The 56322-nt window shown below is 71.3% G+C and carries 57 protein-coding genes and 1 pseudogene (1 of these 58 only partly in view); 19 read left to right on the top strand and 39 right to left on the bottom strand.

The genetic code is table 11. From position 1 onward, the window contains the following. The 6 genes from IEY55_RS22005 to proC form a co-directional block, all read right to left on the bottom strand. Window positions 1-297, bottom strand: the 5' portion of a protein-coding gene (locus tag IEY55_RS22005; protein WP_229686628.1) for a YbjQ family protein. It extends 186 nt beyond the left edge of the window; the window shows 297 of its 483 coding nt (coding positions 1-297); its start codon is at window positions 295-297; its stop codon lies beyond the left edge, outside the window. Between the two features lie 63 nt (window positions 298-360). Continuing rightward, a complete protein-coding gene (locus IEY55_RS22000; RefSeq protein ID WP_373290045.1) occupies window positions 361-1296 on the bottom strand; it encodes a lysophospholipid acyltransferase family protein in 936 nt (311 codons plus the stop codon). A gap of 25 nt (window positions 1297-1321) precedes the next feature. Further along, on the bottom strand, window positions 1322-2353 hold the full coding sequence (locus IEY55_RS21995; RefSeq protein WP_189060417.1) for an NAD-dependent epimerase/dehydratase family protein: 1032 nt from the start codon (window positions 2351-2353) through the stop codon (window positions 1322-1324). A gap of 1367 nt (window positions 2354-3720) precedes the next feature. Beyond that, window positions 3721-3822: a 30S ribosomal protein bS22 gene (locus IEY55_RS21990; protein WP_189060416.1), complete on the bottom strand. Its 102-nt coding sequence runs from the start codon at window positions 3820-3822 to the stop codon at window positions 3721-3723. A 187-nt stretch (window positions 3823-4009) separates the two neighbouring features. Continuing rightward, window positions 4010-4225, bottom strand: a complete 216-nt coding sequence (locus tag IEY55_RS21985; protein ID WP_189060415.1) for a helix-turn-helix domain-containing protein — start codon at window positions 4223-4225, stop codon at window positions 4010-4012. A gap of 414 nt (window positions 4226-4639) precedes the next feature. After that, the gene (gene proC / locus IEY55_RS21980; protein WP_189060414.1) at window positions 4640-5452 is read right to left on the bottom strand and encodes a pyrroline-5-carboxylate reductase; all 813 of its coding nucleotides are present in this window, start codon (window positions 5450-5452) and stop codon (window positions 4640-4642) included. 384 nt (window positions 5453-5836) lie between these two features. Here proC and IEY55_RS21975 point away from each other — a divergent pair, with 384 nt between their 5' ends. After that, a complete protein-coding gene (locus IEY55_RS21975; protein ID WP_189060413.1) occupies window positions 5837-6007 on the top strand; it encodes a hypothetical protein in 171 nt (56 codons plus the stop codon). Window positions 6008-6050: 43 nt separating this feature from the next. Here IEY55_RS21975 and IEY55_RS21970 read toward each other — a convergent pair whose 3' ends face one another. The 13 genes from IEY55_RS21970 to IEY55_RS21910 form a co-directional block, all read right to left on the bottom strand. After that, on the bottom strand, window positions 6051-6881 hold the full coding sequence (locus IEY55_RS21970; RefSeq protein WP_229686635.1) for a thioesterase family protein: 831 nt from the start codon (window positions 6879-6881) through the stop codon (window positions 6051-6053). Between the two features lie 2 nt (window positions 6882-6883). Beyond that, complete coding sequence (locus tag IEY55_RS21965; RefSeq protein ID WP_189060412.1) at window positions 6884-7810, bottom strand: proline dehydrogenase family protein; 927 nt, start codon at window positions 7808-7810, stop codon at window positions 6884-6886. A gap of 152 nt (window positions 7811-7962) precedes the next feature. After that, the gene (locus tag IEY55_RS21960; RefSeq protein WP_189060411.1) at window positions 7963-8763 is read right to left on the bottom strand and encodes a sugar phosphate isomerase/epimerase family protein; all 801 of its coding nucleotides are present in this window, start codon (window positions 8761-8763) and stop codon (window positions 7963-7965) included. Window positions 8764-8782: 19 nt separating this feature from the next. Continuing rightward, window positions 8783-9958: an Rv0497 family membrane protein gene (locus IEY55_RS21955; RefSeq protein ID WP_189060410.1), complete on the bottom strand. Its 1176-nt coding sequence runs from the start codon at window positions 9956-9958 to the stop codon at window positions 8783-8785. Further along, window positions 9955-10977 (bottom strand): Ppx/GppA phosphatase family protein, encoded by a 1023-nt coding sequence (locus IEY55_RS21950; protein ID WP_189060409.1) that lies wholly within the window; start codon window positions 10975-10977, stop codon window positions 9955-9957. The genes IEY55_RS21955 and IEY55_RS21950 overlap by 4 nt, the downstream gene beginning before the upstream one ends. A gap of 95 nt (window positions 10978-11072) precedes the next feature. Next, complete coding sequence (locus IEY55_RS21945) at window positions 11073-11753, bottom strand: response regulator (RefSeq protein ID WP_189060408.1); 681 nt, start codon at window positions 11751-11753, stop codon at window positions 11073-11075. Further along, window positions 11750-12988: a sensor histidine kinase gene (locus IEY55_RS21940; protein ID WP_189060407.1), complete on the bottom strand. Its 1239-nt coding sequence runs from the start codon at window positions 12986-12988 to the stop codon at window positions 11750-11752. The genes IEY55_RS21945 and IEY55_RS21940 overlap by 4 nt, the downstream gene beginning before the upstream one ends. Window positions 12989-13239: 251 nt before the next feature. Further along, window positions 13240-13992 carry a phosphoglyceromutase gene (locus IEY55_RS21935; protein WP_189060406.1) on the bottom strand — a complete coding sequence of 251 codons (753 nt, stop codon included), beginning with the start codon at window positions 13990-13992 and terminating at the stop codon, window positions 13240-13242. Between the two features lie 363 nt (window positions 13993-14355). Next, window positions 14356-15930, bottom strand: a complete 1575-nt coding sequence (locus IEY55_RS21930) for an AMP-binding protein (protein ID WP_189060405.1) — start codon at window positions 15928-15930, stop codon at window positions 14356-14358. 842 nt (window positions 15931-16772) lie between these two features. Next, the gene (locus IEY55_RS21925; protein ID WP_189060404.1) at window positions 16773-17282 is read right to left on the bottom strand and encodes a type III secretion system chaperone family protein; all 510 of its coding nucleotides are present in this window, start codon (window positions 17280-17282) and stop codon (window positions 16773-16775) included. After that, entirely contained in the window at window positions 17279-18580 is a 1302-nt protein-coding gene (gene mshA / locus IEY55_RS21920) for a D-inositol-3-phosphate glycosyltransferase (RefSeq protein WP_189060458.1), read from the bottom strand. Before mshA ends, IEY55_RS21925 begins: the two co-directional genes overlap by 4 nt. Beyond that, complete coding sequence (locus tag IEY55_RS21915; RefSeq protein ID WP_189060403.1) at window positions 18580-19407, bottom strand: alpha/beta fold hydrolase; 828 nt, start codon at window positions 19405-19407, stop codon at window positions 18580-18582. The genes mshA and IEY55_RS21915 overlap by 1 nt, the downstream gene beginning before the upstream one ends. Before the next feature lie 102 nt (window positions 19408-19509). After that, window positions 19510-20670: a L,D-transpeptidase gene (locus IEY55_RS21910; RefSeq protein WP_189060402.1), complete on the bottom strand. Its 1161-nt coding sequence runs from the start codon at window positions 20668-20670 to the stop codon at window positions 19510-19512. 154 nt (window positions 20671-20824) lie between these two features. Between IEY55_RS21910 and IEY55_RS21905 the strand changes: the two genes are divergently transcribed. After that, on the top strand, window positions 20825-21586 hold the full coding sequence (locus tag IEY55_RS21905) for an SDR family NAD(P)-dependent oxidoreductase (protein WP_229686627.1): 762 nt from the start codon (window positions 20825-20827) through the stop codon (window positions 21584-21586). 693 nt (window positions 21587-22279) lie between these two features. On the opposite strand, the gene IEY55_RS21900 is transcribed toward IEY55_RS21905, so the two are convergent. Both IEY55_RS21900 and IEY55_RS21895 read right to left on the bottom strand, forming a co-directional pair. Then, on the bottom strand, window positions 22280-23332 hold the full coding sequence (locus IEY55_RS21900) for a S1 family peptidase (protein WP_229686626.1): 1053 nt from the start codon (window positions 23330-23332) through the stop codon (window positions 22280-22282). A gap of 408 nt (window positions 23333-23740) precedes the next feature. After that, window positions 23741-24847, bottom strand: coding sequence for a UDP-N-acetylmuramate dehydrogenase (locus IEY55_RS21895; RefSeq protein ID WP_229686625.1), 1107 nt, complete (start codon window positions 24845-24847; stop codon window positions 23741-23743). Window positions 24848-24872: 25 nt separating this feature from the next. Between IEY55_RS21895 and IEY55_RS21890 the strand changes: the two genes are divergently transcribed. The 5 genes from IEY55_RS21890 (at window position 24873) to IEY55_RS21870 (ending at window position 28667) form a co-directional block, all read left to right on the top strand. Then, window positions 24873-25376 (top strand): DUF2505 domain-containing protein, encoded by a 504-nt coding sequence (locus tag IEY55_RS21890; RefSeq protein WP_189060400.1) that lies wholly within the window; start codon window positions 24873-24875, stop codon window positions 25374-25376. Window positions 25377-25471: 95 nt separating this feature from the next. Then, complete coding sequence (locus IEY55_RS21885; protein ID WP_189060399.1) at window positions 25472-26287, top strand: class I SAM-dependent methyltransferase; 816 nt, start codon at window positions 25472-25474, stop codon at window positions 26285-26287. 54 nt (window positions 26288-26341) lie between these two features. After that, window positions 26342-27097, top strand: coding sequence for a maleylpyruvate isomerase N-terminal domain-containing protein (locus IEY55_RS21880; protein WP_229686624.1), 756 nt, complete (start codon window positions 26342-26344; stop codon window positions 27095-27097). A gap of 29 nt (window positions 27098-27126) precedes the next feature. Then, window positions 27127-28011, top strand: coding sequence for a formyltetrahydrofolate deformylase (gene purU / locus IEY55_RS21875; RefSeq protein ID WP_189060398.1), 885 nt, complete (start codon window positions 27127-27129; stop codon window positions 28009-28011). Between the two features lie 104 nt (window positions 28012-28115). Beyond that, on the top strand, window positions 28116-28667 hold the full coding sequence (locus IEY55_RS21870; protein WP_189060397.1) for a hypothetical protein: 552 nt from the start codon (window positions 28116-28118) through the stop codon (window positions 28665-28667). A 291-nt stretch (window positions 28668-28958) separates the two neighbouring features. On the opposite strand, the gene IEY55_RS21865 is transcribed toward IEY55_RS21870, so the two are convergent. The 6 genes from IEY55_RS21865 to IEY55_RS21840 all read right to left on the bottom strand — a co-directional run bounded on the left by IEY55_RS21865 (window position 28959) and on the right by IEY55_RS21840 (window position 32726). Then, window positions 28959-29516: a YbaK/EbsC family protein gene (locus IEY55_RS21865; protein ID WP_189060396.1), complete on the bottom strand. Its 558-nt coding sequence runs from the start codon at window positions 29514-29516 to the stop codon at window positions 28959-28961. A gap of 46 nt (window positions 29517-29562) precedes the next feature. Next, window positions 29563-30117 carry a type 1 glutamine amidotransferase domain-containing protein gene (locus IEY55_RS21860; protein ID WP_189060395.1) on the bottom strand — a complete coding sequence of 185 codons (555 nt, stop codon included), beginning with the start codon at window positions 30115-30117 and terminating at the stop codon, window positions 29563-29565. A gap of 246 nt (window positions 30118-30363) precedes the next feature. After that, window positions 30364-31188 carry an alpha/beta fold hydrolase gene (locus IEY55_RS21855; protein WP_229686623.1) on the bottom strand — a complete coding sequence of 275 codons (825 nt, stop codon included), beginning with the start codon at window positions 31186-31188 and terminating at the stop codon, window positions 30364-30366. A gap of 5 nt (window positions 31189-31193) precedes the next feature. Then, a complete protein-coding gene (locus IEY55_RS21850) occupies window positions 31194-31487 on the bottom strand; it encodes a DUF2516 family protein (RefSeq protein ID WP_373290044.1) in 294 nt (97 codons plus the stop codon). 116 nt (window positions 31488-31603) lie between these two features. Further along, window positions 31604-32266: a hypothetical protein gene (locus IEY55_RS21845; protein WP_189060394.1), complete on the bottom strand. Its 663-nt coding sequence runs from the start codon at window positions 32264-32266 to the stop codon at window positions 31604-31606. 4 nt (window positions 32267-32270) lie between these two features. Further along, entirely contained in the window at window positions 32271-32726 is a 456-nt protein-coding gene (locus tag IEY55_RS21840; protein WP_189060393.1) for a helix-turn-helix domain-containing protein, read from the bottom strand. A gap of 156 nt (window positions 32727-32882) precedes the next feature. Between IEY55_RS21840 and crcB (IEY55_RS21835) the strand changes: the two genes are divergently transcribed. The 5 genes from crcB (IEY55_RS21835) (at window position 32883) to IEY55_RS21815 (ending at window position 35544) form a co-directional block, all read left to right on the top strand. Continuing rightward, on the top strand, window positions 32883-33296 hold the full coding sequence (gene crcB / locus IEY55_RS21835) for a fluoride efflux transporter CrcB (RefSeq protein ID WP_189060392.1): 414 nt from the start codon (window positions 32883-32885) through the stop codon (window positions 33294-33296). Then, entirely contained in the window at window positions 33293-33634 is a 342-nt protein-coding gene (locus IEY55_RS21830; RefSeq protein ID WP_189060391.1) for a DUF190 domain-containing protein, read from the top strand. The genes crcB (IEY55_RS21835) and IEY55_RS21830 overlap by 4 nt, the downstream gene beginning before the upstream one ends. Then, window positions 33631-34005 carry a fluoride efflux transporter CrcB gene (crcB, locus tag IEY55_RS21825; RefSeq protein ID WP_189060390.1) on the top strand — a complete coding sequence of 125 codons (375 nt, stop codon included), beginning with the start codon at window positions 33631-33633 and terminating at the stop codon, window positions 34003-34005. Before IEY55_RS21830 ends, crcB (IEY55_RS21825) begins: the two co-directional genes overlap by 4 nt. A gap of 29 nt (window positions 34006-34034) precedes the next feature. Further along, window positions 34035-35210, top strand: a complete 1176-nt coding sequence (tgmC, locus tag IEY55_RS21820; RefSeq protein ID WP_189060389.1) for an ATP-grasp peptide maturase system methyltransferase — start codon at window positions 34035-34037, stop codon at window positions 35208-35210. Between the two features lie 70 nt (window positions 35211-35280). Continuing rightward, entirely contained in the window at window positions 35281-35544 is a 264-nt protein-coding gene (locus tag IEY55_RS21815) for a TFIIB-type zinc ribbon-containing protein (RefSeq protein ID WP_189060388.1), read from the top strand. A gap of 65 nt (window positions 35545-35609) precedes the next feature. Here IEY55_RS21815 and IEY55_RS21810 read toward each other — a convergent pair whose 3' ends face one another. From IEY55_RS21810 to IEY55_RS21800, 3 genes are all read right to left on the bottom strand, one after another. Next, a complete protein-coding gene (locus tag IEY55_RS21810; protein WP_189060387.1) occupies window positions 35610-37979 on the bottom strand; it encodes an FtsX-like permease family protein in 2370 nt (789 codons plus the stop codon). A 185-nt stretch (window positions 37980-38164) separates the two neighbouring features. Then, window positions 38165-38890: an ABC transporter ATP-binding protein gene (locus IEY55_RS21805; protein WP_189060386.1), complete on the bottom strand. Its 726-nt coding sequence runs from the start codon at window positions 38888-38890 to the stop codon at window positions 38165-38167. After that, entirely contained in the window at window positions 38887-39426 is a 540-nt protein-coding gene (locus IEY55_RS21800; protein WP_189060385.1) for a PadR family transcriptional regulator, read from the bottom strand. Before IEY55_RS21800 ends, IEY55_RS21805 begins: the two co-directional genes overlap by 4 nt. 127 nt (window positions 39427-39553) lie before the next feature. On the opposite strand from IEY55_RS21800, the gene IEY55_RS21795 reads away from it, so the two are divergent. Both IEY55_RS21795 and IEY55_RS21790 read left to right on the top strand, forming a co-directional pair. Then, window positions 39554-40072, top strand: coding sequence for a hypothetical protein (locus tag IEY55_RS21795; protein ID WP_189060384.1), 519 nt, complete (start codon window positions 39554-39556; stop codon window positions 40070-40072). A gap of 171 nt (window positions 40073-40243) precedes the next feature. Further along, complete coding sequence (locus IEY55_RS21790; protein ID WP_308424775.1) at window positions 40244-40765, top strand: CGNR zinc finger domain-containing protein; 522 nt, start codon at window positions 40244-40246, stop codon at window positions 40763-40765. 131 nt (window positions 40766-40896) lie between these two features. On the opposite strand, the gene IEY55_RS21785 is transcribed toward IEY55_RS21790, so the two are convergent. Continuing rightward, window positions 40897-42105 (bottom strand): DUF445 domain-containing protein, encoded by a 1209-nt coding sequence (locus tag IEY55_RS21785; protein ID WP_189060452.1) that lies wholly within the window; start codon window positions 42103-42105, stop codon window positions 40897-40899. 110 nt (window positions 42106-42215) lie between these two features. Here IEY55_RS21785 and IEY55_RS21780 point away from each other — a divergent pair, with 110 nt between their 5' ends. Continuing rightward, on the top strand, window positions 42216-43391 hold the full coding sequence (locus IEY55_RS21780) for a pyridoxal phosphate-dependent aminotransferase (RefSeq protein WP_189060382.1): 1176 nt from the start codon (window positions 42216-42218) through the stop codon (window positions 43389-43391). Here IEY55_RS21780 and IEY55_RS21775 read toward each other — a convergent pair. From IEY55_RS21775 to IEY55_RS21760, 4 genes are all read right to left on the bottom strand, one after another. Beyond that, window positions 43363-45933: a CHAT domain-containing protein gene (locus IEY55_RS21775; RefSeq protein WP_189060381.1), complete on the bottom strand. Its 2571-nt coding sequence runs from the start codon at window positions 45931-45933 to the stop codon at window positions 43363-43365. The genes IEY55_RS21780 and IEY55_RS21775 overlap by 29 nt on opposite strands. A 65-nt stretch (window positions 45934-45998) precedes the next feature. Further along, window positions 45999-46442, bottom strand: coding sequence for a hypothetical protein (locus IEY55_RS21770; RefSeq protein ID WP_189060380.1), 444 nt, complete (start codon window positions 46440-46442; stop codon window positions 45999-46001). Next, window positions 46439-47026 (bottom strand): RNA polymerase sigma factor, encoded by a 588-nt coding sequence (locus IEY55_RS21765; RefSeq protein WP_189060379.1) that lies wholly within the window; start codon window positions 47024-47026, stop codon window positions 46439-46441. Before IEY55_RS21765 ends, IEY55_RS21770 begins: the two co-directional genes overlap by 4 nt. 158 nt (window positions 47027-47184) lie before the next feature. Beyond that, a complete protein-coding gene (locus IEY55_RS21760; RefSeq protein WP_229686622.1) occupies window positions 47185-48393 on the bottom strand; it encodes a S8 family peptidase in 1209 nt (402 codons plus the stop codon). A 255-nt stretch (window positions 48394-48648) separates the two neighbouring features. Here IEY55_RS21760 and IEY55_RS21755 point away from each other — a divergent pair, with 255 nt between their 5' ends. Continuing rightward, a complete protein-coding gene (locus tag IEY55_RS21755; RefSeq protein WP_189060378.1) occupies window positions 48649-49557 on the top strand; it encodes a hypothetical protein in 909 nt (302 codons plus the stop codon). Between the two features lie 682 nt (window positions 49558-50239). On the opposite strand, the gene yczR is transcribed toward IEY55_RS21755, so the two are convergent. Next, the gene (gene yczR, locus IEY55_RS21750) at window positions 50240-51691 is read right to left on the bottom strand and encodes a MocR-like transcription factor YczR (protein WP_189060377.1); all 1452 of its coding nucleotides are present in this window, start codon (window positions 51689-51691) and stop codon (window positions 50240-50242) included. A gap of 53 nt (window positions 51692-51744) precedes the next feature. Between yczR and yczE the strand changes: the two are divergent. From yczE to IEY55_RS21735, 3 genes and pseudogenes are all read left to right on the top strand, one after another. Further along, a pseudogene (gene yczE, locus IEY55_RS21745) lies at window positions 51745-52400 on the top strand (membrane protein YczE). Between the two features lies 1 nt (window position 52401). Then, the gene (locus tag IEY55_RS21740; protein WP_189060376.1) at window positions 52402-53199 is read left to right on the top strand and encodes a hypothetical protein; all 798 of its coding nucleotides are present in this window, start codon (window positions 52402-52404) and stop codon (window positions 53197-53199) included. Between the two features lie 56 nt (window positions 53200-53255). Continuing rightward, on the top strand, window positions 53256-53588 hold the full coding sequence (locus IEY55_RS21735) for a nucleotide pyrophosphohydrolase (protein WP_189060375.1): 333 nt from the start codon (window positions 53256-53258) through the stop codon (window positions 53586-53588). A 482-nt stretch (window positions 53589-54070) separates the two neighbouring features. Here the strand turns inward: IEY55_RS21735 and IEY55_RS21730 are convergent, their stop codons facing one another. The 3 genes from IEY55_RS21730 to IEY55_RS21720 all read right to left on the bottom strand — a co-directional run. Beyond that, window positions 54071-55201 (bottom strand): tyrosine-type recombinase/integrase, encoded by a 1131-nt coding sequence (locus IEY55_RS21730; RefSeq protein ID WP_189060374.1) that lies wholly within the window; start codon window positions 55199-55201, stop codon window positions 54071-54073. Continuing rightward, window positions 55201-55425, bottom strand: coding sequence for a helix-turn-helix domain-containing protein (locus IEY55_RS21725; protein WP_189060373.1), 225 nt, complete (start codon window positions 55423-55425; stop codon window positions 55201-55203). The genes IEY55_RS21730 and IEY55_RS21725 overlap by 1 nt, the downstream gene beginning before the upstream one ends. Further along, window positions 55422-56322 (bottom strand): replication initiator (locus tag IEY55_RS21720; protein WP_373290043.1); only part of this gene is annotated, 901 nt, incomplete at its 5' end. The genes IEY55_RS21720 and IEY55_RS21725, both read right to left, overlap by 4 nt.

Here is a 56322-nt window from a genome sequence, read left to right as displayed (position 1 = left end):
GATCTCGTTGCAGTCGAACCGCATCGCGAGCACCGCGTTCGCACCCATCGCCACCGCCGACTGGCACAGCCTGCCGACCGCCTCGTTCCGCGACTCGGCAAGCATCTGCGTGTACTGGGTGATTTCGCCGCCGGCGAGCGCCTTGAAGCTCGCGCCCAGGTTGGAGAACATGTTGCGGCTGCGCACGGTGAGCCCGAACACCTCGCCGAAGACGTGCGCCACCCGGTACCCGGGCAGGTCGTTCATCGTCGAGACGAGGATGGGAAATGGCTGCTGCTGCGGCATCGGCTGACCCACGCGCGGAATGCTAACCCCCGTCGGAGTGACACCCGCGTGAACGGGTGAGCCCTCCGGCGCAGGTCAACCGAGGAAGGTGTTCCGCCGCTGGGTCAACAGCCGGTACAGGGTCTGTTGGATCGTCTCCCGGACCTGGTCGGTGAGGTTGAACACCAGCATCGGGTCGTCCGCCGCTCCCGGCTCGTAGTCCGCGGTCGAGACCGGCTCGCCGAACTCGATGTACCACTTCGAGGGCAACGGAACCGCGCCGAGCAGCCCGAACAGCGGGAAGAACGGGGTCACCGGGAAGTAGGGGAACCCCAGCAGCCGGGCCAGCGGCTTGATGTCGCCGATCATCGGGTAGATCTCCTCGGCCCCGACGATCGAGCACGGCACGATCGGCACACCCGTGCGCAACGCCGCGGAGACGAACCCTCCGCGACCGAATCGCTGCAGCTTGTACCGATCGCGGAACGGCTTGCCGATGCCCTTGAAGCCCTCCGGCCACACCCCTACCAGCTCGCCGGAGCTGAGCAGGCGTTCGGCATCGGGGTTGCAGGCCAGCGTGTGTCCGGCCTTGCGGGCGAGGGTGCCGATCAGCGGTAGCCGGAAAACCAGGTCGGCGCCGAGCATCCGGAGGTGCCGCCCACTCGGGTGCTCGTCGTGGAGCGCCAGCGCGGTCATCAACGCGTCCAGCGGCAGCGTGCCGGAGTGGTTGGCCACCACCAGCGCCCCGCCCTCGCTGGGCACGTTATGGATGCCGATCGTCTCGACCCGGAACCACTTCTGGTACAGCGGTCGCAACGGGGGCAGGAAAAGGTTCTCGGTCAGTTCGCGGTCGAAGCCGAACTCGTCCACCTCGTAGTCGCCGGTGGCGCGACGGCGGAGGAAGGCGAGGAGGTCGGCGAGCTGCTGCTCCCAGTCGTCGCGTTCCTCCGGCGCGGGCGCGGAGTCGATCGGGGTTGTTGTCCGGTGCTGCCCGTGCCTCGGGCGCAGCGGGATGATCTGTGCCTCCGTCACCTCGTTCTCCCTTCCGCGGCGCGTGTCAGCGGATCCGCGTGACGGCATCCAGAATCCCCCGTTCCATGGCGGTGATGTGCTCGGGACCGACGAGCGGCCGCAACGCACGCCCGTGCACGTAGTCGTCGAACGCCTGCCGCGTCGTCCAGCGCGGCGTGAAGCCGAACTCGGTCTTCAGCCGTGTGTTGTCCACCACCCGGCCGAAGTTGAGGAACCGCACCTGCTCCGGTGAGAGATCGACCAGCCGGGCGCTGCGGAAGAGCCGGCCGACCGGCTGTACCGCCATCGCCGGCACGGGCAGCGGGACCCGCCCGGCCCGGCGGATCGCCTGGGACAGCATGAGGACCCCGTCACCGCCGACGTTGTAGACGCCGGGCAGGTGGTTCAGCGTGGCTCGTTCCAGCACGGCCAGGGCGTCCTCGGAGTGCAGCAGCTGGACCCGGGCGTCGTAACCCAGCACGGTCGGCACGACGGGAAGGGCGAAGTATCGGGTCAGCAACGTGTCGATGCGCGGCCCGACGACGTTGGCGAAGCGCAGCGTGCTGACCGCGACGTCGGGCCGCCGGCGGGCGAACCCGCGGACGTAGCCCTCCACCTCCACGGCGTCCTTGGCGTAGCCGGACGACGGCAGGTCCTTGGGTCCCATGTTCTCGGTGAACATCGCGGGATCGCGGGAGCTGGCCCCGTAGACCGCGGCCGTGGACTTCACGATGAACTTGCTGACCTGCGGCGACTTCTGACACGCCGCCAGGAGCTGCATCGTGCCGATGACGTTCATCTCCTTCGTCGCCGAGCGCGGCCCGGCCGGGCTGGCGGTGACCGAGGTGTGCACCACGGTGTCGACCCCGGCACGGAGGATGATCTTGGCGATGAGGGGGTTGCGGATGTCGGCCCGGACGAACTCCGTGCGGCCCATCCGTCGCCGCAGGTCGCGGGACGGCGGCACGGTGTCGACCCCGAGCACGCGTTCGATCTCCGGGTTGGCGGCGAGCCGGGCGGCGAGGTGGCCGCCGAGGAACCGGCTCACGCCGGTGACGAGGACGATCCTGGGCGCCATGCGACTCCTGCGGACACGGGCGGTGATCACCCGTGATACTACCGGTAACGAGGGGTACCGGAAATTGCGGGAAGCGCGGACCACCCCGTCGGCGGCACGCGTTCCAGTGGGCGGACCCCAGTGGACAGCAGTCCGGTTTCCGGCTCTTGGCCGGGAGGTTGCGGGAAGGCTCCGACCACTCCGGAGGGTCGCGGGCACGGAGCTGGACGGCGGGCACACGAATGCGAGCCGTGGGAACCGTTTTCCAGCTTGTGCAAGTTCGCGAGCATGATCCTCATCTCGTCACACCGAAAGGACCATGCCGCGTAGGCGGCCGGGCGAGGTCTGCGCGGCACTGCACCGCCGACGACGTCCCAACGAACGAATCCCCCTTGTCGCGGGTGTCTCTCGGCGAACGCTGTACGAGATCGCGCGGCTCGAGCGAACCCGACTGTGGCCGGGCAGCGTTGGCACACGCCCTCACCGCATGGATGGGAGCAGTCCGCGGCTGCACCAGTTCGCGAGCCGGCGCGCTGGGGGCATGTTTGCCCCCTGTGGGTCAGTGTGGTGGGCGCAAGTCTGCTCGTGCAGCTCACCACCCGGCGACGCGCGTTGGGTATTGGACAAATCCGTTCGGTCGTTACCGAACGAATGTGCACGCGAACTCTGCGCACTGACCGCCCCAATGGACGAGGGACTCCGGGCGAGAATCTTCCCCAATCCCCTGGCAACAGGTGACCTGCGGTGGTAGGCGCGCCGGGTCTGACCACGTAGATGAGCGTGACTGGATGGTGGGGCAGCCGCGCCGATTCTTGGCGCGGGGATACGAGGCTGGAGAACACACGAGTGCTCCCTCAGTGCCGGCCTGGGCATTCCAGGCGCTGGCCGCATGTTGGGAAGCGTCTGGAGGACGCGGGACCAAGATGCGGACCGGGAGCACCTTGCGATGGGGGTCGCGGGGGAAGCCGGTCGACTGGCCCCGGGCGAACCATCCATGCGCTTTGGTCGCCAGCCAGCGAAGCCAAATGGTGTGACCAGCGGTTCCCAGCGAGCAACGCAGTGCGGCGCCCGGTCCCGGAGCCACGGCCTGGCCACAGCTCAAACCGGCCCCGACCTCCCTCCGTTGGCTTGCTGGGCCTCGAGAAAGTGTCTGGCGGATACGGTCACCATCCGCGGCGGTGTGGGCGTCGCGCCGTCGCGTGGCCAGAGATCAACCGGTCGCTCCGTCCCCGCCCCGACTCCCACGCACTCATCCGGGACCGAGAAGCGGGCGGCCGGCGACCCTCGCAAGTGGGGGTCGCCGCCCGCCCGCTCGGCTGTGCGTTGGTGCCGGGCACCAGAACACCGCCGCCTGCGCTCGAACCGCGCCGCTCGTGCGGCGCGCAAGCTCACTTCTTCAGCTTGCGCCGCTGCACCCGGGTCCTGCGGAGCAGCTTGCGGTGCTTCTTCTTGGACATGCGCTTGCGGCGCTTCTTGATGACCGAGCCCATACGCCGATCCCTCGCTTGTCGTCGGTGGTGTTGCGGTTCCTGCGCACCGGCGAGCCGCAACGGCACGCGGAACCAGGCACGAACGGCCCCCCAGACTACCGGGCGCGAATGTTGATCGACGCGGCGGGCACAGTAGGTGACCCGCCCCGACCGGAGCCGGTCGGCGCACCGGATGGGGCTCGCCAGATCAACCGGCGCTGAAGTAGGCGTTCTCCAGGTACTCGTTCACGGCCTTCTCCGGTACCCGGAACGAACGCCCCACCCGCACCGCGGGCAGCTCGCCGGAGTGCACCAGCCGGTACACGGTCATCTTGGAGACCCGCATGATGGCGGCCACCTCGGCGACCGTGAGGAACTGGACCTGGCCGAGCCGGCCCTCGTCGGCCTCCCTGTTCGACGGCATCTGTCACCGCGTCCTTCGAGCACGTGTTCGTGCCGCCGGCTTCCCCTCCGGCGGTTCGACACGCACGTGCTGGTTCGAGCGTAGCGGGACGGTTGGGACTTCTGCGACGGTCGGATACCCGTCCGGCCGGAGCAGAACACCCGCTCGGTCGCCCGCCCGCGTCTGATCATGGAAAACGCGCGGAACTGGATCGATTTACCGGCCACTGACGGCCCAGGATCGACCCGGTCGAGTGGCTTGAGGGTTAGCAGTGCTGGGCTGCTCGTCTCCGGGGCGCCTTGTCGCCCCGTGGCGATACTCGCTTCGCCCCGTCACCTCACTGTGCCGGATTGCTCGGCTCTGGGCTTCGCTGCGCGCCTTACCGGCGCGATGCTCGCTTCGCCCGTCGCCTCGCGGGTCGGCTCAGGCCAGGTGTCAGTCCACCTCATGTGCCCGGCCCAGCTCCGCCGAGCGGTCCCGGGCCGCCTCGATGGCCTCGATCAGCGCAGCCCGCACCCCGTGCCGCTCCAGCTCACGGATGGCCATGATGGTCGTGCCGGCCGGGGAGGTGACCGCCTCCCGCAGGGTGACCGGGTGCACGCCCCCGTCCCGCAGCATCGTGGCCGCCCCCACCGCGGACTGGATGATGAGGTCGGCGGCCACCGCACGCGGGATGCCGAGCAGGATGCCGGCGTCGATCATGGCCTCGACCAGGTAGAAGAAGTAGGCCGGGCCGGAGCCGGACAGCGCGGTGACCGCGTCCTGCTGGCTCTCGGGCACCCGCACCACGCGGCCGACGCTGCCCAGCAGCTCCTCCACCAGGGCGAGGTGGTGCGGCTCGGCGTGCCGTCCACCGGAAACGGCGCTCATCGCCTCGCCGATGACCATCGGGGTGTTCGGCATCACGCGCACGACCGGGGTGCCTTCCGGCAGCCGGCGCTCGAACAGCTTCGTCGGCAGGCCGGCACACAGCGACACCACCAGCGTGTCCGGCTCCACCCGAGGCGCCAGCTCGTCCAGCAGCGGTTCGATGTCCTGCGGCTTCACCGCGACCACCAGGACGTCCGCCGCCTTGACGGCGGCCGGCACGTCCACGCTGCGTACGCCGTAGCGCTTCGTCAGCTCGGCGCAGCGCTCGGGGTACCGCTCGGTGAACATCAGGTCGTCGGGGCTACGCCCGGCCTTGAGCAGCCCGGACAGCAGCGCCTCACCGATCTTGCCCGCACCCAGGACGGCGATGGTCGTCATGTCAAACAGGGTGCCACCAGCTCGACCTGTGGTCGCAGACCGGCCCCTACTCCAGATGGGCTACAGACCATACCGCCAGTGGATGCCTTCAATGCGCGTCATCCGGTTTCCTGCACTCATCAGGGCCACTCCGGAGGGGAGGGTGTCCATGGTGTTCAGAGTGGTCGGCGTGGTCGTGCTCGTCGCGGTGACGGGGGCAGCCCTGACCGGGTGTTCCGCTCTCCGCGACCGCAAGCCCTATGCCTACTCGATCACCTATGAGGTGAGCGCGAACCGCGGCGGCGGGGTTCGGCAGGTCGGTACGCCTACTCGCCCACGCCGCGCAGCGACAGTCTGCGGAGCAGTACCGAACAGGCGATTGTCCTGCCCTGGAGCAAGGACGTCGTGGTCCACGCCGGCCGGACGGCCAAGGTCACGGCGACGCCGGCCGAGAGCGCCGTCGCGACCTGTCGGGTGATCCTGGACAAGACCCTGGACCAGCCGAGACAGCTGGCGGAACGCACCTCGACCGCCCCCGGGCAGCCGGTGACCTGCGAGGAGGCCACGCCCGGCTGACCAACCTGCAGACGGCTCGGGCACGGTCGCCCGGTAGCCGGTCTCAGGCCGGCGTGAGGGCGAGCTGCCGAGCCTGGCACACCAGCCGGCCGCGGGCGTCCACCACGGTGACGTCCTCGTCGAACCAGCGCCCGTGCACCGCACGGCTACGGGCCTCCACGCGCAGCCAGCCCTGCGCCGGCCGGGCCCGGAGCAGCGCGGTGAGCTGCACGGTGGGTGACCAGCCGAGCCGGCCCAGGTTGAAGGTGACCGGCGGGGTGATGTCGCCGGCCAGCAGCGCGAACAGTGCGTCCGTACGCTCGCCGCGCGGCCGGGTCCACAGCCGCAGCACCGGGTCGCCCCGGCCATCCTCGCCCAGGAACGCCGCGGTCGTCGGATCCAACCGCACCTCGCAGCCCCTGGCCAGGCGGAACGCCTCGCCCATCCCCGATGAGCCGACATCCAGCGCCCGCGCCGGGGGCTCGACGGGCATGTCCGGCAGGTCGGCCCAGGCCGGTTCGGTGGTTGGCAGGGCGCCAGCGGTGACGGTCGCCTCCACACAGGCCCGGCCCCGCTGCTCCAGCACCGCGTGGACCACGCTGGCGGTGCGCCCGGCCTTGCGGACGTCGGTGCGCAGCAGCACCGGCCCCAGCTCCGGTGAGTGGAGGAAGTGGGCGCTGACGGTCAGCGGGTCGGACGGTTCACCACCGTCGGTGTCCACGGCCGCCAGCGCGGCGCGGCTCAGCAGCACGAGTAGGTACCCGCCGTGTGGGCGGCCCCCGATCGTCCACACCGACGACAGGTCGGCGGTGAAGCCACCGTCCCCGATCGGCCGGACCGCGGACGCGGCGGAGAAGGGCACCACGGCGAGCCCCGGACGGGCGGGCGGCCGAATGGTCACGACTTGCTGACCAGCGACCGCAGGAAGAACGCGGTGTTGGCGGGCCGCTCGGCCATCCGCCGCATCAGGTAGCCGTACCACTCCTCGCCGTAGGGGATGTAGACGCGCACGGTTTCCCCGCTGCCGGCGAGCCGGCGCTGCTCGTCGGGCCGAACCCCGTAGAGCATCTGGTACTCGTAGCTGCCCGGCTTGCGCCCGTACCATCGCGCACGCTCGCCGATGATCTCGATCAGGCGCGGGTCGTGCGTGGCGAACATCGGGTAGCCCTCGCCGGACAGTAGGGCGTTGGCGCAGCGGACGTAGCTCAGGTCGACGTCGTGCTGGTCGATGTAGGCCACCGACTCCGGCTCGTTGTAGGCGCCCTTGCACAGCCGGATACGGGAACCCTCACCGGACAGCGCGGTGGCGTCGTCGAGGGTGCGGTGCAGGTACGACTGCAGCACCCCGCCGACCCACGGCCAGCTGCGGCGCAGCTCGCGCAGGGTGCCCAGGGTGGAGTCGGTGGTGGTGTGGTCCTCCATGTCCAGCGTCACCGTGGTCCCGGCCTGCTCGGCGGCGGCGCAGATGCGCGAGGCGTTCTCCAGCGCCAGCCGCTCGTCCAGCGCCTGTCCGACGGCGGAGAGCTTGACGCTCACCTCGGCCCGGTCCGCCAGGCCGTCGGAGTGCAGCTTGTCCAGCAGCTCCAGGTACGCCTGGACGGTCCGCTCGGCCTGGTCGCGGTCGGTGGTGTCCTCGCCCAGGTAGTCCAGCGTCACCGAGAGACCGGACTCGACCAGTCCCCTGGTCGCGTGAACGGCGTCCTGGGTGGTCTCACCGGCGACGAAGCGACGCACCACGTCCCGGCTCACCGGTGCGGTCGCCACCAGGTGCCGAATGGTGTCGTTGCCTGCCGCGGCAAGGATGAGCGTGCGGAGCGGATTCACGGCCGGAACTGTACGTGCCCCGCACCGGCCACCGCTCACCCGGCCGCGTGGATCACACCGGATTCGGTGTCCCATCTGCTCGCGCTCCGTACTCGAACTGGGCAATGCGACCATCCGGACCCGCCCACCGGGTACGGATTGCCCAGTCGGGGTCAGGTGCGGTGCAGGTGGAGGCGGGCAAACGCCAGCGCCTCGCGCAACTGTTGTGCGCGCTCACTGCGGTCGCGCGCCTTCCGGGTGTTGATCTCCAGCACCACCGATCCGGCGAAGTCGCCGGCGGCCAGGTCCTCGCACAGCCGTGCGCACGGCTGCTTCCCGCGTCCGGGAACCAGGTGCTCATCGACCGGGGCACCGGTGCCGTCGGCGAGATGGACGTGGGCGAGCCCGCCGCCCATCCGCTTGGCCAGCTCCAGGACGTCCATGTGCGCGGCTGCGCAGTGGGAGACGTCCAGGGTGTAGTTGGCGTAGCCGACGTCGGTGGGGTCGGGTGAGGGACGGAAGCCGGAGACCCGCACTGCACGGCGTCGGCCCAGCGGGCGGAGCGGGAACATGTTCTCCACTGCCACCCGCACCTCGCTGTCGTGTTCCAGTTGGTCGACCAGGCGGGGGAAGTTGTCGGCGTAGCGCCGCTGCCAGCGGAAGGGCGGGTGCACGACGACCGTGGAAGCGCGCAGGTCCTTTGCCGCGGCAACCGCTTTCCGCAACCGCGTCTCCGGATCCGGTGACCACACCCGCTGGGTGATCAGCAGGCACGGTGCGTGCACGGCTAGCACGGGGATGCCATAGCGCTCCGCCAACCGATCCACCGCCCGCACGTCCTGGCTCACCGGGTCAGCCCACACCATCAGCTCGATGCCGTCGTAGCCCAGCTCAGCGGCCAGTGCGAAGGCTGCTCCCACCGGCTGCGGCCACACCGAAGCGCTGGACAGGCCGATCGGAATGGGTTGTCGCATCGTGGGTTCCGGCCCTCACTCACCGGGCGACGAGCAGGAGAGCCGCGGGGGACATGGTGACGACCAGGCCGACGAGCACCGCGAGCAGGGTCGTCTGCAGGTCGTCCGCCTTGCGGAGCACCCGGACCACGAGCACCAGGCCGAGCGTCACCAGCAATGCGACGACCAGTGCGACCGGCGCCTGCCACTTCCAGAGCCACTGGAAGGCCCACCACAGCGCGCCACCGCCGATCAGGCCGACACCGAGCTGGGCGACCATGACCAGCCACTCCTTGGCCGGTGACCGTTCGGCCTCCTCGGCCTCGTCCGGCTCGGCGATCTCGTCGGCATCGTCCAGCCCGGCCGGGGGCGCGGCGGCGTCCACCGCCTCGGTCCCGCCGGGCTCGGAGTCCTCGTCGTCGAAGTCGTCGGGGTACCAACGCTCGGTGCCCGGTCCGGTCAGTTCGGGTCGCTTCGGTGGCTCGGCAGCGGCCGGTTCGGCCACCCGGGGCAGCTGTTCGGTCAACCCCTCGGCCGTGTCCGGGGCGGGCGGTGCCATACCCGGCCGGGTCAACGGACCCGCCGGCGGTACGGGTATCCGGCTGGCGGTCGGCGGTTGCGGGTGGGCCGGCTCCTCGGGGTAAACCCGGACCGGCGGCACCTGGGTGGTGTCGGCCAGGACGTCCGCGCCGGCCAGGGTCGGCTGCAGGTCGGGAGCACCGGGCCGCACCGGTGGCACCGGCACGGTGTGGTCGACGTCGGCCGGTGCCGGCGGGAAGCTCGCCCCGGGCGGGGGTGCCGGTCGCGGCGCCGACTTGGCCGTGGGCTTGGGCTTGGCCAACGGCTTCGGTGGAGCGGGCGGCGGAGGTGGCGACTGCGGCGGGGCCTGCGCGGCCGCGGGCCCCGGGGCCTGGGGGGCCGCGGCCTCCGGCTCGGGCTCCGGCGCCCGCAGCCGACGCCGGGACGGGGTGTCGTAACGCGGGTAGGAGCGGGGCTCGGCGTCCTCGGGACCGTCGTCGGTGATCGCACGCATCCGGCCGCTCTCGGAGAGCACCCGGCCGATGATCGCGTGCGGTGCGGTCTCGTTCGGCTCGTCGTCTTCCTCCCGGCGACGTCGCCGGCGGGGTGTGCCGCCGGCGCCGGAACGCCCGTACTGCGCGAGCAGCTCCGCGACCGTGCGCTGCGACCGGTCCTCCGGTCCGCTCTCCCGAGTCATCGGCTCCACCGTGCCCCGTGCCGGCTCGTCCGTCCAGTACCGATCTCGGGCTCCACCGCCGCCCAGCCGCGGGCCGCGGCCGCCGGGCCCGTCCCGTTGGTGTGGTCCAGCCGGCGCAGGATCACGCCCTCGCGCAGCGCCCAGGGGCAGATCTCTAGCTCGGTCAGCGACAACGCGCGCATGGTGGCCTCGGCGACCAGGGCACCGGCGACGAGCTGGTGCGCCCGGCTGGCACTCACCCCTTCCAGCTCGGCCAGGTCCGCGGCCGACATCCGGGAGATGAACGCGATCAGCTGACGCAGCCCGGCGTCGGTGAGCACCCGCCGCACCCGCGGCCCGGACGAGGACGGCGCCGCCCCGGAGAGCCGGGCCAGCGTGCGGAACGTCTTGGAGGTGGCGACCATCCGGTCCGGCTGGCCGGCGCGCCGGAGGTCGCGGGCGACCGGGGCGAGCTGGCCGTCCAGCCAGTCGCGCAACGCGGTCACCTCGCGCTGGCTCGGCGGGTCCTTGCGGAACCGGGTCCGGGTGAGCCGGGCCGCCCCGAAGGGCACCGAGACCGCCAGGTCCGGGTCCTCGTCGATGCCGATCGCCAGCTCCAGCGAGCCGCCACCGATGTCGACCACCAGCAGGTGCCCGGCGGACCAGCCGTACCAGCGGCGGGCGGCCAGGAAGGTGTAGCGGGCCTCGTCCTCGCCAGTGAGCACCCGCAAGTCGACGCCGGTCTCGGCGCGCACCCGCTCCAGTACCTCGTTGGCGTTGCCGGCCTCGCGTACGGCCGAGGTGGCCAGCGCCAGCAGGTCCTCGCAGCCGTGCTCCTCGGCGGAGTCGCGGGCCGCGTTGACCGCGCGGACCAGCTTGTCCGCGCCGGCCGTGGTGAGCTGGCCCGCGGAATCCAGCTGCTCGGCGAGCCGCAACACCGACTTCTCTGAGCTCATCGGCGTGGGGTGGGCACCACGATGCGCGTCCACCACCAGTAGGTGGACGGTATTCGAGCCCACGTCGAGCACCCCGAGGCGCACGGACCGAACGTTACCGGGCCGTATCCTGCCTCCGGTCCCGACATCGCCTAACCGGTGCCGGGTGTCACACGCCACCGCAACGGCGGGGGGTGTCCTCAGGACTCGAACTTGTAGCCGAGACCACGCACCGTCACCAGGTGGCGGGGGGCGGAGGGGTCCGGTTCGATCTTGGACCGCAGCCGCTTGACGTGCACGTCGAGGGTCTTGGTGTCGCCCACGTAGTCGGCGCCCCAGACGCGGTCGATGAGCTGGCCACGGGTGAGCACCCGACCGACGTTGCGCAGCAGGTACTCCAGCAGGTCGAACTCCTTGAGCGGGAGGCTGACCTCGCGGCCCTGCACGGTCACCACGTGCCGCTCCACGTCCATCCGGACCGGGCCGGCCTCCAGCACCTGCGGTAGCAGGTCCTCGGACTCGCCGCCACGGCGCAGCACGGCGCGGATGCGGGCGACCAGCTCGCGCGCCGAGTAGGGCTTGGTGACGTAGTCGTCGGCGCCCAGCTCCAGGCCGACCACCTTGTCGATCTCACTGTCCCGCGCGGTCACCATGATCACCGGGACGGCCGAGCGCTGGCGCAGCTGCTTGCACACGTCCGTGCCGCTCATCCCGGGCAGCATCAGGTCGAGCAGCACGATGTCCGCGCCGTTGCGGTCGAACTCCTCCAGCGCCTCCTGGCCGGTGGTGGCGATCGCCGTGGTGAACCCCTCCTTACGGAGCAGGAACGCCAGCGGGTCGGCGAAGGACTCCTCGTCCTCCACGATCAACACCCTGGTCACAGCACTCCTCCATGGTCGACGCTGCTGGTGTCCGCCCGGCGGTCGCCCGACGGCACGAGTGATGCGGGGGCCGGCGTGCCCGGCTCACCGCCGTCCTGCGCGCCCGGGCCGACGTGGGCCGGGATGCGCAGGGTGAACGTGGAGCCGGTGCCGGGCCGGCTCCACAACCGCACCTCACCGCCGTGGTTCGCGGCGACGTGCTTGACGATGGCCAGGCCGAGGCCGGTTCCCCCGGTGGCGCGGGAGCGGGCCGGGTCGACCCGGAAGAAGCGCTCGAAGACGCGCTCCTGGTGCTCGGGCTCGATGCCGATGCCGCGGTCGGTGACGGCGATCTCGACGAACCCGTTGGAGAGGCGGCGGCTGACCGACACCGGGCTGCCCGGCGGCGAGTAGGCGATGGCGTTGTCCACGAGGTTGCTCAGCGCGGTGACGAGCAGGGTGCGGTCGCCGTCCAGGGTCAGCCCGCTCGGGTCGTCGACGGTGATCTCGATGCCGGCGGACTCGGCCGCCAGCCGGCAGCGGGCCAACGCCTCCTTGACCACCTCGTCCACCGGCACGGTGGCCAGCTCGGGCAGCCGCTCGGCGCCCTGCAGCCGCGACAACGCGATCAGCTCGGTGACCAGCGAGCCCAGCCGGGTCGCCTCGTGCAGGATCTTGCCGCCGAAGCGGTGCACCTCGTCGGGGTCCTCGGCGGCGTCCAGCACGGCCTCGGCGAGCAGCGCGAGCGCGCCGACCGGGGTTTTGAGCTCGTGGCTGACGTTGGCCACGAAGTCGCGCCGGGTGGCCTCCAGCCGCACGGCGTCGGACTCGTCGGCGGCGTCGATCACGGTGAAGCCGTCGCCCAGCGGTCGTACCTCGGCGAGCACCGCGGCGGGACCGCGCCCGGACAGGGCGCCCCGCTCCAGTGGCGAGAGGTCGACCTGCACCACGTCGCCGGTCTCCAAAACCTGCTCGGCGGCCTTGATCGCACGGGCGTCGGCCCGGTTCGAGCGAACCACGCCCAGCTCGGCGGCGCGCGGGTTGTGCAGCACAACGTCGCCGAACCGGCTGAGCACCGCCACCCCGTTGTGCGAGGAGTGCACGACGCGCTGGACGAGTTCGGCGACGGTCACCCCGGCCGGGCGGCGGGACCGTCGGGCGGCCCGGTAGCTGCCGAGCAGGAGACCGGTGGACAGACCAACCAGCACCGCGACGAGGGCGCCGATGGTCAGGGCGAGATAGCCCGATGCGGTCACGGCCGCATGGTAAGCAGGCCAGACCCGCCTCGGCCTAGTCCCGCGCGGGCATCCGTGACGGCAACGACATCGCGATCACCTGCTGTTTCGACCCGGGTCACGCGCCGTTCACCCACGCGCGCAGGAGGGGAGACCGGCCGCGCGCAACCGCCGAAAGCGCGTCCGGAGGACGGGTATGTCCCCCGGACGCGCGCTGGCTGCTGGGGTGGTGCTCAGAGGTGCCCAGGGCGGGGTGTGCTGGGCCCGGTTGCTCAGCGGCCCTGGTTCGCCACCGCCTGGATCGCGGAGACGGCGGCGTCCGGGTCGAGGTAGGTGCCGCCCGGATTGGTCGGCCGCAGGTCGGCGTCGAGGTCGTAGCGCAGCGGGATGCCGGTCGGGATGTTCAGCTTGGCGATCGCCTCGTCGGAGACGCCGTCAAGGTGCTTGACCAGCGCGCGCAGCGAGTTGCCGTGCGCGGCGACCAGGACGGTCCGGCCGGCGCGCAGGTCCGGCACGATCGAGTCCGACCAGTACGGCAGCAGCCGGGCCACCACGTCCTTCAGGCACTCGGTGCGCGGCAACTCGGCGCCGAGGCCGGCGTAGCGCGGGTCGCCATCCTGGCTGAACTCGGTGCCCGACTCGATCGGCGGGGGCGGCACGTCGTAGGAGCGGCGCCAGAGCGTGAACTGCTCCTCGCCGTACTGGTCGAGGGTCTGCTTCTTGTTCTTGCCCTGGAGGGCGCCGTAGTGGCGCTCGTTGAGCCGCCAGTCCCGCCGGACGTCGATCCAGTGCCGGTCGCAGGTGTCGAGGGCGATGTTGGCGGTGGAGATCGCGCGGCGCAGCAGCGAGGTGTGCACGACGTCCGGGAGGATCCCGGCGTCCCGCAGCAGCTCGCCGCCCCGGCGGGCCTCGGTCTCGCCCCGCTCGGAGAGGGGGACGTCGACCCAACCCGTGAACAGGTTTTCGGCGTTCCAGACGCTCTCGCCGTGGCGGAGCAGCACGAGGGTGCCGACAGCGTTAGCCATGCCTACAGCCTGCCAAACGGGACCGTGCGAGCACGAATGCCGGTCTATCCACAGGAAAGCGATCTGTCCACAGTGCTCGATCATGCCCTTGACCTGTGATTTTGCTGATCACTACGCTCGACTTGGGCTCGCGAGACCCGGGGAGGGCGGGGGCGTGCCTTCCCACTGGGCAGGACGCTGGCGGGTCGGGCCACTGCGGATGCGCTGCGCGGTCCAGCATGGACGGTGTTGGACCGGCTCGGCGCGCCGGTGACGCTCCCGGCCAGGAAGATCGGAACGTACCGGGGCGCGGCTGCAGCGACCGGGCGCCCGGCCATCCCCGCCTTCGTCCTGGCCGCGACGGGTACCGAGCCGGCCGACTGATCAGGCCGGGGTGGCGGTCTCCCGGTCCCGCAGGTCCTTGCGCAGGATCTTCCCGGACGCCGACTTGGGGATGGCGTCGATGAACTCCACGGCCCGCACCTTCTTGTACGGGGCGACGTGTTCGGCGACGAACGCCATCACCCCCTCGGCGCCGAGGTCCTCGGCCCCGGGCTGGCGAACGACGAACGCCTTGGGCACCTCCTCGCCCTCGGCGTCGCGGACACCGATCACGGCCGCGTCGGCGATGCCGGAATGGGTCAGCAGCAGCGCCTCCAGCTCCGCCGGCGGGACCTGGTAGCCCTTGTACTTGATCAGTTCCTTGACCCGGTCGACCACGCTGAAGCAACCCTGCTCGTCCACCACGGCGACGTCGCCGGTGTGCAGGTAGCCGTCGGAGTCGATGGTGGCCGCGGTCGCCTCGGGGTTGTTCAGGTAGCCGGCCATCACGTTCGGGCCGCGCACCCACAGCTCGCCGGGCACGCCCGGACCCACCTCCTCGCCGGAGGCCGGGTCGACCAGCTTGGCGGCCTGGTTCGGCAGGAGCAGGCCGACGGTGCCGACGGAGAGGTCGTCCCGGTCCGCGGGGATCGCGTGGCTCACCGGGCTCAGCTCGGTCATCCCGTAGCCCTGGCGCACCCGGCAGCCCAGGCGGGACCGGACGGCGGCGGCCAGGTCGGCATCCAGCGGCGCGGCGCCGGACAACAGGAGCCTGAGCGCGGACAGGTCGTAGTTGTCGACCAGCGGGTGCTTGGCCAGCGCGACCGCGACCGGCGGCGCGATGTAGACGCGGTCGGTGCGGTACTCGGCGATCACGCGCAGGAACTCGGCCAGGTCGAACCTGGGCATGGTGATCACGGTCGCGCCGTTGAGCAGCGCATGGTTCATGGTCACCTGCATGCCGTAGATGTGGAAGAACGGCAGCACCGCCAACACCCGGTTCTCGCCGTCGAGCTGGAGGAACGGCTGGCCCTGCAGGAGGTTCGCCACGAGGTTGCGGTGGGTCAGCATGACGCCCTTGGCCCGGCCCGTCGTACCTGACGAGTAGGGCAGTACCGCGATGTCTACGGCTGGGTCGAGCGCCACCTCGGGGGTCGATGCCGGTGTGGCGAGCAGTTCGCTGAGGTTGGTGTGCCCCTCCGCGCCGTCCAGCACGACGACGTCGCTGACGCCGGCGGTCTCGGCGGCCGGGCGCGCCCGGTCGAGGAAGGCGGAGATGGTGAAGAGCATCCGCGCGCCGGAGTCGGTGAGCTGGCTCGCGACCTCCTCCGGGGTGTAGAGGGCGTTGATGGTGGTCACTGTCGCGCCCGCGAGCAGCGCACCGTGGAAGACGACCGCGTAGTACGGCGTGTTCGGGCTGAGGATGCCGATGACGTCGCCCTTGCCGACCCCGCGCTCGGCCAGGGCCGCGGCCAGTCGGTCGACCGCGGCCGCCAGCTCGCCGTAGGTGAGGGTCCGGCCGCTCGGGCCGTCGATGAGCGCCGGGCGCGCCGCGCGGGCGGCCACATCGGCGAAGAGCAGGTCGGGCAGCGTGACATCCGGGATCTCGACGTCGGCGAACGGGCTGCGAAGGACCATGGCGCTCTCCTCACACCGGCGGAGCGGGGAGGCCAATCGTGGCCGGCGTCACTCGACGCGGTCAAGCTCCATCGTTTCGCGATCCGAGCGTTACTTTGCACCCCTAAGAACACTCGAATGGAGCAGTGAGGCGGGCTTGTGAACGCCTCGTGAGTTCTGCCAAGTTGACATTGCTCTCCCTAGATCGGCTCCCACGCACTCCCCGATCTCGAGAGGGTGTCACCGCGGTTCGCCTCCCCCGTCGAACCGCGGCCCGCCCGGATCCTCGGGGTGCCCCCCGCCCAGAGGATCCGTCGCGGCGGGGACCTGACGCGGGGCGGCTCGAGCTCGCGACTCCCCCTCTCTCCCGAGCCGCCCCGCGCCTCCCGCGGGGGAGGTGTGTCCGCTGGTCAGCGGACCGGGGCGTCGACACGTCGTGTTTTGTGGGGCCGAGCCCCCACACCCCACGACGGGGGCTTGCCCCCGGACCCCCGCTCGCTACGGCAGGACCAGCACACTGAGCACACTTCGCAGAGCAGCGGGCGAGGTTGGGGGTCCGGTCCGCTTCAGCAGACCGAGCACTCCCTGACAGGCGGCAGTGCCGGTTGGCTACCCGATCTCACCTCGCACAGCGAGCACACATGACGAGGCGGCGGCGAGATCAGCTGTGTGGGGGCGACCAAGCATCCATATGCCCGATGGCGGGGGGAATCACCTGGCCGGCGCGGCCGCCCCTGGTCCTCGACGGGGTGTCAACGCAGCGAGCGCAGCCTGTGCTCTGCATCCGCTTTTCTTGTGGTGCGATGGTGTTCCTTGCAGGTCGTGGGGTCGTTTTCCGGGGTTGTCCGGTGTGGACGGTGGGGTCAGGGTTCGGGGCCGCGGTCGACGAGGTGTTGGAAGGCTCGGAGGTTGGCGAGGGATTCGCCGCGGGAGACGCGCCAGTCCCACTCGCGCTTGATGGCAGTTGCGAAACCCAGTTCCAGCAGGGTGTTGAAGTCGCCGTCGGCGGCTTCGAGGACCTGGCCGAGGACACGGTCCAGTTCCTCCGCGGTCACCGCGTGCAGGCCGATGTGGCCGATCAGGTAGATGTCGCCGGCCTTGTCCACCGTGTAGTGCACGCCGTAGAGGCGGGCGTTGCGTCGGAGCAGGTAGCGGTAGACCTCTTCGTGCGCCTCGTCGGGGTGGCGGCAGACGAACGCCTCGACCAGCAGGGCGTGGCGTTCGACGATCAGCCAGCAGTTGGTCTGCAACTTCTTAATTCCCGGCAGGGTCACGAAGAAGCGCCCGGGCGCGCGGCGCTCGTACCGCAGCTCCCGCTCGTCGAGCGTGTTCGCGATGAGCTGGTCCAACGCCTCGAGCTGGGTATGGGTCACACCGCCACCTCCCGTCGGGACGTCTCGAGCGGCCGCGCCGCCTCCGCGTAGGTTGCCAGCAAGGCGTCGGTCGTGCGATCCCAGGAGAACCGGGCGGCATGATCGACCGCACGGGCGGAGAGTTCGGCCAGGCGCGCGGGACGCAGAGCGACGTCCGACAGCGCCCTTGCCCACTCGGCCGGGTCGTGGCTGGTCATCAGCAAGCCCGACTCGCCGTCCGCCACGGCCACCGGCAGGCCGCCGACCGAGGCCGCGACCACCGGTGTGCCGCATGCCTGCGCCTCGAGGGCGACCAGGCCGAACGACTCGTTGTAGCTGGGGACCGCGACCAGGTCGGCAGCCCGGTACGCCTCGGCCAGGGCTGAACCGGACTGTGGGGGGAGGAAGCGGACCACGTCGGCCACGCCCAGCTCCACGGCCAGGGCACGCAACGCCTCGGGCTGCTCCAGGCCGTTGCCGGAGGGGCCGCCCACGATCAGTACGACGAGCCGGTCCCGCAGGGCCGGGTCGCGCGCCAGCATCTCGGCGGCGGCCCGCACCAGCACGTCCGGCGCTTTCAGGGGCTGGAGCCGGCCGACGAAGGCGAGCACCACGGCGTCCGGGGCGAGGCCGAGGGCGGCGCGGGCCGCCGCCGGGTCGCCGGGCCTGAAGCGTTCCAGGTCCACGCCAGGTGGGATGGTCACCACCCGCTCCGGCTCGGCGCCGTAGAGATCGATGAGCTGACCGGCCTCCACCGGGGTGTTGGCCACCAGACGGTCGGACTCGGCGACCACCTGCTCCTCCCCGATCACCCGGATGCGGGGCTCGGGCCGGTCCCCGGCGGCCAGCGCCGCGTTCTTGACCTTGGCCAGCGTGTGCGGGGTGTGCACGTGCGGCACGCCCCACCGGCCGGTGCTGAGCCAGCCGACCTGGCCGGACAGCCAGTAGTGCGAGTGCACGGCGTCGTAGTAGCCGGGCTCGTGCCGAGCCTCGGCGCGCAGCACGCCCGCGGTGAACGCGCAGAGCTGCCCGGGCAGCTCGTCCTTGCCCAGCCCCTCGAACGGGCCGGCCGTCACGTGCCGCACCAGCACGCCGGGAGCCAGCTCGGCCACCGGTGGCAGGTCGGAGGAGGTGGCGCGGGTGAAGATCTCGACGGCGATGCCCCGGCGGGCCATTCGGGTGGCGGTTTGCACGATGTAGACGTTCATGCCGCCGGCGTCCCCAGTGCCGGGTTGCTCCAGTGGGGAGGTGTGCACGGAGAGCACCGCGACCCGGCGCGGCCGGCGGCGGCTACGGCGCAGCGGGTTGACCGAACCCATCACCGGGCGACCTCCGCGGCGGTACAGCGGCGCGCGAACCCGTGCAGCTCCCGGTGGAACTCGGCGGGCCGCTCCAGGAACGGCACGTGTCCCACGCCATCCCACCGGCGGAGCGTGGCGCCCGGGATGGTCGCCCCTGCGTACTCGGCGGCACGCGGGTCGACGACGGTGTCCTCGCGGCCGTGCAGTACCAGGGCGGGCACGTCCACCGCGGCCAGCACCTCCCGGCTGTCCTGCTCCCGCTGGAACAGCCCGGCCCGCACGTGGGCCGGGGTGGTCAGGGCGGTGTCCAGCAGGCCCCGATTGACCTCCTCGGGCAGCGGGGTGGCGGACATGCCGGCGCACAGCTCGGCCAGGGCGGGCCCGGCGACGGCCGGGTCGGCGTCGCAGGCCGCCGGCATCGCGGCCCGCATGGTGCGCCCGACCCAGGCGCCCGGCCGGCCGCGGCCGAGCTCGGTCAGGGCACCGACCAGGACGATTCCCGCCAGGCCGGCGGTGCCGTGCACGCGGAGGTGGTCGGTGAGCACCAAGCCGCCGTAGGACCAGCCGACGAGCACGACCGGGGCGTTCGCGTGCCGGACCAGCGCGGCGACGTCATCGGCCCACACGCGCGGGTCGCGGTAGCCGCCGTCGTCCGGTGCCGCCGAGGCGCCGTGCCCGCGCAGGTCGGCCGCGATCACCCCGAACTCGTCGGACGACAGCTGCCAGACCGCGCCGGACTGCGCCCAGCCGTGCAGCAGGACCAGCGCCGGGGCGCCGGCCGGACCGGTCTCCCGGACCGCGAGCCGGACGCCACCGGCGCCGGTGAGGTACGTCGTCGTATCCACTACCCACCCCCAAGTCGGGCTCCGCGCAACACTCAACCCCGTGGGGCGGCGGTTGCTTCCCGACTCGCGACGTAGGTCACTTCTGTGGCTTCGCCCTTGACGTCATTTGAGGGCGGACTTGGCCTGCCACTGGTCCCACGGGATCAGCCAGTCGTATGGGGCGTACCGCGGCGGCATGTCCGTGATGGAGCCGGTGACCTCGACGGGGTCACCGACCAGCGCGCTGTCGAAATACGCCTTGGCGTCGGTGTTGGTGAGGTTGACGCATCCGTGCGAGGTGTTTGCCCGCCCGATGTTGGCTCGGTTGTCCTCGTTCTCGTGGATGAACTCCCCGTGGTTGGAGAACCGCACCGCCCAGTTCTTCCAGACGTTGGTGTAGCCGTAGCGGGGGTTGTCGAACTTCCAGCGCTCGTGTTTCTCGGTCACGTAGAACGTGCCGTTCGGCGTGGTCAGCTCGGGATCGTTGTCCCTGCCGTTGCTGGAGGCGTAGCGGGCGACCTCCCTGCCGTCCCGGTAGACGACCATCTGGTGGTCCGGGGTGTTGATCCTGACCACCTGGTTGCGACCGATGGTGAAGTGTGTGCTCAGGTCGTCCTTGCCGTAGACCCCGTCGCCGTAGTTCACGCCGTACAGGTCGGCGGTCACGGTCACCTCGGTGCCGGCCGGCCAGTACTCCTTGGGCCGCCAGTGCACCTCGCGGTCGCCCTCGACCCAGCCCCACGAGCCGGTGACCGGCACGGACGTCTTCACCTGCAACGCCTTCTCGACAGCGGCCTTGTCCTTGACGGGCGCGTCGAACCTGATGGAGATCGGCATGGCCACGCCGACGGTCTGGTTGTCCAGCGGGTAGATCGTGCCGCGCAGCACCTGGGCCGGCTGCACGGTGCTGAAGCTGCCCTGGATCGGCACGTCCTTGCCGTCGGTGCCGCGGGCCTTGCCGGACCAGGTGTAGGTCTTGCCGTAGCCGAGCTTCTCGGTGGCGGTCCAGGTCCTGTGGTCCTCGGACCGCTTCCCCTCGACCTGCTTGCCCTCCGGGTTGGTGAGCTTGACGTCCTCCAGCTCGCCGTTGGCGACGGTGAGCTTGACCGGGGCGGTCGGGCTCACGCCGCTGGCTCCGTCACCCGGTTCGGCCGTGACCTTGGCGACCGGCTCGGACGGGGACGCCGAGCCGGACGCGTCACTCGAGCCGGAGCATCCGGCCACGAACACCAGGGCCGCGACCACCGCCGCGCTTATCAGACCGCCGATCAGACCAGTGCGCATCCGCGGAGCCGCGACCACCACTGACCACCTCCCGTTTCTCCCTCGTCAAGGGTGCCCCGTCCCAAGACGCCCGTGCACACCGGGTCTGTTGCCGCAACTCCTTGTGGGGGTTGTCACAGCCTTGACCTCCTCCGCGCGGGGGAGGATTGCGCCCGTGAGTGCCGAACAGACGATCCATGAGTCCCCATCCGGCCGAGTGGCCGTGGTGACCGGGGCAAGCGCCGGCATTGGCGCCGCCACCGCGCGTCGGCTCGCCACGGAAGGGTTCCGCGTCATCCTCGGAGCGCGCCGCGTCGAGCGCTGCCGGGAAATCGCCGACGAGATCGGCGGTACCGCACTCGCCCTCGACGTTACCGACCCGGAGTCGGTGGCGGCGTTCTGCGCGGCGGTCCCCACCGCGCACGTGCTGGTGAACAACGCCGGCGGCGCACTGGGCCTGGCGCCGGTGGCACAGGCCGACGAGGAGCACTGGCGCCGGATGTGGGAATCCAACGTCCTGGGCACGCTCCAAATGACCAAGGCGCTGATCGGCAGGCTGGCGGACTCCGGGGACGGCCACGTGGTGACGGTGACCTCGGTAGCCGCGTTGCACATCTACGACAACGGTGCGGGCTACACCTCGGCGAAGCACGCGCAGTCCGTGCTGCACCAGACGCTGCGCGGTGAGCACCTGGGCGAGCCGGTGCGGTTCACCGAGATCTGCCCGGGGCTGGTGGAGACCGAGTTCTCGCTCGTGCGGTTCGAGGGTGACCAGGAGCGTGCCGCATCGGTCTATCAAGGGATGACCCCGCTGACGGCGGAGGATGTCGCGGACACCATCGCCTGGGCGGTCACGCGCCCCTCGCACGTGAACATTGACCGAATTGTGCTCATGCCGAGGGATCAGGCTTCGCCGACGCGGGTACACCGCCGTTAGGCGCACCGCTGCCGGCTTCGCGACGGGATCGTGCGGCGCCGTCAACGGGACATTGGCACCGAGGTTCGTTTCTCTGGCAACGGGGACGTAACGGTGACTATCCGGATCCTGGTGGCGGGCCCGCAGCCTGGAGGGGCGGCGACCGGCTCCTCAGTACTGGTGGTACGAGCGCCCCGCGATGGGCGTCTTGCTGACAGTGCCCCCTCGTGGGGCTCCTGCCGGGACTGGCTGGACAGCAAGCCTGGATACGCCCGTCTGGGCGGTGATGCGACCGAAGGCGGGAGCGGCTCACGACATCCGTGGGGGCTGTTACTGATCGCTGTCGACTACATCGTTCGGGGCTCTTGACTTCTCAAAAAAGGCCCACACAAGCGAACCGAGCACCACACACCGGGCAACCGAATATCCATAGTGGACAGATAACCTGTCCGACGCAGGGATTTCCCGGAAGATGCGGGGAAAGTCGGCGCTGGGTTGACCTATCCCGTTGTGGGTTCCCGGACCGCGCCGCGCCGCATCCGTGCGCAGGGCTGGTGTCCCACATCCCGAGCGGACTTCCCGACGGGCGAGCCAAACACGAGAACAGGGGCGGGGAGCGCTGCCCCGGTACGTTCCCCGCCCCTGTGGTCCCCACCCACCACCGTCAGGTGAGGACCCCCTGGACCCCGTGGCCGCCGTGACGTCGCCGAAGCGTCACGACTCCGCGCGCTTAGCGGAGTCCGGGCCTCGTGGGCTCGGCGGCTGCGTGCACAGCCGCACGTCCAACTCCTCCAGGACCCGTCCGATCGGGTTGGCAAAACCCGAACGGCCGTCCCTGCTCCCGGCGAAGTACAGGCCGACCACCCGGTTCGCGCCGTCGACCACCACCGCCCCGGAGTCGCCGCGGTCCCCGAAGGGAACCGGGTCGGCGATGATCCGGATCTGGTCGCGAAGCGTCCGGATGCCCAGGCCGTTGCCGTAGTTCAGCGCGAGGGTCGCGTCCGTGGACGCGATCCGACCGCTGGTGACGCGTGTCGTCCGACCACGCTTGCGCACCGCCATGCCGATGGTCGCCTCGGCCTCACCCGCGATCGGGCCGAGATCGGCAATGGCGCAGTCGTGTGTGCGGGACTCGACCAACTCGACCACGGCACCGTCGACGTGGCTGGACAACGTGCACCTGGCAAGTGTTCCGAAAACGTCCCGCGGGCACTGCCCACCGTCCACACGGGACGGATGGGCCATGGTGTCGCCCACCGACCACGCGTCGTCGACGCACGCGACGTGGAAGTTGGTGAGCATCATGACCGTTCCGCTCCCGCCGCGATCGGTGACCACCGCGCCGGTGGTGCCCGCGGTCGAGTACTCGCCGGGCACCGGCACATCCGGTGGTGCCAGGCGGATCGGCCGGCACGGGCCCATACTCAGTCCGCCGACGATCGCCCTGGCGACCTCGGCCGGCGCGGGCGTGCCCGCCTCCGAGCCGATGGGGAGCACCACCTGGTGCAGGACGTAGTCCTCCTCGACGACATCGGTAGCGATCCCGTCGATCTCTTCCGGGATCAGCTCGGACTGGGATACCTCATCGGCCGGGCGCTTACGCTGCACGTAGACGACGATGGCGGGACGCCCGGTCGACCGGCCCCCGGTCACCTTCTCCCCGATGTCCACGCCGACCACACCGGGTCGGGCGAGGAATTCGTCCTCGACGCGTCGCTTGACCGGCCGGATCTGGTCCCTGCGCATCGGGTCATCGTTCTTCGCCATGATGACCTCCTCGATCCGGCACTGCCGCTACCTCCATAGAACACGTGGGGTAAGGACTCCGTCACCAGACGTCACCCGATCGGCCGTTCAGCCGATTGGCTTAGCTGACCGAATGGGGTACTTTTCGCGGCCTTTTCGAGATAGGAGCGCAACTTTCAGGGAATTTTTCTCGCTCAAGAGGTCCTCGAGGCAGGCTTGTCCGGCGGGCTCCTCCGGCCCGGTGTTACTCCGGGTCCGGACGTCGGGACGGCGCAGCTCCGGATGCGGTCGGGACGAGCGTCGCCGGGGCACGGCGCACAAGGCACCGATCAGACCGATCAGCCGGCACACCGATCAGGACTGCCTGACGCGCATGCCCGGACAGTCGCGGCCGATGCTGCGCTGTTCGGACGCGTTCCCAACGCGTTCTCACAGGCGGCAGCCGACCAGCAACGGCTCCGGGTGCAGCGTCACGTCGAAGGCCGCCCGCACGCCGTCGCGCACCTCCCGCGCCAGCGACAGCAGATCCTCGGTCCGCGCTCCGCCCCGGTTCGTCAACGCCAGGGTGTGTCGGCTGGACAACGCAACCCGGCCTCCCGGCCCGGCATGGCCCCGGCGGAACCCGGCGCGCTCGATGAGCCATGCCGCGGAGAGCTTCGTCCGCCCCGCGCCGCCCGGGAACGTTGGTACCCGCACGTCCGGGCCGAGCCGCGCGGCGATGGCGCCGAGCACGTCCGGCAGCGCGGTGTCCGGGACGATCGGGTTGGTGAAGAACGAACCGGCGCTCCACGTGTCGTGGTCGTCGGGGTCGAGCACCATGCCCTTGCCCCGGCGCAGCTCCAGCACCGCCTCGCGGGCCCGTGCGGCCGGCACCCGGGAGCCCGGCTCGACGCCCAGAACCCGAGCCAGCTCGTGGTAGCGGATCGGCGCCGAGCTCGCGTCCTGCCGCAGGGCGAAGCGAACGCGCAGGACCACCGCACTGTCGGTGCCCCTGAGGATGCTCGTCCGGTACGCCAGGCCGAGGTCCGCCGCCCGGACCTGGATCACCTTGCCCGAGGAGCGCTCGAGCAGGTCGACCGACCGCAGCAGATCCGACACCTCGACGCCGTACGCGCCCACGTTCTGCACCGGCGTGGCGCCGACCTGGCCGGGGATGCCGGACAGGCACTCCAGGCCACCCAGCCCGCGGGACACCGTGTCGGCGACGACCTCGTCCCAGTCCTCGCCCGCCTCGACGGTCAGCTCCACCACGCCGTCGGCGACGCTGTCGACCTGGCGCCCGCGGGTCGCCACCCGGACCACGGTGCCGTCGAAGCCCTCGTCGGAGATGACCAGGTTGGAGCCCCCGCCGACCACCAGCAGTGGTTCACCCGCATCGTCGGCGGCCCGCACCACCTCGACCAGGTCGGTGGCGCGTTCCGCGGTCACGAACCAGGCGGCCGGGCCGCCCAGGCGCAGTGTCGTGTAGTCGGACAGCGGGACGGCCTCCTGGACCGCACAGCCGGTACGGGATGCGCTGGGCAGGGGGGTAGTCACGACGCCCAACGGTAGCCTGCGGGGCATGGCGACCAGCACCGAGACCGCGTTCGACTACCCGCGCCCGGCCGCCGAGGTGCGCGCGGCCCTGGTCGACGAGGCATACCTGCGGGCCCGGCTGGACGAACTGGGCGGACTCGACGCCGAGCTGGTCGTTGTGGAGCCGTCCGGAGACGGCGGCGGCAAGGCTGTGCTGCGGCAGGGCGTCCCGAGCGACAAGCTGCCGTCCTTCGTGCAGGCGGTCGTGGGCGGTGACCTCGTGATCGAACGCACAGAGGTGTGGCAGCCCACTGCCGACGGTGCGACCGCGACCGTCCACGCAACCGTGCCACGGACCCCGGCGGTCATCGACGGCACCGTCGTGCTGACCGACCACGGCGAGGGCTGTCGGGCCCGGATCCGCATCACCGCCACGGTCAAGGTGCCGTTCGTGGGCGGCAAGGTGGAGGCAGTCGTCATCGACCAGGTGCGGACGCTGCTGGTCGCCGAGCACGCGTTCACCGTCGGCTGGCTCGACGAACAGCGGTGAGCGGGCAGGAGCTGACGGCCCGGCACCCGGAACCGACCGTACGACGGACATCGGAGTCCTGCGGGCAAACCTCGCGCCGGAAACGGAAACCGCGGTTGGCCGCAGGCCGTGCCCGCGCGCTCGGGCTCGCCACCCGCGGGACGACGAACCCCAACCGGCTGCGCCGGATCGACCGGTGGCTGGTGGGTACGCCGTGGGTCGCGGACGTGGTGCGCGGCGCGGCCGACCCGCTCGTGGTGGACCTCGGGTACGGCTCGTCCCCGGTCACCACGGTCGAGCTGGCCGAGCGGCTGCGGGTGCTGCGCGCGGACGTGCGGGTGCTGGGTCTGGAGATCGACCCGGAGCGGGTGGCCGCGGCGCGGCCGGCCGCCGCCCCGCCCCGCCTGGAGTTCGGGCGGGGCGGTTTCGAGCTGGCGGGGCGACGTCCCGTCCTGGTGCGGGCGTTCAACGTGCTGCGGCAGTACCCCGAGGAGCAGGCGGCCCCGGCGTGGCGGACGTTGCTCGACCGGCTCGCCCCGGGTGGCCTGCTGGTGGAGGGCACCTGTGACGAGATCGGCCGGCGCTGTTGCTGGGTGACGCTGGATGTGGGCGGGCCGCGCACCTTCACGATGGCCTGCCGCCCCTCGACCATCGACACCCCTTCCGATCTGGCGGAACGGCTCCCCAAGTCGCTGATCCACCGCAACGTTGCGGGTGAGCGGGTGTATGCGTTGCTGGCGGAGCTGGACGTGTGCTGGGCGAAGGCCGCGCCGTTCGCCCCGTTCGGACCGCGCGCCCGCTGGGCGGAAACCGTGCGGCTGCTGGCCGATCAGGGGTGGCCGGTGCTCGACCGTTGGCGGCGGTGGCGGCTCGGCGAGGTGACCCTGCCCTGGTCGGCGGTGGCCCCGGCCCGACCGGCCCCCTCCCCCTGATTCGGGGGAACGCGGCGCGGCGGGGCGACCGAGATCACCGTTAGGCTCGAATTCGTGGAGCACGCCGACTACGTGGAGCGGATCCGGGAGCATTCCGAGGCGTTGCGGGCGGCCGCCGTGGCGGTGGGGCCCGGGGCAACGGTGCCCACCTGTCCGGAGTGGACCGTGCACCGGCTGGTCCGGCACATCGCCCGGGTGCACGGTTGGGTGCTGGAGAACCTCTCCGCCGCCGACCCCGAGAACCCGAGGCCGGCACCGCGACCACCCGAGGAGTGGGCGGAGCTGCTCGACTGGTGGGACGACTACCGCGGTCGGATGCTCGACTTCCTGGCCGGCGCCGATCCGGCGGCGCCCGCCTGGGTGTTCTCGCCGGTCGCACCCGCCACCGTCGGCTTCTGGTCCCGCCGGCAGGCGCACGAGGCCGCCATGCACCGGCTCGACGTCGAACACGCGTGTGCCGCTGCCGAACACGGCGGGAACGACGTGCCGGAGCTGGCGTTCCCGGCGGAGTTCGCCGCCGACGGAATCGACGAGGTGCTGCTGCACGTCGTGCCGTCGCACGTCACCGCCTGGGCACAGTCCACTCTGCGCGGCACGGTGCTGTTCCACGCGGTCGACATCGGTCGGGCCTGGCTGGTCCGGCTGGAGCCGGAGCAGTTGCCGCAGACCAGCCGGCACGTGGACGTGGTGGATGCCGACGCCACCGTGGCCGGCAACGCGGACGCGGTCTACCGGGCGGCCTGGGGCCGGCCACACCACGCCATCGTCAGTGGCGACGCTGAGCTGCTGGCCGCGGCCCGCGGCCGGTGACCACTGGCTGACCTGCGAGAATCCCTCGCGTGTCAGCGCCTGAACGCCGTTACGTCATCTCCCTTGGCTGCCCGGACCGCACCGGCATCGTCGCCGCCATCGCCAACTTCCTGGCCGAGCACGGCGGATGGATCATTGAGGCCGCCTACCACGCGGACCCGGACACCGGCTGGTTCTTCACCCGGCAGGAGGTGCGCGCCGATTCACTGCCGTTCGACGTCGCCGAGCTGCGCGCCCGGTTCGCCGAGGTGGCGCGGGAGTTGGGCGAGCAGACCGACTGGCGGGTCACCGACACCGCCGAGCGCAAGCGCGCGATGATCCTGGTGTCCAGGGCCGGGCACTGCCTGTACGACCTGCTCGGCCGGGTCGCTTCGGGCGAGCTGGACGTGGACGTGCCCGCCGTCATCGGCAACCATCCTGACCTGGCCGACATCACCCGTGCGCACGGCATTCCGTTCCATCACGTGCCCTTCCCGCGGGCCGGCACCGATCCGGACGCGAAGGCCGCCGCGTTCGGCGAGGTCCGGCGGCTCGTCGAGGCGCACGATCCGCACGCGGTGGTGCTCGCGCGGTTCATGCAGGTGCTGCCGACGGAGCTGTGCGAGGAGTGGGCTGGCCGCGCGATCAACATCCATCACAGCTTCCTGCCGTCGTTCGTCGGCGCCCGGCCCTACCACCAGGCGCACGCGCGGGGCGTGAAGCTGGTGGGCGCGACCTGCCACTACGTGACGGCCGAGCTGGACGCCGGGCCGATCATCGAGCAGGACGTGATCCGGGTGGACCACGCCGACGCGGTGCCCGACATGGTGCGCAAGGGGCGTGACATCGAGAAGGTCGTGCTGGCGCGCGGGTTGCGCTGGCATCTCGAGGACCGTGTCCTGGTGCACGGTAACCGCACGGTCGTCTTCCACTGACCGCCGTTGATCGTCCGTCGGGAGCCGGTCGGCGCAAGAGCGGCCGATCTTCCCTTGAGATCCACTGGCGGATGACCGACAAGTAGAGGGTGCCCGGTGAGTTCATGACCCTCTACGCAAGCCCTGACACCCACGACGCAGGCGCGCCGACCCGGCCGGGAGCGGACGAGGATCCGCTGGTCAAGTACGTGGTCGCAACCGCGGCCGCGGTGCGGCGGGCCGAGGTCCTGGTGGTGCGGGACCGGCTCCTGACCGCGCGCCGGGGGCTGGCCACCGTCGGGCTGGTGTGCGCCCTGCTCCACGACAACGCCGAGGCCAGCGAGCAACAGCTGGATGCGTTCGCGTTCGGCTCGCAGATGGCCGAGCACGCCTGCGCCGAGCTGGATCGGGTGCTCGACGCCGAGGAGGTCGCCCGGCTACGGGAGGATCTCGCGCTGGTCCGGCTCCTCCGGGAGCGGGCCGCGGTCGCGGTGACCGACCCGGACGGCCACCCGGTGCTCGACACACTCGTGCGGCTCGCCGACGCGGTGCAGGACCTCACCGCGCCGCTGGCACGGAATCCGCTGGTCACGTTGGCCCTGCGGGCGGCGGCGGAGTACGCGCGGGCCGCGTCGTGGCAGATCTGGATCCGGTTCGGCGGTCCCACGGCCTGGTAACGACGAGTGGGCGGGCGAGGTCTGCGGGCAAGGAGCGCAGGCCTCGCCCGCCTCGTGTGCTTGTGCGGGGCGAGGACCGGCGTCTTCCCAGGGCCTGGCGACGACGAGGGGACGAGGTGGCTAGCCAGCCGCGTGTCTGTGGGGACGAAGCCCGCTGGCTTTGGGACTGGGAGGTCCGCCTGTGCGGGGGCAGGCCGCGATCTGTCGGCCGTGCTGTGCGGGGTGCGGCCCGTGGCCCCCGCCGGTGGTCACCGGGTCCTGGCTCAGCCTCACCCGACCCGGTGGGAGAGATCAGGTCGTGGGAATGCCGAGCCCGTCGAGGATTTCGGCGCGCGGGAGCCTGGCCAGCAGGTCCCCGGGGAGCAGCAGCTTGCTCCGCCGCACCCCGCTTCCCACCACCAGCTCTGTTGAGTCCGCCACCGCCGGATCGAGGAGCAACGGCCATTCCGCCGGCAACCCGAGCGGGGTGATTCCGCCGTACTCCGTGCCGGTCCGCGCCACAGCGTCGTCCATCGGCGCGAAGGACGCCTTCCGCACGTCCAGGCGACGCCGAACCGTGTTGTTCACGTCGACCCGGGTCGTCGCGAGGACAACGCAGGCGGCATAACGCACCTCGCCAGCTCGCTTCCCGGACACCACAACGCAGTTCGCCGACGCATGGAGCGGAACGCGCAGGTGTTCGCAGAGTGCGGCGGTGTCGGCGAGCGCCGGGTCGATCTCGGCGACACCGCAGCGCGCCACGTCCGCCTCGGGAAGTGCCCGGAGAGCTTCGGCAACCGGGGTAGCCAGCAGGTCGAGTCGATCGGCTGCGGGCTCGGCACGGAGTTGACCGGCAACGCTCCACATCATGCGGGGAGCCTAGGCGCGCGGGAACGCGTCGCCGTCCGCTGTCCGGTCAGTCACCCAGCCCGAACGCCCGCAACGCCTCACGGTCGAACGCCTTGAGGTCCTTGGGCGTCCGGCTGGTGACCAGCGTCCAGCCGTTCTCCGTACCGACCACGACTTCCCGGTCGACCCACTCGCCACCCGCGTTGCGGATGTCGGTGGCGAGACTGGGGTAGGAAGTCAGGGTCTTGCCGCGCACGACGTCGGCCTCGACGAGCACCCAGGCACCGTGGCAGATCACGGCGACGGGTTTGCCGGCATCGACGAAGGACCGGACGAACCGCACGGCGTGGGCGTTCATCCGCAGCTTGTCCGCGTTGGCCACGCCACCGGGCACGACGAGCCCGCCGTACTCCACGGGATCGGCGTCGGAGACCCGTACGTCGACCTCGAACTCGTCGCCCGGGTTGAGGTGGTGGAAGGCCCGCACCTTGTCCGGGACGGTGGCGAGCAGCCGGGGTGTGGCGCCGGCGTCCTGTACCGCCTGCCAGGGGTCGGTCAGCTCCACCTGCTCGATGCCCACCTGGTCGACCAGGAACGCGATGAGGTTCCTCTGCGCAGCCATGGGCTGGGCGTACCCCACTGGCACGATCGGCAAAACCGCCGGTCAGCCCCTGCGATCGGCCCGATCCCGGTCAACCGCGACGGCCTGCCGACCGGAAAGGTGCAACGTTCGTACTCCAGGCACGCCCCCGCCCGCCCTGGGTCTCGCGAGCCCAAGTCGAGCGTAGTGATCACCAAAGTCGCAGGTCAAGGGCATGATCACGGGCTGTGGATAACTGTGGGCGATGTGGATGGGCCGGCCTCGCGGCTATGCCAGGAAGTCGGTGATCAGCGCGCGCAGGTGCCGGCGGTGGGTGATCATCGGCGCCGGGGAGTCGATCAGTTCCAGTCGGGCCCCGGGCAGGGCCGCGGCGGTCGCCTTCGCCACCTGTTCCGGGTGCAGCGGGTCCCGGGTCGCCCCGATGACCAGCACCGGTAGCCGCGCCTCGGCGAGCATGTCGGCGGCATCCCCCAGCCCCGCGAGCGGAACCTGGTCGGGCAATGCCCGCAGTGCAGGACCCAGCCGCAGCAGAGCGGCCACGCGTTGCTCGATGTGATCCCCAACAGCAGCGCCCTCGGGAACCTCGGCCAGCACCACGTCACGCAGTGCCTGCCGATCCCCGGTTCGCTCGACTTCCGCGACGGCCTCGGCAAGGCGTTCCATCGCCCACACCGCGGGCGTGGCACGGGGCCGGTCGAACACGGCGGGGAGCAGGAGACCGAGGCGTTCGAACCGATCCGGCTGCTCGGCAACGATCCTGGTCAGCGCGCCGGCGCCCAACGATGTCCCGATGGCGCGGGTTGCGCCCGTTTCATTCGCGATGGCGAGAACGTCTGCCGCCATGTGCGGATATGTCCAGTAACCCGGCACAGCGTCCGGGGCGTCACCGTGGGAGGGGAGCGTGACGACGACCCGGGTTCCGGGGACGCCGGAGGCGGGGATGCGGGACTCGCCGGAGGTCGCACCGAGTCCGGGCACGACGAGCGTGACCGGATCACCGGAACCGAACGCGGTGCCGTGCGAGGCACCCCACGACCGACGAGCGCTGTCACCGTGAGCCACGACACCGTTGGTGCCCGTGGTTGCCCCCATCCCGCTCACCATCGCGGGCCGCGTTGCACCTCGGTCACTCGGGGCCGCACGTCGACGATGTAGACCAGCACGGCCACCAGGCCGGCGATCCAGAACATCGCCCCCGCACTGGCGAGGCTGAACAACACCAGCGCGGCGGTGCCGCCGGCAGTGATGCCCAGCCAGGCGGGCTTGGAGAGCTTGTCCACCGCCGTGAACGCGTCGGCGCGCTGCATGAGGGCGTGCACGAACGCGTAGAGACCCACCGGGATCGCCGCCCAGTGGATGACCAGGAGGATCAGCATGTCCAAGCGCGGCACGCACCCCAGCGTACGGGGTGCCACCACCGGCGTGCGGCGGACCGGAAGGTGACCCCCGTGTGACGGGGGCCACCCTACTCGGTGGATCCGGGGTCGTTTCAGTGGAACGCGTCGGATCAGGTGGTCGCCTTGCCGGCGGAACCACGTCGCGGCGTGGCCGGCACCTTGCGCACCGGCGCCTTCTTGTGCGCGGCCTTCTCCTCGCCCGTGGCCTTCTCCGCCCCGGTCACCTTCTGCTCGGCCGCCGGCTGCTCGGCCTGGTCCGCGGACTGCTCCTCGGGCTGTTCCGCGGCCTCGCGCGGCCGCCGGGTGACCTTGCCGAGCACGTCGTCGGCGAGCTCGCGGACCCCCTCGGCCGCCTCCTCCACGCGCTCCTCGGCCTTCTCCGCGAGACTCTCGCCGCGCGCGGCGATCCGGTCGACCTGCGGGCGCAGCCGCTCCAGGGTCTGCTCGCCCCGTTCGGCCAGCTGCGCATAGAAGTCGTTGGCGGCCTTGGTGTAGTTGTCGAGCAGCTTGCGCAGCTCGGCCGGTTCCAGCCGGCCACGCAGGCCCTCCAGCTCGCCGGGCAGCTCGGTCACGGTCGACCGGGCGGCCTCGGCCTGCTCGGTGAGCCGCTTGCGCAGTGTCTGCAGGGCGGAGGTGACGGCCTCGGCGGCGAGGTCGCCGGCACCGAGCGCGGCCAGCAGCGGTGTGCGGGCCTGTTCCAGGGCGCCGGTCAGGACGTCGGTGACCTGGTCGCGGGCCTTGCGGGCATCCTCCGCGGTGGGGGGGTTGGGCATGGTCTCACTCCTCGTCGGTGGCGCGACCCCGCGCGGGGCTTGCGGGTTCGGCGGATGGCGGTGCCCCGGTGGGTTCGCCCGGCTCGGTCGACGAGGCCGCGTTCTCCCGCCGGAACGACTGGTAGACGTCGAGCAGCACCTGCTTCTGCCGCTCGGTGAGGTCCGGGTCGGCGAGCACGGCGTCCACGACGGGTCCGCCGGCACGTTGTTCCAGGATTCCGGCCTGCACGTACAACGCCTCGGCCGAGATCCGCAGCCCCTTGGCGATCTGCTGCAGGATCTCTGCGCTGGGCCTGCGCAGGCCACGCTCGATCTGGCTGAGGTAGGGGTTGGACACCCCGGCCAGCCTCGCCAGCTGGCGCAGCGAGATCTGGGCGTTGCGACGCTGCTGCCGGATGTAGTCACCGATGTTCTGGCCCAGCTCGGCGACGGCCTTACCGGCCTGCTCGACGGGTCTCATCCGGCCCGGCACCTCCCTCCGCCGCAGCCGACGCTACGCCCGTGTGCTAGCAGTTGCAAGCGATGTGCTTGCAACCACCTGATCGGCCGATCCGCGTGGCCCAGGGCACGGTTGGCGACCCCGGAAGGTCCGCCGGCAGCGGCTTAGGCTGTCCGGGTGAGCAAGCCGGCGCACGCGGACATCGTGGCCGTCATCGCGGTCGGTGGCGCGCTGGGCGCGCTCGCCCGGTACGGCATCGGGCTCGCACTGCCCTGGCAGCCCGCCGGTTTCCCGCTGCCGACCTTCGCCGTGAACCTGCTGGGTTGCCTCCTGATGGGCGCGCTCATGGTGCTCGCGACCGAGGTGTGGTCGGGTCACCGCCTACTCCGCCCGTTCCTGGGCACCGGTGTCCTGGGTGGGTTCACCACGTTCTCGACCTACTCGGTCGACGCCGAGCGGCTGCTCGCGGCGGGGCGTGTCGGTGTCGCGGTGCTGTACGTGGCCGGCACGCTGGTGGGGGCACTGGGAGCGGTCGTGCTCGGCATCGCACTGACCCGGCGCGCGACCGGACTGGCGGGAGGCACGCGATGAGGACGGTTCCAGCCCTTCGGCTCACCGTGTTCGTCCGGGAGGACGACACCTGGGAACACCGACCGCTCTATCACGAGATCGTGCGGCGGGCGCACGCCACCGGGCTCGCGGGTGCCAGCGTCTTCCGCGGGATCGAGGGGTACGGCGCGTCCTCGCGGGTGCACACCACGCGGCTGCTGTCGCTGTCGGAGGATTTGCCGGTGACCGTGGTCATCGTCGACGAACCCCAACGCGTGCGCGGGTTCCTGCCACAGGTCGCGGAGTTGGCCGAGGGGCGGCTCGTGATGCTCGACGAGGTCGAGGTGCTGCACCCGGAGGGCGGTGCGGACCGGGAATGACAGCGTTGTTCGTCGCGGTCGGTGCGGCAGTCGGCGCGCCGTTGCGGTACCTCACCGACCGTTGGGTACAGGCGAGGTTGGGGGTCGGCTTCCCCTGGGGGACGCTCGCCGTCAACGTGGTCGGTTCCTTCCTCCTCGGCCTGCTCACCGGAGGTGTGCTTGCGGGTGCCATCCCCGCATCCGCACAGGCCCTCGTCGGAACCGGGTTCTGCGGCGCCCTCACCACATACTCCACGTTCGGTTACGAGACGACCAGGCTGATCAACGAAGGCGCGCACACCCGCGCGTTGTGGAACGCCCTGGGCAACATCCTGGCCGGGCTGGTCGCCGCGGCGGCCGGAGTGGCTGTCGGCCTCCTCACCGCGGGCTGAGGCCGCTACCGTGGGAGCCGGGGCGTGCGATGAGGCAGGCAACGGAACGGCTCGCCACGAAGCTACGCGAGCGGATGGTCGCCGAACTGGTCGAGGAGGGTGCGCTCCGCGACCGGGCCTGGCGGGAAGCGTTCCTCCGGGTGCCCCGACACGTCTTTCTCCCCCGGTTCTTCCGCCAGGACGTCCGAGGACGCTGGGCGGCGGTCGCCGAGGGCGACCGTGACTGGTTGCGGTTGGTGTACCTGGACCGGGTCTGGGTGACCCAGCTCGACGGCGACGACGCCCGCTGGGACGAGACCCGCCGGAACGGTCCGACCACCGGTGTGCCGACCAGTTCCTCGAGCGAGCCGAGCCTGATGGCGCTGATGCTCGAGGACCTGGACGTCCATGATGGACACCGGGTCCTCGAGATCGGCACGGGCACGGGGTACAACGCCGCACTGGTCTGCCACCGCCTGGGTTCGACCCGACTATCTACTGTGGACGTTGATGACGCGCTCGTGCGCAGAGCGACGGAGCGGCTGTCCACCTGCGGCTTCCACCCCACCGTGGCGACGGCCGACGGGGCGCTGGGGTATCCACCCGACGCGCCCTACGACCGGGTGCTCGGCACGTGCGCGGTGGCGCGCGTGCCGCTGCCCTGGCTGGCGCAGACCCGGCCGGGTGGACTGGTGTTGACCACGCTGCACCGTCCGCTCGGGGCGGGACTGGTGCTGCTCACCGTGCACGATGCCGAGCATGCCGAAGGTCGAGTGCTTCCCACCGACGCGCGTTTCATGCCGCTGCGGGCACACAGCGGACCCGAGGTGGAGGAGCTGCTTTCCCAGGCAGCACAGCAGAACGGCGCAAGCCGCGGCACGAGACTCGGCGCACGAACCGTGACCAGCCCCGGCAGCTCGTTCGAGTTCTTCGCCGGCACCGCGCTGCCGGGCGTCCGGACCGCCGGGGAGTTCCAGGGCGGCGGCCCGCAACGCGTCTGGCTACTCCATCCGGACGGGTCGTGGGCCCGGCACACCACCGCGGACGGGCGCTACTCGGTGGAGCAGTCGGGCCCGCGTCGGCTGTGGGACGAGGTGGAGGCCGCGCACACCGAGTGGGTGCATCTCGGGCGGCCCGAACGGGACCGCTTCGGCCTCACCGTCACCGGGCACGGCCAGTGGCTGTGGCTGGACCATCCGGAGAGCCCACACCGCTGGCCGCTGTAGGTTGCTCCGACCGTTCGGTTGATCCACCGAGAAAGCCACCACCCAACCTCCTTGCGCGTAGGCTGATCACGTGCTCTGCCCGAAGTGCGAGGACGTGATGTCGACCCACGAACGCAGCGGGGTCCACATCGAGATCTGCGCACGCTGCAAGGGGATCTTCCTGGACCGGGGCGAGCTGGAGCGGCTCGTGGTCGCCGAACGACACCACTACGCGAGCGCGCCACCCGAGCCACAGCCCGTCGACCCGGGCGATCCGCGGATCGGGGATCATCCACCGCGTTCTGGTCGCGGGCGTCCCCACTTCCTGGAAGGCGTCTTCGGTGTCTTCGACTAATTTTCGACAGCAGCGGTTCCGCTCTGTCCACTAGAGACACCGGGGAACCATGTTCACGTGTCGACCTACTCGTGCCGCAACGCGGATGGCTTGATCGCGGCACGTAGTGACGGCAACGTCGACAACGTCACCAGCAACACCAGTGCCCCGGCCGTACCCGTGGCGATCGCGATGTTCGGCCAGTCCAGAACGAGCTGGTCGATCGGTGGTCTGGCACCGATACGGTCGCTGGTCGCGTTCATCACCAGCCATCCCGTGAACAGCCCGGCAGGGACCGCCAGCACCAACCCGAGTAGCGCGGGAACCGCGTTCTGCCAGACCACCGCCCATGCCAGGGTCCGGTGCCGCACACCCACGGCGCCCAGCACGGCGAGTGGCCGACGCCGTTCCTGGGTCTGGTCCAAGGCGGCGACCATCAGGCTCAACACGGCGAGCAACACGACCACGGTCGACCCAGCGATGATCATGGCGCGGAGCGACTCGAGCAGTTGCTGATCCCGTTCGTTGCCCTTGTTGACGGGGAACTCGACACCGAGCTGCCGGGTGATCGGTGCGGTGGCCGCCAGCACCTGGTGGATCAGGTCCGGCCGGTCCCCCCGCACGACGAGCACTCGCTGGGAGCCCCCCTGCGGCAATCCCTCACCTCCCTCAGCCACCACGAACGCACCCTCGATCAGGATCTTCGCCCACAGCGAGTGCTCCGGCGGCCGGATCTCCGTTGTCCGCGGAACCGACCAGGCACGCCCGGACTCCTCGCGACCAGCCTCCTGGAGCTTGGTCCCAACGGGGCGCCGGGTCGGCCCAACCGACCACGCCATCCCGGGGCGACACTCGGTGACCCCCACGTCTCGCAACGCGGCGCAGTCCAGGGCATAGACCGTCGCGCCGGACTGCCCTCGGCCCTCCGCAGGGTTGTACATGTAGATCGTCCGCATCTCGTACGCGCCACGAACCCCAGGGATGCGAGTGACCGCATCCCGCACCCGGCTCCATTCCTCGTTGTCGCCGCGGCTCGACCAGAAGACGGCACCGGCCCGCTCCGACTGTTGCGGTGCGTGCGGGGACACCTCCCGTGCCGTGGTGGCCAGCATCACCTGTAGGGCCAGTCCTCCCGCCAGCACAACGATGACCGCGGCGGTAACCCGCGAGGTGGTGACGTCGTCCCGGAGCCGACGCACCGCGAACAGCAACGGCATGGGGGTGGGTCCCCAGTTCCGGGCCACCAGCTCGACCAACCACGGCACCAGACTCGCCACACCGAGCAGCACCAGCGCCAGCCCGGCCTGGATAATCCAGCTCTGCCAGTCGATGCCAGCGAAGCTGCCGGCATCGGGATCAAATGGCGAGAGCGGCCCCTTGCTGATGCTCGAGGCCAACGGTGCCGTCCACAGCATGGCCGCGCCGACAACAAGAACGATGAACCGCCACCACACCCGGCGCCGGGACGGTGTGCCCCTGCGCACCACCCCGAGCGGGCTGATCTCGATCCGCCTCATGGCCACCAGCGCCGCCAGCACGGCAACCGTCGGTACGCCCAACACGACCAACGCTGTTGGAAGGGGCGCTGGCACCAGGTCATGAGGGAAGAAACCGACCGAACGCACCTTGAAGTACCAGGCCAACGGGCGCACCGCCAGGAACAGCCCGGTGCCGATGACGAGCCCGAGCACGGCGCTGGCCAGTGCCTCGCCGCTGGCGATGCGGTTGGCCTGTCCGGGTCCGGCACCGGCGAGCCGGACCGCGGCCAGCCGTTGCTCCCGGGCTGCGGCCCCGAGCCGAGTGGCCACCAGGACGAACACCCCGATCGGCACCAGCATCGCCGCGGTGGCCGCGTTCAGCAGCAGGCGGTACTCGCGGGGGACGGGGGACTGGCCGTCGGCGTCGTACCCGAAGCTGCGCAAGGTCAGGGTGTCGGGGGCGTTGACCTGGTCGGCCGGCAGGCCGACCCAGAGGTAGAGCTCGCCCGGCTGGAGCAGCCCGTCGTCGCCGATGAGCCCGACGATGCGTTCCGGGATCCGGGCGCGGAGCAGGCCGTGTTGGTCATTGGCGATCGCGTCGGCGACGGCCGGCGAGACGAATGCCTCCCCGGGCCCGGGCAGCCGGGGCAGGCCGGGCGGTACGGGCGCCTCCGGCCTCGTCGCGGCCACCTCATAGCCATTGATCATGGTGTCCTGCCACACCTGGTTGATGTGGCGCGCCCGCAGCGCAAGATCCGGTGACTGATCGGACACCCCATGGGGAAGGCGCGCGGCAGCGCGCGCGTCCTTTGCCGCGATCCCGTTCGTCACCGAGGCAGCCAGGAGCAGCACAGCAACGCCCAGGCCGATGCCCACCGCGACCACGGCAACCTGCTTCAGCCCGGCGCGGCCGCCCCCGACGGCCATCCGGGCGCCGAGCAGCAGCTCGTCCAGCCATCCCACGAACCGGTTGCGCACCCTGTGTCAGTCCCCAGCCTCGGTCCACTCCCGTTCGCACGGCGCGGAGGTCCGGCCGGCCCCGAACCCAGGCCGGACCTCCGCCGCCGTGACGTCCGCCGCCCCGGCGGACACGCGCCCACCCGCCCCCGCGGGCGGCGCTGCGGTGTGCGTACCCCGAGTTCGCACACCTGGACGGGACCCGATCACGCCCCGAGCTCCGAGTCCCTGGTGCGGCCGTCGCGCACGACAACCTCACGGTCCGAATAGGCCGCGACGCGCGGCTCGTGCGTGACGAGCACGATCGCGGCGCCGGTGTCCTGGGCCGCCGCCAGCAGCAGCTCCATCACCCGTTCGCCGTTGAGCGAGTCCAGTGCACCGGTCGGTTCGTCGGCGAAGACCACCCTGGGGCCGGCCACGAGGGCGCGGGCCACCGCGACCCGCTGCCCCTGGCCGCCCGAGGTCTCCCCGGGCCGCATGCCGGCCACGTCGGCCACCTCCAGGCGCTCCAGCCACTCCCGGGCGCTGTGCTCGGCCGCCCGGCGGCGCACGCCGGTGAGCCGCAACGGCAGGGCCACGTTCTCCAGGCAGGTCAGTTCGGGCACGAGCTGCCCGAACTGGAACACGAAGCCGAAGTCGGAGCGGCGCAACGCGCTACGCCCCGCCTCGGACAAGGAGCTGATGTCACGGTCGTTGTAGCGCACCTGCCCGGAGTCGGGCACCAGGATGCCCGCCAAGCAGTGCAGCAGGGTCGACTTGCCGGAGCCGGACGGGCCCATCACCGCGAGCACCTCGCCGGCACGCACGCGGATGCTCGCGCCGTTGAGGGCGGGCGTGGGGCCGAACGCCTTGTGCAGGTCGACGGCCTCCAGGAGCGCGGGGGTCTCCTCTCTGCGGGAATCGGTGGCGTGGTCGGTGAGAGTGGCGGTCACGACGGTTTCCCCGGGTCGATCTCGGCGGCGAGCTGGTCGAGCCGGGCCGCGGTCAGCTCCAGCCACCGCAGGTCGGCCTCCAGGTGGAACAACGCGTGGTCGCAGATGAGCTGGTCGGCCAGGTCGCCACCGGCCTTGCGCCGGGTGAGCTCCCGCATCATGCGCAGGTGCTCGGAACGCTGGGCGTCGAGCACGTCGGCCGCGCTGCGGCCGGTCATCAGCGCCAGCACGACCTTCGTGTAGAGCGTGTTCTGTAGGTACGGCTCGGGCTTCTCCGGGGTGTCCAGCCAGGCGGCGACGTCGGTGATGCCGGCGTCGGTGATGGCGTACCGCTTGCGCTCCGGGCCACCGCCCGCCTCCAGGCCGTCGACCTCGACCAAACCGTTCTTCAGCAGCCGCGACAGGGTCGAGTAGACCTGCCCGTAGTGCAGCGGCCGGTCGTGACCGAACCGCTCGTCGTACGCCCGCTTGAGGTCGTACCCATGCCGCGGGCCGCCCTCCAGGAGCGCCAGCAGCGTGTGTCCGACGATGGCCATGCGGAGGACTGTACACCACGTGTATACATTGGTTCTATACACCCGATGTCTAGGTCGTCCGGACCGGACAAGCTAGCGGGAACCGCAGGTCAACAGGCTATACACCGAATGTAGAGGGGACCCGGGCATGGCGATTGCGAACTCTTCGGGAGGGGCTGCGCGACGGATCCTCAGCCTGGTGGCGGCCTCCACGCTCGCCGGAATCGCGATTGGTGCGATCAGTGCCGCGGGCGTGTGGGCGGACCTCGGCGCACGGCTCGGACTGGTCCACCATGCGCACGGAATGGCACCGATAGTGGAGCGGACTGTCGACACGAGCGGGTTCGCACCGGCCGCCAGCCATTCCTGTCCCACCGGGTCGACCGCAGCGCAGGTTGGGGTCCTTCCTCCGGAAGCCAACGCGGGGAGGCAGACGGTCGCCGACGCGCAACGCGCGGGGTTGGCGTTGTGTCCGGGTCGCGTGGTCCGGGACGTGGAGGAGGAGTGGCCCAAGATCGATCAACTGATCGAGAGGGCCCGCGACCGAGGGACGAGCATGGTGAAGTTGCCGGTGCAAGGTCTGCGCGACGCCGGCGACTCGGTGGTTGATGTGCTGTCCCAGCAAGCTGCCCACCTGCGGGAGCTGATCAACGCCTGGCGCGGCTGATACGCGCCCGATCCCGGGCTGGTCAGCCCGGGATCGGCGTACACCGAGCGGCGTATCGACTTCCTCCCGCCGGCACTCAGCGCCTTCGGCACGCCCGAACAGGCGAAACTTGCCTCGACCATGTGTCGGTTACCACGGGCGCGGCGACCCCCTCACCCCTACAGTGGTGCTGTGACTGGCCTGGTAACCGGCGTCCATGTCGAGCCCCTAGCCGACTGGGACGTCGAACAGGACATCGACCTGGTGCTCGCCTTCCTGAACACGCGCGACGAGGAGCACCGCACCGACACGCTCAGCGCCGAGGACTCCTGGCGCCTCTGGGCGGCCCAGCGAAATATCGGCCCACCGCCGAGTGCCTCCCGGGTCCAGCCGGTGCGCGATGCGCTACGCGCGGCCGTCTCCGGGCATCCGCCGCTGGAGGTCATGCGGTGGTCGGTTCGCATGGACCTGCTCGACGGGGTTCCGATGCTCGCCGCGGCCGACGCGCTCGGCACGGTGCTCGCCGCCGCCTACCGGCTGGTGCTCACCGGGCACTGGGCACGAATCAAGATCTGCCCGGCCGAGGACTGCCAGTGCGCGTTCTACGACCGGTCGCGCAACCGCTCTCGAACATGGTGTTCGATGCGCGTTTGCGGCAACCGGGAGAAGGCACGCAACTGGCGGGAACGCGCCCGGAGTGCCGCTGCGAGGTGACGGGCGAAGCGAGCATCGCGCCGGTAAGGCGCGCAGCGAAGCCCGGAGCCGAGCAACCCGACCCGGCTCGTTGAACGCCACGCCCACCCGCGGTGCCGGGGTCGCGCCCGGCCACCGCGGCTGGGTCGCGCTCACAGCAGGAGCTGGGACACGGTGTGGATCACCAGCCCGGCGAGCGCGCCCACCACGGTGCCGTTGATGCGAATGAACTGCAGGTCCCGCCCGACCTGCAGCTCGATCTTGCGCGCGGTGTCCTTGGCGTCCCAGCGCTCCACGGTGTCGGTGATCAGTGCGGTGACCTCGGCGCGGTAGTTGGTCACGACGTGGGTGGCGGCACCCTCCAGCCAGCCGTCCACCTTGCCGCGCAACTCCGGGTCGGAGTCGATCCGCCGGCCCAGCGTGACCAGCCCGTCGCGCACGCGGCGGCGCAGCTCGCTGCCCGGGTCCTCGGCCGCGTCCAGCAGCATCCGCTTCGCGGTGGACCAGAACGAGCCGATCGCGTTGCGCACCTCGGGGTGCTCCAGGACCTGCTGCTTCACCTGCTCGGCGCGCTCGATCGTGTCCGGGTCGTGCTGCAGGTCGTCGGCGAACTCCACCAGGAACTTGTCCACCGCCAGTCGCATCGGGTGGTGCGGGTCGGTCTTGACCGACCACGCGAACGAGAGCACCTCGCCGTAGACCTTGTCGGCCACCAGCTCGTCGACGAACCGGGGCGACCAGGAGGGCGCCCGGTTGGCAACCACCCGCAGTACCGCCATGTGGTTGTTGCGCACCCACTCGTACGCCTCGTCGCAGATCAGGTCCACGAGCCGGTGGTGGGTGCCGTCGGCGAAGACGTGACCCAGCAGCCGGCCCAGCGGCGGTCCCCACGGCTGCTCGACGAGCCGGCGCACCACGGACTGCTCCAGCACGGCCTGCACGTCCTCGTCCCGCAGCACGGTCACCGCGCCGCGTACCGCCGTGGCCAGCTCGGAGGTGACCCGCTCGGCGTGTGCCGGCTCGGCCAGCCAGGTCCCCAGCCGCCGCGCCACCGCGGCCCGCCGCAGCTTGTCCCGCACCACGGGTTCGGCCAGGAAGTTGGCGCCCACGAAGTCGCCCAGGTTGCGCCCCAGGGCGTCCTTGCGGGTCGGGATGATGGCGGTGTGCGGGATGGGCAGGCCCAGCGGCCGGCGGAACAACGCCGTGACCGCGAACCAGTCGGCCAGCGCGCCGACCATGCCCGCCTCGGCGGCCGCCCGCAGGTAGCCGACCCAGGCCGGGGCGCCGGCCGCCTCCTGCCACCTGGCCAGCGCGTAGATGACCGTCGCGCCGAGCAGGAAGCCGGTGGCGACCAGCTTCATCCGGCGCAGGCCGCGCCGCTTGTCTACCTCCGCCGCCGTGAGCTGGTGCACGGCGTCGATTCTCACCCGATCCGGCCATGGGCCGCCGGAGCGTGGCAGGATCGCTCTCTGTGCGTACCCCGCCGCTGACGAGCAGGCTCCGGCCGTTCACCGCGACGATCTTCGCGGAGATGACGGCACTGGCCCACCGCACCGGCTCGGTCAACCTGGGCCAGGGCTTTCCGGACACCGACGGCCCGCCTCGCATGCTGGACGAGGCCAACGCCGCGGTGCTGGGCGGGATGAACCAGTACGCGCCCGGGCCGGGCGTGCCGGCGCTGCGGCAGGCCGTGGCCGAGCACCAGCGCGCCCACTACGGCATCGACCTCGATCCGGACACGCAGGTGCTGATCACCGTCGGGGCGACCGAGGCCATCGCCGCCGCGCTGCTCGGCCTCGTCGAGCCCGGGGACGAGGTTGTGCTCATCGAGCCCTACTACGACTCCTACGCGGCCGCCGTGGCCATGGCCGGGGCGAGCCGACGGAGCGTGCCGCTGGCCGAGGACCCGGAGACCGGCCGGTTCGGCCTCGACCTCGTGGCCCTTCGGGCCGCGATGGGGCCCCGAACCCGCGCCATCGTGGTCAACTCGCCGCACAACCCGTGCGGCACCGTGTTCACGCGGCAGGAGCTGACCGAGCTCGCCGAGGTCGCCCGTGAGCACGACCTGCTCGTCATCACCGACGAGGTGTACGAGCACCTCGCCTTCGCGCCGGCGGAGCACATCCCGCTGGCCACGCTGCCCGGCATGGCCGAGCGGACGTTGTCCATCTCCAGCGCGGGCAAGATGTTCAGCCTCACCGGCTGGAAGGTCGGCTGGGCCACCGGCCCGGCCGAGCTGGTGGCGGCGGTGCGGGCCGCCAAGCAGTTCCTCACGTTCGTCGGCCCGGGCCCGTTGCAGCACGCCGTGGCGTACGGGCTGCGGCGGGAGCTCCCCTGGGTCGCCGAGCTGCGGGACTCGCTGGCCGCGAAGCAACACCGGCTCGCCGAGGGCCTCGCCGAGGTGGGTTTCGGGGTACGCCGCAGCGACGGCACCTACTTCGTGTGCGCCGACATCCGGCCGCTCGGCTTCACCGACGGCGAGGAGTTCTGCCGGCAGCTCCCGGAGCTGGCCGGGGTCGCCGCGGTGCCGATCCAGGTCTTCACCGACCAGCCCGAACGCTGGCGGCACCTGGTGCGGTTCGCCTTCTGCAAGCGCGACGAGGTGCTGGCGGAGGCGATCAGCCGTCTGAAGAAGCTGCGGCGCTGACGCCGTCCCCGAAGCACTGGAAGCCCAGGTGTCCGTGGACCGCCTGGGCCGCGGCCAGCGCGGCCGCCGGTGACCGGCCGGACCGCAACTCCTGATGCAGCCTGCTCATCAGGCGCGGCGCCCGATCGTCGGGCACCGGCAGCACGCTGGCGATGAGCGTCCGGGTCCCGGCCGCCAGCAGGGCCGATGCCAGGCCCAGCAGGTCCTCGCCGTGGCCGATGCCGGTGGCACCGGCCTCACACGCCGAGAGCACGACGAGACGTGGCGGATTCCGCAGCCGGCGTAGGTCGTAGGCGTGAAGCGGACCATCGACCAGGTCGATGCTGGAGAAGAGCGGCTGGTCCGCGCGGAACCGACCGTGTGCCGCAAGGTGAAGGACGTCCGCGCCCTCGGCAAGCCGGAGCACGGAGTCCACTGTGGATTCGGGTGGTGTACAGAGAATCCCGCCGTATCGTTGGTAGAGGTCACGTGTCTCTTTGTTTGCTCCCGGCAGTCTGGGGCCGCATACCCAGATCGAGCGTTCGGTCTGGGGACACCTCGTAGGAGGATCCGCGGCACAAAGCCAGCTTGTGACCGTTGGTGCGACGCTGATGGCACGGGATCGGCAGGTTGGCAATGCGGACCAGGACAGATCCTGTAGCGGCGCGCTGGGAACGATCACGAAGGGGCGGTCACCCAGTCGTTCACCGAGGCCGGCCAGGAGCAGGGCTTCCAGGTCACGCGCCAGCTTCTCGCCAGCAGAAGCAACAGCGTCACACAAAGATCCTTGACGCCCAAAGGCAGGATGAGCCAGGAAGAACCAGAGCGCGTGGACCTGCTTCGAAACGCTCGCCCTAGTACCCATCGACCGCACCTGAGCCTTACCATCCATGAAGGACACTCGGTAAAGAACGTCGCGATGGGTGAAGAAGAGGAGCAGAACCGCCCGACCCAGCCGTTCCCGGAGTGCCCGGGTGGACAACGGCTCCCAACGTGCCCGAAGGGCGGGTGTCGCCAGCACACGACGCCGCACCCGCTGCTCGCAGCGCTGCACCGCCCGCGTCGATCCGCGGCCCGTGCCAGTCTTCGTCTCCACCACCGCAGCGCGAAGAGCGGCAAGCGCGGTGGCCAGCTCCGGATCGTCCGGCCAGGACCGGGCCGGGACGCTCGAGCCGACCCGCTGCCACTCTGCCCACCTCAGGACAGACGTGGTGTCGATCCGCTCGCCGTGGAGCAGCTGGTCCAGTGCGAGACTCGTCAGTTCCCGCGCGATCTCGGTCAGGAGCGCCGGCGTCTCGTACGCACCGAGCATCGGCAGTTCCTCGATGAGGAGCCGCAGGCCGTTCCGTGCCGCCCGGAGAACGCGCGCCCGCTCGCCCGCCAGCCGCGCCAGTGTCGCCTTGGCACGCCACGCGACGAGCCGCTCCAGGACGGTTGCCGTCCGCGTCGTGGTCTCGGCCAGCAGCCGCCTGGCCATTGGTGCCCGACCTGCCCGGATCGCGGCAACGGCACCCGCCACGCGTAGCTCGGCGCTGGCCAGGTACCAGCCGTGGCTCGCGCATTCACGTGCCGTGCGCACAACGCCTGTGAGCGCCCGCGGACATCCCGTGCCAAGCGCCGCCTGCGCACGCACGGCACGCGCCAGAGCGGCCCAGGCGGGCCGTCGCTGGTCGCGAAAGAGCCGCCATGCCTGCGTGGCTGCTTCGAAGCCGATCTCCGGCTCACCCGCGCGTAACGCGCACCGGGCGAGACTCAACCGGGCTTCGGCCGCCTTCGCTTCCCGCCCGCAAGAGAGCAAGGTGTTCCAGGCGCGCTGCAACGCGTCCATCGCCGGGCGCACGAGTCCGGCAAGCTGCAACGCCTCGGCACGGTCGACCAGGCTCTCCGGCCACAGCGTCGAATCCACCCCGGCTTCGGCCGCGGCGTCGAACAACGCCAGCGCGCGGGGCACGTCACCCGCGAGGAGGGCAGCGTAACCGCTGTTGTGCAGGCAGGCCGCGGCCCGCCGGGGCTGCCCCAACTCCTGCCACAGGGCCCGGGCAGCGGCGAGGTCAGCCAGTGCGTCGTCGCACCGGCCCCGGTAGCCGAGGGCAACCCCGCGTCCAGTCAGGGCGTTCGCGCGCCACCAGGGATCGTCGGCCAATTGGCCTATTGCGGCGGAGAACTCGACGACGGCATCAGCGTGCCGCCCACGCGTGCTCAGACTCAGGCCCCGCAGGCAGCGCGCACGGGCAGGTTCCGCACCGCCCAACGCCTCCCGTACGGCGGCCAGCCGGGCCAGGCAGGCGACGCTGGCGCCCCGCTCGAGATCCAGCCAGGCAAGGACGAACTGGAATTCTGGGAGGTACTCGGTGAGCCCAGCACGCCGAGCCATCGCCAAGCCGGACCGGGCCTGGACAAGCGCCGAGTGAGCATCGCCCCGCTCTGCGTGCGCGATGCTCGCCGTGTGGCACGCCGCGACATATGACGCGACGTCGCGGGTGCCCCGGATGGCGGCCAATCGATCGAGGACCGCGTCGGGTGCACGGACGGCGTCGGCGCGCAGCCGGTCCACCGTGCTCACGCTCGAGCCTGCAAACAGCTCTTCGGTGCCGACGTCCGGCCCTGCAGGCAGATCTTGGGTGGGCACTACCCCACCAGCCACTCCGTCGCGACCGCCTGCGCACCCTCGGGGTGTAGCGCGAAGCTCAACGGTCCGGCCGGAACACCGGTCATCCGGAACCCGCCCTGCCCGTCCGCCAGCACCCGCGACGAACCGGTGGGGTACCGCACCTCGACCTCGATCGACGGTGGCACCACCAGGCCGACCAGCGTCAGCCGCTCCACACCGTCGGCCACGAGCTGAACCACCAGCCCCAGACCGGCTCCGGCGAACTCCAGGTGCCGGGTGGCGGAGCCGGAGCGCACCCCGGGCGGCGGCGCGAGCGCGGTGTCGGACACCAGGCTCAGCCCGGTGGATCCATCCCACCGGGACGCCATGTCGCGTGCCTCGACAGCGAACCCGCGCACCCGCTCGGGCACCGGGTCCACGCGGCGCAGCAGGTCCATCAGCTCCCGGAACGAGTCCATCACCGGACGACCTCCGCCCTGCCGACACTCGTGGCCGTGTCCAGCAAACCCGCCTCCGCCAACAGGTCCGCCAGGACACGCAGGCAACGGGTCCGGGTGGGACCCACACTTCCCACCGGTCGGTCTACCGCGTTCGCCAGATCGGCGTAACTCACGGTGGGGGTGACCGCAAGTAGTCGCAGCAGTTGTTGGCAGCGTTCGGGAAGCCGCTGGAACACCCGCCACAGCGCGATCTCGCGCTCGTCCCGTAACACCCGCTCCTCCGGGCCCGGTTCCGCCCCGACCGCGTCCCCGAAGTCCCACGGCTGCTCGCGCCGCCGCAGGGCCGCGGCACGGCGTGCCTCCCGCCGGGTCACGGTCACCAGCCACGCCGGCAACCGCGCGGGATCCCGCAGCGACGGCAGGTGTTGTGCCAGCTTCAGCCAGACCACCTGGCACACGTCGTCGGCGTCGGCCGGGTCCGCGCAGTGTCCGCGTGCCACCGTCCAGACCAGGTCCGTGAACCGCAACACCAGGCACCGCCAGGCGCCTGGCTCGTCCGCGACCGCGGCGGCCACGAGTGCCCGCACCTCCGCGTCGCGCTGCACCCCAACAGGTTTCGCGTGATCAGTCACGAGCGTGGGAGACGCCGCGGCGCGCGCCGGCTCCCCGAACCGCCCGCGCGGGTGGCCGCTCCCACCCGAAGGTGTGGGCCGGGCGGTGGGTGACCACCACCGGGCCCCGACGGTGCGGACCCACCCACGATTCACGGTGGCACGGGAAACTCGGCCTCGGCGTGCGTGCGCGCGCTCTTCGCGGACAGGCCGGCCCAGCGCGCGACCGCCGCCTCCGCCGCGACCCAGGGAGCGGCAAAGGAGGTGCCGCTCCACCGCGCGTAGCCGAACCGGCGTGGCTCGGTGCCCGGCGCGAACTCCTGCGCCGACTGGAGTTGCACGAAGCAGCTCGCCACATCGACACCGGGCGCGGCCGCGTCCACCCACTCGCCGCGGTTGGAGAACGACGCGAGCGCGCCGTCGGGCCCGGTGGCCGCCACGGCCACCACCTCCGGCAGGGCCGCGGGCCAGAACGGCCGCGAGGTTCCCAGGTTACCGGCCGCCACCACGACCACCGAGTCCTCGTAGGCCAGGATCTCCCGTCGCAGCAAGGATGGACAGGTGTTGTCCGGGGTGAAGCAGCCGGAGGACAACAGGACCACGTCGACGTGCTCGCCGGCCTGCGCGGCGGCCCGCCGGACCCGGCTCAGCCCGGCCGCGACCGTCACGTCATCGCTGACACCGGTGGAGGTCAGCACGCGGTGGTGCCGGATCACGGCGCCGGGCGCACCCTGCAACACCACACCGGCGACGAACGTCCCGTGCCCGGCCTGCCAGTCCTGGCACGCATCACCGTCGGCGTCCAGTTGCTCCGGCGACAGGCCCTGGTCGGAGAACCACGGCCGCGCGGCGAACCACGGGTGCGGGTCGAGCCCGGTGTCCAGCACCGCCACCGTGATCCTGGGCTCCCACACCACATCCGTGGGCGGGGGAAGTGCCGGGGCAGGTGTGGGTTCCGCCCCGGTACCGAACACGATCGGGGTACCGAACACGATGGGCGAGCCGACCATGGCCGGGCCGCCCAGGTGGACGTGGTTCGCGGCCAACGGAATCTCGTCCGCCTCCTCGGAGACGATCCGCACGCACTGCGCCCGTTCCGCGGGCCGCAGCACCAGGCGGGCGAACCGGAGCTCGGTGGAGGTCTGTACCCGGTCCACCCAACGGTCCAACCGTTCCATGGCCGCGCCCAACCGGTCCTCCGGAACCAGGATTTCACCCGGACGGACCAAGGTTTCGGTCGGCCCACCGGCGTCGTGCACCAGCACGTCGTCCCGCCCCGCCGAGCGGACCAACTCGACGAGACCGTGTCCCGTGGCGGCGAGCTCGGGCCCGCCGCTCGCGCCCATTTGCACTGCGTCCACTCTGGACACCCTGCCGAGTTGGGCGTTCCTCCACTGCGGACACGCCGATGGCCGATCGTGGGCATCACTCGGCTCGGTGAGGGAACAGACCGTGATCTCCCCGCGTGGATCGACCACGGACGGTTGCAGTGCACCGCCTTTCCGGGTGTTAATGGCCGGCAACTCTCGCAAATCCGCAGGCCAGGACCAACCATGAAGCATCGGTAGAGTTCGAGCACTCGTTACGAGACCCGTTTGTCGGGGGTGGTGGTGGCGGTGACCGGCACCGGCGCTGCGCGTGGCTGGGGAGAGAAGCTGCGCGCCGCCGGGCTGCGACTGGCCGTCGCCGGCGGGATCGCCGTGGCCGCCTGGCTGGCCAGCTCCGCCACCGCATCCGCCGCCGGGACACCGGCGGGCGACGGAACACCGAGCCCGCCGGCCGTTGCGGAGCAGGGCGGGCGGCCGGCGGAGGCGCCGGCGCCGGCCGGTGTTCTCGGTGGTCTCGGCCAACCGGTGCTCGGTGTGGTGGGCGGTCTGGCCGAGGGACTGCCGCGCCATCCGGCCGTATCCGGGTACTCCGACGACGAGCGGTCAACGCCACTGGCGCTGCCGCTGGTTCCGCTGTCCGTCGAACCCTTCGGTGCCACCGGAAACGGGCGGCTGGTGCCCGCCGGCGAGGCGCCCATCGCCGGTGCGGACGACCCCTCGTTCCGTTCCACCGCCCACTTCCCCGCGACAGATCGGCCCGCCACCGCGCCCACCAGGCCACCGGTGCAGTCCACCGGCCCCGACACCGGGCCGGATGCCACCTCGCGCGCGTCGGAGGCGGAGCGGACCACCGCCAGCCCGCCGGTCCGGCGCGCACCCGCCGCCGGCCCCGCCCACCCGCACCTCGACGGGTGGGCGTCGCCGGCACCGCCGCAGCAACCCATGGGTACCCCGCCGCCCGCGCCCGTGGACCGGACGCCACCGCTTCCGGCCCCGGACCCCGCGCCGCGCCCCGCGCCCGCGGCGCCGTCGGTCATGACGGGCGGGCTGCACGAGGGTGGCGGGCTGCGCGGCGTCGCCGGGGTGCTCGCACCACTGCCGGCGTTGCCCGAGCCGTCCGTCACCCGGGTCGAGGACATCGCCCGCAGTGCGGTGTCGGACGTGCTGGAGCGGCGGCCCGCCACCGCACCGGACTGACGCCGCACCGATCCGGGCGGCGGGTGGATGTCGGGCATCGGTGGGTGCCCGACGACCGGCATTCCGTCAGGGCGACCGGCCGGGTCGTCCCGAGCCATTTGACAACCAGACCAACGCGATCCCGGTGAGTGCCGGTGCCGGGGAGTACCGGAGCTCACGAAGAGGCGGGCCGGCCCCGCGGCTGGCCCGAGCGGGTGGGGTCCGCCCCACCCGGGCTCGATACGCCCGTCCCGACCGACCGCGCCCGGCCGAGACGGGACATGGGCCCCGGCGCCGCGCTGCCCCCGCGGCGCCGGGGCGCCCGGCCCCGCACCGTGGCGACTCCCGGTGCCGGCGGACTCGCCGTCGGGCACGACGAGGGGCCGTGCCCGACGGTGTTGGAGGCGGCTTCGACGCCAGGCAGGACGGCCGTGGGAGTTGCGCCCAACGCCTCGTGCGGACCGACGGCTCGGCGATCTCGGCAGGACGGCCAGGCTCTTCGTTGCGGCCAAACAGGATCGCGCCGATGCCCCGGTGCCCAGGCCGGTTTTCCCTCTCCTGTCGGGCAATTGCCAACGATCCGACGCGCATGGGCGGCTCCTGTCCGTGCCAAATCCAGACGCTGGCAGAGAAAATTTGTTGCGGCGGGTGTTCGACCTTCCAGCCGGATGGATGTTTCCCGGAACCTCTCCTCCGGAGCCCCTCAGGTGACGGGCAGCGGAAGATCGGCTGCCGTTGTGCGGGGCGCGATTGCCGCACGCGCCATGCCAAGTCGCTGGGCGGCCTCGACCAAGCGGTTCGCCGGTAGCGAGTAGGGCAACCGCAGGTGCCGCTCCAGCGAACCGGTGACGGCGAAGCGGGAGCCGGGCGCGATTCGCACACCGACACCCTCCGCGGCAACCGCCAGCCGGGTGCTCACCGGCTCCTCGAGCCTGGCCCACAACACCAGCCCGCCCTGCGGCACCCGGAACTCCCAGCCGGGACAGTGCTCCCGGAGCGCCTCGGCGAGCACGTCGCGCTGGCGCCGGAAGTCGGCGCGGCGCCCGCCCAGCAACGGCTCCGGGTCGGCCAGCAGCTCGGCGACCACGAGCTGCTCGAGAACCGGCGACCCCAGGTCCATCGCGGGACGTGCGGCCACGAGGCGGTGCACCACCTCGGTCGAGGCACGGACCCACCCGATCCGGAGGCCACCCCAGAACGACTTGCTGGTCGAGCCGGCCGTGACGACCAGATCCTCGGCGAACGCGGCGAACGGTGGCGGCGCTCCCACCGGGTCCTCGCCCAGGTCCAGCTCCACCAGGGTCTCGTCGACGAAGGCGGGGGTCCGGGTGCGGCGGAGCGCGGCGGCCAGCCGCTCCCGGGCCGCCACGTCCATCCGTAGCCCGGTCGGATTGTGGAAGTCCGGGATCAGGAAGGCCATCCGGGGCGCGGCCTGCCGCAGGGCGGCCGCCAGTCCGTCGGCATCCCAGCCATCCTCGGCCATCGGCACCGGTACCGGAGTGGCGTGTGCCGCCAGCACGGCCTCGATCGCGTTGGGATACGTCGGATGCTCCATCAGCACCCGGTCGCCGGGGCCCACGAGCAACCGCAACACCATCGCGAGCGCGTGCTGGGCGCCGTTGGTGACGAGCACCTGGTCGGGCCGGGTGGGCAGGCCCCGCTCGGTGTAGCGACCGGCAATCCGTTCCCGGAGTTGGGTCAGCCCCAGCGGCTGGTACCCGGGAGTGACCAGGTGCTCGGGCACGCGAAGTCTGGCGCGGTCCACCGCGGCGGCCAGCTCGGGCGGCGCGGGAGGCGCGACGCAGCTGAGGTCGAGCAGGTCGGGGACCGGGGTCGGCCACCACCCGCCGGGCCGCGCGGCGCCGCCCGGCAACGTCACCCAGGAACCGGCGCCCCGCCGGCTGGCCACCAGGCCCTCCTCCCGCAGCCGGTCCATGGCCGCGGTGACCAGGGTGCGGCTCGCACCGAGCGCATCGGCCAGCTCCCGTTCGGCAGGCAGCCGGGTACCGGTGGTCAGCCGCCCGTCGAGCACGAGCATGCGCACGGCACCGGCGAGATCGACCGAGCCGCTGCGGTCACCGTGCCGCCACGGGCCCAGCAACTTGGCCAAGGTGGCACCGGGGACCCGGCCACCGGGCGGAATCAGCGGATCCATGTGTCCAATAGTGTCTTATTGGCTCTTCAAAAGGAAGCCACTTACCGCGAATCATGCCGGTATCGCCCCCTGTCGATCTTTCCAACATCCCCCTCACCGACCGGCCCACGCGCCGCTTCACCCAGCTCTCCGCCGGGCTCGCCCTCTACGGCGCGAGCATGGCGATGTTGGTCCGCGCCCAGCTCGGCCTCGACCCGTGGGACGTGCTGCACGAGGGCCTGGCCACCCTGCTCGATCTGAGGTTCGGGACCGTCGTGGCTCTGACCGGGGCCGTGGTGCTGCTGCTCTGGTTACCGCTCCGGCAACGGCCCGCCATCGGCACCGTGGCCAACGTCGTGGTGGTCTCCGGCTCCGGTCGACGTGGGCCTGGCCGTTGTTCCGCCACCGGACGGCTGGGCGGCGCGAATCGCCCTCCTGCTGGGCGGCATCGTGCTGAACGGGCTGGCCGGCGCGACCTACATCGGCGCCCGCCTCGGCACCGGACCACGGGACGGGCTGATGACCGGGCTCTGTGCTCGCACGGGGCTCTCGGTGCGGCTGGTGCGGACGACCATCGAGCTGACCGTGCTGGCCACCGGATGACTGCTCGGGGGGCACCGTCGGCGTCGGCACCGTGCTGTACGCGGTGTCCATCGGCCCGCTGGTACAGGCATTCCTGCCCCGGCTCGTCGTCACCGGTACGGCCGAGCCGACCCGTACGCTCGGGTGACGTGCCGCGTATCGAGACCGCCGAGCGCCCCGGGGCAGCTCGCACCGAGGACCGCGTGCTGGTGCTACCCGACGCGGTCGTGTTGGTCGACGGAGCGACAACCCTCATTCCGACGCCTTACGACGGAGGCTGGTACGCGGACCAGCTCGTCGCGCAACTCCGCGAACGGCTCACCGCGAATGCCGATCTCGCGCAGGCCCTGGCCGACGCGATCGAGGCTGTGGCCCGCGAGTTCGATCTCCGCCCCGGCAACTCTCCGTCCAGCACCGTGGCAATCGCGCGGTGGAACCAGGAACAGGTAGATGCCCTGGTACTCGCCGACAGCCCCGTGGTGGCATTCACGGCAAGCGGCGTGCACGTGTTGGACGACGACCGCCTCGCCAGGGTGCCACGAACGGCACCCTACGGAACGAGCCTGCGCGCCGGCGAGGGCTTCGGTGCCGCACACCGGGAACGACTGCTCGCCTCGGCGAGAGACATGTCGCGGTGGCGAAACCGCGACGGCGGCTTCTGGGTAGCCGAAGCAGAACCAGCCGCGGCCTTCCGCGCCCTGCGCGCCGGCTGGCCACGCGCCGAAGTACACGCTCTCGTCCTGGCCAGCGACGGCGTGTCCTGCGGCATCGACCGTTACGGCGCCTTCTCCGGCTGGCCCGACCTCCTCGCCGTCGCAACGGAACACGGCGCTCGGGCGGTGCTGGACCGGGTCCGCGCGGCCGAGGAATCCGACCCAACCGGCCAACGTTGGCCCCGCCCCAAACCCCACGACGACCAGAGCCTCGCGATCATCCGCTTCGACTGACCAGCCGGACCTCGCCCGGTGAGCCGCGCTCCCGGCACCGGCATAGGGTTCGGCACATGAGCGGGTTCGAGGAGTTGACCAACCGGCTGGTGGGGTTCGCGGCCGCGCGGCAGTGGGAGCGCTTCCACACCCCGAAGAACCTGGCGATGGCGCTGGCCGGTGAGGCCGGAGAACTCGTCACCGAGCTGCAGTGGTTGTCCGACGCGGAGATCCGCGACGAACTCGCCGCGGGCCCACTCCGCGAGCGGCTGGCCGACGAGGCCGCCGACGTGCTGCTCTACCTGCTCCAGCTCTGTCACGCCTGCGGCATCGACCTCGAGACCGCCGCGAACGCCAAGATCGACCGCAACGAGCACCGCTTCCCACCACAGCAAGAAGACCGCTCTTGACCAGACACGCGGTACCGCCCGGCCGAACGCGTGTGCCCGCCGGCACGAAAAGCAGGCCAGGAAGAAACCCGAAAGGACCAGCCACCCGCCGGAGGTGACGTCCGGCCACACCCTCCGACAGCCGCTGCCACGCCTCTCCAGGCTGAGAGAACCAGACGACCAGCGACCCGCCAGCGCCGAAGGCGTGCGGCGCGCAACGCCTCGAGACGATCTCAACCGCTACCCAGAAGCCCGAAGGGCACCAACGCAAGCAAAGACAGCCAAGGCCAGGGGGCCCGGGGGGCTTGCCCGGGTGGGGTGTGGGGGCTCGTCCCCACAAAACACAACGGACAGATCAAGGCTCGCCGACAGCGCGAGCACACCTCACCCAATCCCGGAGGTGGCCAGGGGCGGGGTCGAACCGCCGACCTTCCGCTTTTCAGGCCCGCGCGTTTCCGCAGATCACACACGGTGTGCGGCAACCCCGTGCGCGCTATGTGCAACTAGCTCTTGACCACGATCGTGCGAGGCAGTTTCGCCGCGTCACCGTGCGCGGCCAGCTTGGACAGTGCCGCTGCCACTTCGCGGTCGCGGCCGGCCACCGCGTGCAGGTACCGGTTGGCGGCTGCTGGCGAGCTGTGTCCGAGACGCAACATCAAGTCAGCCAGGGTTGCCCCGGTCGCCGCTGCCAAGGTCTGCCCGGTGTGCCGGAGATCGTGGAAGGTGAAGCAGTCCATTCCTACCTTGGCCCGGGCACGGGTGAACGCCTGGCGGATCGCATCCCCACGCATGGGACGACCGTCGCGGCCAACGAAAACCCGCTGCTGACCGGCCCACTCGCGCATGTGTTCGGCGAGAACCGGAAGAACGTGCGGCGGGACATTCACCGTACGGCGGCCCGCCTCCGACTTCGGATCACCGTCGAAAGCCACGGGCTGTTCCAGCAGTTCAACTCGATTTTTTCGCACCGTGACCGTCCGCCCCTGAAGATCGATGTCATCGAGATGCAGCGCGCACACCTCTCCCCGCCGTAGGCCACACCATGCAGCGAGCAACACCGCCGCCCGGTAGCGCGGGGTGATCGCTGCTACCAGTTCTGCAACCTGGGTAGGCGTGGCCACCTGCCGTTCCTTCGCCCGGTCAGCAGTAGCCCCGGGAATCTGGCAAGGATTGCGAGTGATCACGCCATCGCGCACCGCCTGATTCATGACCGCTCGCAGGAAGGAGTAGGACTGCGCGATCGAACGGCGTCCGCCGGTGCCGCGCAGTGCCTCCCCGTGCCACTGGCGCACCACGGCCGGAGTGATCGTGACCAGGGGCTTGTCCAGCAGCGGAGCCAGGTGCAGCCGGAGGTTTCGCAGACAGGTCTCTTCCCACCTCCGGCCAACCTTGAGGTTATCGCGAAGATAGGCCCGCGCGTACTCGCCGAACAGTTGCAGGCCGAGATTCTCATTGAGCCAGACACCACGGGAGATGTCCGCTTCCACCTGGACGAGCCAGCGGTCAGCGTCCGTCCTAGTCTTGAACGTGTGCGGCGCGTTCTGTCGCCGGCCGTCCGGGCCGACAAACGACGCCTGAAACCGGCCCGAGGGAAGCGCCCGAATGCTGCCGAATCGACGACGCTTCTTCGCCATCAACCCACCACCCGACCCGCCTGCCATCGGACGGTGACAGCCTCGACCTTGCCCGCTTGGACGAACGCCTCAAGGTCTTCACGCTTGAGCCGAACGTGCCGGCCGAGCTTGTAGAACGTGATGCGCCGCTCGGAGATCAACCGGCGAACAAACCGCACCGAGGTGTTCAGGTAGGCCGCCGCTTCCTCAACGGAGTAGTGCTCACCTGTGAGTACAGCCGTCATCGCGCACCATCCACACGAGGTAGCCGATCACGATCACTCCCTTGTGGACTGCTGCGGCGCCGATCCAGCACCCGCGCGCCGATGGCTTCGGCGAGTTCGCGTTCGGCGGGGTTGCGGTAGCCGACGCCGACCAGGTCCCAGTGGTTGATCACCGTGATTGGTTCGTCGTCCGGTACGCCCAGGCGCACCTTGTGCTCGGCGAGCCGGTAGGCGGCTCGGGCCGCCCGCAGCGCGGTGAAGGTGGTCGACCAGGTGCGGGACTTGGTCAGGAAGTGGCCGCGGAAGCCGAGCATGTGGGCCCAGCGGCGCAGGTTCAGCCCCGCGAACTCCGGCAGACCGCCGAGCCGCCAGGCGGTGCGCATCATCTGCCGGTGATGCTCGGCGATCGGTAAGTCCTCGATATGCGCTTCGGAGCGGATGCGGGCATCCGCCCCGGTGGTGGCCCCGGTGCCCTTGGTGGCGTACTTGGCCACATAGCCGGCCACCCGCCGATCGGTCAGCGTCCCCGCGCCGGCCGCCGTGTCCTGGTCGGCGGTGATGGGCTGCACATCAACCTGGTCACCCCAGCGCAGCAGGTAAGTACCCACCGCCGCCGAGGCCGGCGACTCCACCACCACCGAGGCGGCAGCCGCCCGCACCGCGGACTCCAGCAGCTCAGGGGTGGCCCACGCGGGTGCCGGGTCGCCGGGTCCGGCCGGGCCGTCCACCCTGACGACCGCGTGGAAGTGCACCAGGCCGCGCCGCTGGTACTCGGCGACCTTGGCGTAGGACACCCGCGCGACCTCGCCCAACTGCGCTTCCCGCAGCCCCGCCCCAGCCGCGACCGCCCGCCACAGGGCGATGGTGAACCGGCGCCACAACTCCCCCGCATGCGCCTGCCACAACACCGCCCCCACA

This window comes from Longimycelium tulufanense (assembly GCF_014645795.1).
Lineage (GTDB): Bacteria > Actinomycetota > Actinomycetes > Mycobacteriales > Pseudonocardiaceae > Longimycelium > Longimycelium tulufanense.
Note: the sequence above shows the minus strand (reverse complement) of the source record. Positions and strands in the feature narration are given on the sequence as shown.

Bases quoted from the DNA above. Each gene is read 5' to 3' on its own strand.
- IEY55_RS21995 (WP_189060417.1), bottom strand. From the start codon at position 2,353: ATGGCGCCCAGGATCGTCCTCGTCACCGGCGTGAGCCGGTTCCTCGGC.
- IEY55_RS21830 (WP_189060391.1), top strand. From the start codon at position 33,293: ATGAGGACGGTTCCAGCCCTTCGGCTCACCGTGTTCGTCCGGGAGGAC.
- IEY55_RS21890 (WP_189060400.1), top strand. From the start codon at position 24,873: ATGGCGACCAGCACCGAGACCGCGTTCGACTACCCGCGCCCGGCCGCC.
- IEY55_RS21855 (WP_229686623.1), bottom strand. From the start codon at position 31,188: ATGGGGGCAACCACGGGCACCAACGGTGTCGTGGCTCACGGTGACAGC.
- IEY55_RS21910 (WP_189060402.1), bottom strand. From the start codon at position 20,670: ATGCGCACTGGTCTGATCGGCGGTCTGATAAGCGCGGCGGTGGTCGCG.
- IEY55_RS21735 (WP_189060375.1), top strand. From the start codon at position 53,256: ATGAGCGGGTTCGAGGAGTTGACCAACCGGCTGGTGGGGTTCGCGGCC.
- IEY55_RS21935 (WP_189060406.1), bottom strand. From the start codon at position 13,992: ATGGCTAACGCTGTCGGCACCCTCGTGCTGCTCCGCCACGGCGAGAGC.
- proC (WP_189060414.1), bottom strand. From the start codon at position 5,452: ATGACGACCATCGCCGTCCTGGGTGCGGGCAAGATCGGTGAGGCGCTG.
- tgmC (WP_189060389.1), top strand. From the start codon at position 34,035: ATGAGGCAGGCAACGGAACGGCTCGCCACGAAGCTACGCGAGCGGATG.
- IEY55_RS21930 (WP_189060405.1), bottom strand. From the start codon at position 15,930: ATGGTCCTTCGCAGCCCGTTCGCCGACGTCGAGATCCCGGATGTCACG.
- IEY55_RS21730 (WP_189060374.1), bottom strand. From the start codon at position 55,201: ATGGCGAAGAAGCGTCGTCGATTCGGCAGCATTCGGGCGCTTCCCTCG.
- IEY55_RS21990 (WP_189060416.1), bottom strand. From the start codon at position 3,822: ATGGGCTCGGTCATCAAGAAGCGCCGCAAGCGCATGTCCAAGAAGAAG.
- crcB (WP_189060390.1), top strand. From the start codon at position 33,631: ATGACAGCGTTGTTCGTCGCGGTCGGTGCGGCAGTCGGCGCGCCGTTG.
- IEY55_RS21985 (WP_189060415.1), bottom strand. From the start codon at position 4,225: ATGCCGTCGAACAGGGAGGCCGACGAGGGCCGGCTCGGCCAGGTCCAG.
- IEY55_RS21865 (WP_189060396.1), bottom strand. From the start codon at position 29,516: ATGATGTGGAGCGTTGCCGGTCAACTCCGTGCCGAGCCCGCAGCCGAT.
- IEY55_RS21900 (WP_229686626.1), bottom strand. From the start codon at position 23,332: ATGGCGAAGAACGATGACCCGATGCGCAGGGACCAGATCCGGCCGGTC.
- IEY55_RS21800 (WP_189060385.1), bottom strand. From the start codon at position 39,426: ATGGCCATCGTCGGACACACGCTGCTGGCGCTCCTGGAGGGCGGCCCG.
- IEY55_RS21840 (WP_189060393.1), bottom strand. From the start codon at position 32,726: ATGAGACCCGTCGAGCAGGCCGGTAAGGCCGTCGCCGAGCTGGGCCAG.
- IEY55_RS21845 (WP_189060394.1), bottom strand. From the start codon at position 32,266: ATGCCCAACCCCCCCACCGCGGAGGATGCCCGCAAGGCCCGCGACCAG.
- IEY55_RS21955 (WP_189060410.1), bottom strand. From the start codon at position 9,958: ATGACTCGGGAGAGCGGACCGGAGGACCGGTCGCAGCGCACGGTCGCG.
- yczR (WP_189060377.1), bottom strand. From the start codon at position 51,691: ATGGATCCGCTGATTCCGCCCGGTGGCCGGGTCCCCGGTGCCACCTTG.
- mshA (WP_189060458.1), bottom strand. From the start codon at position 18,580: ATGGGTTCGGTCAACCCGCTGCGCCGTAGCCGCCGCCGGCCGCGCCGG.
- IEY55_RS21860 (WP_189060395.1), bottom strand. From the start codon at position 30,117: ATGGCTGCGCAGAGGAACCTCATCGCGTTCCTGGTCGACCAGGTGGGC.
- IEY55_RS21960 (WP_189060411.1), bottom strand. From the start codon at position 8,763: ATGCGACAACCCATTCCGATCGGCCTGTCCAGCGCTTCGGTGTGGCCG.
- IEY55_RS21870 (WP_189060397.1), top strand. From the start codon at position 28,116: ATGACCCTCTACGCAAGCCCTGACACCCACGACGCAGGCGCGCCGACC.
- IEY55_RS21725 (WP_189060373.1), bottom strand. From the start codon at position 55,425: ATGACGGCTGTACTCACAGGTGAGCACTACTCCGTTGAGGAAGCGGCG.
- IEY55_RS21785 (WP_189060452.1), bottom strand. From the start codon at position 42,105: ATGAAGCTGGTCGCCACCGGCTTCCTGCTCGGCGCGACGGTCATCTAC.
- IEY55_RS21795 (WP_189060384.1), top strand. From the start codon at position 39,554: ATGGCGATTGCGAACTCTTCGGGAGGGGCTGCGCGACGGATCCTCAGC.